We start from the raw sequence: 55,385 nt of genomic DNA, 5'->3' as shown, positions 1-55,385 counted from the left end.
GCTGAACGAATTCTGGACATGGTGAGACTCCTCGAAAGCGCCGATTGCCCAACCGGCAGGGCACGTCAGCGTTGTATCAAACGATAGCTGAACAGTCTCGCAGGTCTTTTGGTTCCAAGGCTCGCGGATTGAATCCGGGTGCGGGAGGATGCCACGAAAGCAGGCGGCGTGGCGTCGTCCGGCAATCTCCGTCATCCGCCTCGGCCCGGTCGGCGCCTCCTCCGTGCGCTGCGGCCTCAGGCGCCCAATTCTTGCCTGTGCGCCTTGACGAGGTCGGCCATGCTGTCGAAGCGGAAATCCACATTTGGCATATCGCCCGGGTGCATCGTGGCGCCGAAGCCCTGGTCGGCATGACGGCGATAGATCCAGCACGATGCCAGGCCGACGCGATTGGCGGGAGCGTGATCATGGAACATGCTTTCGGCCGTGTGCAGGACCTGGCTTTTCTCCACCCCGATCGTCGCCAGCTTTTCGAGCATATAGTCGAAGTTGCGGGCGGAGGGTTTGTAGGAGCCGATATCCTCTGCCGTGTATATCGCGTCGAAGTCGACGCCGAGCTTCTTGTTGCTGAACGAAAAGCTCTTGTTGTCGACGTTGGAAAGGATGATCAGCTTGTAGTGCTGCTTGAGATACCGCAAGGCTTCCGCCGAGTCGGCAAAGGCCGGCCAATCCTTCACGCTTTCGCCATAGGCCGTGCATTCCTCCGCGGTGGCGACGACGCCCCATTCCTCGGCAAGCCGCTTGTAGACGATCGGCAGAAGGTCGCGGTAGCGTCTTGCCGGAGTCCAGTTCTGCTGGCTGGATTCGTGCCGGGCATGCGCCTCGAGGATGTCGTCGCGGCTCAAACGGCGGCCGGCGCGCTCTGTCAGCGGCTTCAGGCCCTCGATCATGCCGGATTCCCAGTCGATGAGCGTGCCGTAGCAGTCGAAGGTCAGGGCCTTGAAATCGGTCAGCTTCATGGAATTGCACTCCTTGTTGGTGTCGCGTGATTATCCGGCAGGCTGCTCGCATGAGCTCAAACGCGCCTTGTCCTTCGATGCAGCGCTCCTCGATGAGGTCAGCCAGACACCGAACAGGGTCACCGCCAGGCCGAGGAACATCGCTCTCGATAGCGGTTCGCCGAAGATCAGCCACGCCCAGAGCATCGTCACCGGCGGGCTGAGATAGACCACGCTGCTGACCTGTGCGGCGGTGTAGTGGCGCAGGCTCATATAGTAGACGCCGTAGCAGAAGAAGGTCGAGAACAGCACCAGCCACGCCATGCCGAACTGGAAACGCCCGTCGAGCGGCGGTGTCAGGCCGCCGTTCCATTCGGCGCAGGCGGCAAAGAGGATCGCCGCCGTCAGGCATTGAATGCACAAGCTCTGATGGATGGGCATATCGATCGTCCTGATCCGCTTCTGCACCACGGTCGCCAGGGCGAACACCAGCATGGAAGCGACGGTGAGGACATAGGCCCAGACCGGTGCTTTGCCGAGACTGAGGCTGTCCAGGGAGACGATAAGGACGCCGCTCGCGCCCAAGGCCGTTCCGATCCATTGCCTTGCGCTCAGCCGGTGGCCGAGAATGGGCTGCGACAGCGCCGCGATGGCGAGAGGCACAAGATCGGAGATCAGCGCGACGAGGCCGGTCGGAACGCGCTGGCCGATGGCAAGGGCGAACCCGCCCAGATAGAGGAACATCGTCGCCACGCCGAACGCCATTTGCTGCGCCAAGGCGCGCCCGCTGATGCGCCGCCCGATCAGGAGAGCAAATGGCAGCAGGATAAGTCCGGACAAAAAAGTCCGCCAGAACAGGACCAGCATGACGTCGGCGTTCTCGCTGGCGTAGCGGATGCCGACGAAGCCTGAGCTCCAGCTTAGGACCAGGGCTGCCGCCACGCTCGGCCATAGCAGAGGATGAGGCTTGTTCTGCAGAAGCGTCATGGGCTGTCTTTATTCGAGCGGTGCGCCATGCTCCTGAAGCGGATCACCAGCGCTGTCTGGCGCAGACTTATGGCTGCACACTCGCTGCCTTGCACATGACAAATTTCGATACACTCATTGAAACAGCCACGAACAATGACATAAGAATTTGCCCGAAAACCCGCTCTGTGCCAAAGGTTTGGCGCGGTGCTTTCATTGCAAGCGAGGATTGTCATGGCTGGAATTATGAGCCGCCGCCTGGATGTCGATGCCCTGCGGGCGCTGGTCGCGATCGAGAAACATGGCGGTGTCACCCGTGCGGCCGAGGTTCTGGGCTTGTCGCAATCGGCCGTCAGCCACAAGATGAGGCGGCTGGAAGCGAGCCTCGACTGCGAAATCCTCAGCCGGAAGCCAAACGCGCCGCTGTTCACCACGGCCGGCCATGATCTCCTGGGTTATGCGCGGCGCATCCTGGGAATTCATGACGAGGCGGTACTGAGCCTCTCGAAGAGCACGCTGCAAGGCAAGATCGCGCTGGGAATGACCGAGGATACGACGTGCACGGACCTCTCGCGCATTCTTGGCCGGTTCCGCAGGCTCCATCCCGAGGTGAGCGTCCGTACGCAAGTGCGCATGAGCCTCGTCTTGCGGGAGCAACTCAGCCAGGGGGCCCTTGACGCCGCGATCGTCCAGCTGTTCCAGCACGAGGTTCGTCCCGCCGACATCGTCCTCTACCGCGAGACGCTGCACTGGGTGAAGTCGCCGGATCTGGTCCTGTCGAAGGAAAAGCCGATCCCGTTCCTGTCCTTCGACGAGAACTGCTTCTATCGGCGCTGGGGTCTCGATCTCGGGCAGGACGAGGGAACCGTGTTCGAAACCGTGTTCGAATGCTCCAGCGCAGCCGGCATCGTCGCCGGCGTGACCTCCGGGCTCGGCGTCGCGCTCTTGAGCCAGCGGCACCTGCAACCCGGCATGGAGATCGTCGACAAACACTTCCCCAAACCGCCGGACCTGGCCTATGTGATCAGGCGCGCGCGCAACTCCCGAAATCCCGCGCTGGAGACTTTGGTCAGGGAGATCGAAGCCGAAGTCAAACGCTACGGGGCGCTTCAGATCGCCGTTTGAAACCGTCGTGCTGGCCAGGAGCGCGACAAGGCCGTCACAGATCACGCAGCGGCGCGATTCACCGGTATCCTGAAAAGAAGGCTGGAATGGAATATTAGCATGGCGAAGCTCGTCTTCGGAATGAATCAGTCACTGGACGGCTATGTCGACCACGAGGCATTTGCGCCCGATCCCGCGCTGTTTCGTCACTGGATAGAGCAAGTGCGCGGCCTGACGGGCAGCGTGTACGGTCGTCGCATGTACGAGGTGATGCGCTACTGGGACGAAGACCGTTCCGAGTGGACCCCTGAGCTCCGCGAATTCGCGACGGCGTGGCGGAGCCAGCCGAAGTGGGTCGTGTCGAGCACGTTGCTGTCGGTTGGCCCCAACGCCACGCTTGTCGAAGGCGGCCTGGCGGAGGTGATACGTGACCTGAAGGCTCGGCTCGCTGGAGAGATCGTCGTTTCCGGGCCGGACCTGGCGCGAAGCCTGACCGACCTCGGGCTTATCGATGAGTATCGTCTCTACATCCATCCCGTCGTGCTTGGTCACGGAAAGCCATTCTTCGCCGGCCCCCGGCCGCGGCTCCGGCTCGTGGCCAGTGATTTGATCGGGGAGGAAGCGATCAGGTTGACTTATGTTCCGGCGTAGGCACGCAACTCCCCGACGGACTGGCGCGTCGGGCGGAGCGCCCGCTCACCTCTCCGCAAACGCGCGGGCGAACGAATCCACCATCGGCCGCGCCAGATACTCGAAGAAGGTCCGGTCGCCGGTGTTGATGAAGGCTTCGACCGGCGTTCCCGGATAGAGTTGCTCCGGCTTGACGCCGGGCGGGAGCGCGTCGGCGATCTTCAGCTTGGCGCGGAAATAGGGTTCGTGGGTAGCCTGGTCGATCAGCCGGTCGGCCGAGATCTGCGTCACGGTCGCCGATACCTCTGGCGTCAGCCGCGTGTTGAGCGCCGACAGCCTGAGCTTCGCCGGCTGGCCGACGCGCACCTGATCGACGTCTTTCGGCCGCAGCTTGGCATCGACGTTGAGGCCCGATGCGGTGGGCAGGATCTCCATGATCTTTTCGCCGGGCGCGATCACGCTGCCTTTCGAATTATAGGTGGAGGACACCACGATGCCCGCCGCCGGCGCCTTGATCGTCGTGCGCTGAAGCACCGCTTCGGCTGCCCTGATCTGCTCCTCGATGTCGGCGAGGTTGGTGCGGACCTCGTCGAGCTTGGTCAGCGCTTCCTCCACGCGCTGCGTGGTCAGCCGCTCGACCTGCACCTGCGCCTCGACGATCTGGCTGTTGGCCCCGGCAAGATTGGCCTCCAGCGCGCCGGCCTGGCCGACCAGATCGGCTTCCGAGCGCAGCAGCTGCGAATATTCGGTGCGGTTGGTGAGGCCCTTGTCGAGCAGGCCTGTCTTGATGCCGAGCTCCTTCTTCACGACATCGGCCTGCTGCTGGATGGCGAGCTTCTGGGCGTTCAAGCCCACGACCGACTCGCGATGCATGGCGACCCGCTGCGCCATGATCGATTGCTCCGACCGGAACCGGGCGAGCCTGGCGTCGAACTCCTTCTGCTGCTCGCGGATGAGGTTTTGGAAATCCTGCTGGAACGGCGCCGGCGCTGCCTCGGTGATCGGCGCGAGCCTGTCCAGCCCGTCGCGCTCGGCCTCCAGCCGCGCCATGCTCGCCTTGAGCGCGATCGACTGCCTGGTCAGACGGTTGAGCTCGGCTTGCGCGGCCGTCCGGTCGAGCAGGATGAGGTCCTGGCCCTGCTGCACCCGGTCGCCCTCGCGGACCAGCAGCTGCTGGATGATGCCGCCCTCCGGCTGCTGGATGAGGATGTTGCCGCCCGTCGCCGAGATCGTGCCCTGCGTGATTACCGCGCCGGACAGCGGCGCGCTCACCGCCCAATAGCCGAAGCCGCCCGCGAAGAGCGCGATTGCCGCATACCCTATGAAGGCCACGCGTCGGAAGTCGGTGCGCGGCTGTCCATCCCAGGCAAGGCTCTCGATCGTCATCGTCTAGGATCCGAAGCGGATGCCGTGCGTGCGGATCGTCGGCGCGAATGATCCGGTCACCACCGTGCCCTGCTGGGCGGCCGGGGCGTTGCCGGCGCCTCTATCGACCGTGGACCGCCGCAGCACCTCGGCGCTCGGGCCGAAGGCCTCGATCACACCACCGCGCAGAACCATCACGCGGTCGCAGGCCGTGGCGATGGACGGGCGATGCGTGATCACGAGGATCGTGGTGCCGGCCGCCCGCGCGGCGACCAGCACCGCTTCGAGCGCCGCCTCGCCGCTGCCGTCGAGATGGGAACTGGGCTCGTCGAGCACGAGAATGCGTGGGTTGCCGTAGAAGGCGCGCGCCAGCCCGATCCGCTGCCGCTCGCCGCCCGAGAGCGTCCTGTCGGAAGGGTCGATCATCGTCTGGTAGCCGTCGCGCTGCGCCAGGATCAACTCATGCGCCTGGGCGCGCCTGGCGGCCTCGACGATCGCGGCGTCCTCGGCCTGCGCGTCGAAGCGGGCGACATTGTCGCCGATCGTGCCGGGAAAGAGCTCCACCTCCTGCGCCAGGTAGCCGATCTGTCTCCCGAGCTGTTTTTCGTCCCAGGTCCTGAGGTCGGCGCCGTCGATCCTCACTGCGCCCCCGGTCGGCTGCGCGGCACCGACAAGCAGCCGCGCCAAAGTCGATTTGCCGGCGCCGCTCGGCCCGACGATCGCCACCGCTTCGCCGGCGCCGATCTTGAAATTCAGCCGCTTGAGGATAGGTTCGGTGCCGTGCTGCGCGTTCGGTGCCATGAAGAAAACGTCCTGCACCGAAATCGCGCCTAATGGATCGGGGAGCGCCAGTTTCCGCTTCTCGGCCGGATGCGCAGCAAGCACCGTCTCCAGCCGCTTCCAGGCGCGCTTTGCCTCGACGATTTGCCGCCAGGCGCCGATCAGCTGGTCGAGCGGCTGCAGCGCGCGCGACGACACCAGTGAGGAGGCGAAGATCATGCCCGCCGTCATCTGCCCCTCGAGCACCAGCCAGGCGCCGGCGCCGAGGATCGCCAGCTGCAGCATCATGCGCAGCGCCCGCGAGGCGCCGCTGAAGATCGCATTGGCGCTCGAGGAACGGTCGTAAAGCGTGAGCGCTGCCCCGACATGCCGCCCCCAGACCCGAGCGGCGTTCTCGACCATGCCCATGGCGCGCAGCGTTTCGGCATTGCGGGCAAAGACCTGTTCCGCATGGCTCGCCAACGCCGAGCGTTCCGCGGACATGGCATCGTTCCGGCCAATGGCGAGCTGGTTCGCGACGACAAGGACGAGCAGAAGCACCGCGCCGGCGACTGTCACCCAGAACAGCACCGGATGGATCAGATAGAGCAAAGCGAGGAAGACGGGCGCAAAGGGCAGGTCGAACAGCACCGCCACGCCGCGCGACCGGACGAAGGCGCAGACCGAGGCGAGATCACGCAGCGGCGACAGGCCGCCGGCATATTTGGGCGCCAGCGAGACGGCGAATGTCCTTGCCCCGAGCTTCCTGTCGACGGCGGCCGCGACGCGCTGCGTGTAGACGGCGCGGATCGCGTCCAGCAGTCCGAGGAAAGCGAGCGCAAGAACCGCAATCGCCGACAGATAGACCAGCGTCTCGACGCTGGAGGAGGGCAGCACGCGGTCATAGACCTGCAGCAAATAAAGCGGGATCACCAGAAGCAGGATGTTGATCAGCAGCGAGAAGATGCCGACATCGGCGATGGCGCGCAGGAACACCGCCCGCAGGCTCGACGGTTCAGTCATATCGGCCGCCGCTAAATCATCCCGGGACATCGAACCGATCGCCTGAAAATCTTAAGCGTGGCCCCCAAACTCGGAACCGTGATGCAGCGTGCTGCTGCCGAAGCTGTGCGTGGCAGTGCTGTGCGTTGCGGTGGTGGTGCTGGTGGTGCTGCTGGTGGCGACCAGGGGGTTAGCCTCCACAGCGTCCAGCGTATAGGCGCGGATGTAGTCGATCTTCATCTCGGCCGGTGTGGCAAGATGATCCGGCGGCGCGCCGGCCTGGCCGCCGATCGCAAGATTGACCAGCATGTACATGGGCTTGTCCATGTCCGAGGGCGTCGCCGCTTCCGCGACCTGCACGCCGTCATAGGTCCAGACAAGCTTGTCCGGCGTCCACAGCAGGCCATAGGTGTGGAAACCGGCAGTATCCATCACATTCACCGTAGACCCGACCATGGTGTGCGTCCCCGTCTCCATCGTATGCGCGGTCATCAGAAGCGAGTTCGGGGTCTGGCCGTATCTTTCGACGACGTCCAGCTCAGGCGGCCACGAGCCGTCTTCCGGCAGCAGCCAGAAGGCCGGCCAGGCGCCGGCGTTTTCCGGCAGGTCGGCGCGCATTTCGAAATAGCCGTATGTCTGCGAGAAGCTGTCATGCGTGGTCAGGATGCCGGACGTGTATTCGTAATTGTTGATCAGCGGTTTGATGTCCGCCGGCGCTTGCGCCGCGGTGATGGTGAGCACGCCGTTGTTCACGCTGAACGGGTGGACCGAGCTCGTCGGCGCGTAATTGGCGTCGATATACCATTGCAGCTCGTTGTTGGTGGCGAGCGTGCTGCCGTTGGGCGCGCCCCACCAGAAGTTGGTATCCCACGTGCCGCCTTGGCTGTTGTGGAGGTTCAGCGCGTTGAAGTCGTCGCTGAAAGACAGCGTCATGTCGGACTTGTCGATCGGCAGCTGGAATTGGCTGGGCTGCAGCTTGTCGATGGTCGTGTCCTTGAACATGAGGATCTCGCCGGATCCGAGGTTCAAGATGACGTTCGGTCCCGCCTGGATCATATTCGAGTGGATGGCGTCGAAGGAAGTGAACCCATAGCCATCGAGACGGACGCTGTCAGTCGCGGCAAAATTGGCGATCAGGTCGCTTCCGTTGCCTTTCGCGATGATGAAAGTGTCGTAACCGCCGCCGCCATCGATCAGCACATCATTGCCCTTGCCGCCGTCCAGCGTCTGGTGGCCGGCCTTGGCGGTGATGATGTTGTCCAGGTCGTTTCCAAAAGCGTAGTTCTTGGCGTTGGTGACGATCAGGTTCTCGACATTGTCGGGAAGCGTGTAGCTCATCCATGTGCTGATGGTGTCGATGCCTGCCCCATAGCCCTCGGCCACCTTGTTGCCCGCGGCATAGAGATAATAGATGTCATCGCCGTAGCTCCCGTGCATGGTGACATTGACGCCGGAAGCTCCATAGAAGGTGTCGTTTCCGGAGGTGCCCCACAAGTCCGGTCCGGACCCCGCCGCCGAGTACCAATGGTTGGACGAGCCGCTATAGGGGAGAGGAACGCCTACGGCATTGACGAAGCTGCTCATCGGACAACCCTCCTCGCCATACACGGCTTGCTTGAATCGGCGATGCGAACTCAACCGATCGCTAGCGGGTCAACTTGTAATTCCGGGTATCGTTCCAAGGAATTGTGTAATAGTACAGAGAAAATTTGCCGTTCAGCGATCAATTATTCGCAAGAAAAGAGAGTGAGAACGCCCTAATACAATTTGCACGCGAGGGCTCACTCAGTTTTACACAATATTACTAATTTCTTTTATCAAAAATTAAGCATCGCGGCGCGAGGAGTTCGCGTAGGCGGCACGACTCACCTGAGCGGCGGGGCCCGATCCGGCGGATGCTCGCCTGATGCATTCCGCGCTCAAAGGGCGGCGTCGCCGGCTCACGCCTTGCCCATCGCGATCGACTTGAGGAACGCGGCCGCCAGTCCCTTGGCAACGGCCTGGTCGAAGCCCGCTTCGCGCATCGTCTCGATCGCGGCCGCTGTCGTGCCGCGATAGCCGAGAAAGGCCTCGACCGTATCGGCCGGTGAAGCGTCGTTGAGCTCCAGCAGCCGGCCGGTTCCGGTGAGCACGGTGTTGACTGCGCGGCGCGCGACTTCCGGCTTGAGGCCGAAGGCCACGGCGTCGCGCATCATCGCCTCGGCGAGCAGGGCAGGGAAGGCGGGGCCCGAGCCCGTCAGCCCGGTGAGATAGTCGATGTCGCGCTCGCTGCCGACCTCATCCTCAACGCCGCAGGCTCCGAAGATCGCGCGCACGGTCGCGCGGTCAAATTCGGTGGCGTCGCCGCTCGCGATCCACGGCGTGTAGGATTTGCCGACCTCGGCAGCCGCGTTGGGCAGCGTGCGCACCACGCGGCCGGTGCCGTGCTTCTCGCCGATCTCGGCCAATCGGATGCCGGCCATAACCGAAATCACCAGCTTGCCCTTGGCATCCAGCTCGAGCGACGGCCAGTCCTGCGGCCGCACGGAAAGCATGATGACGTCCGAGCGGTCGGCGAGCGCCTGGTTGTCGTCGCTCCAGAAGACGCCTGGAAAGCGATCCGGCTTGGTGCTCCGATAGGAGAGGGTGAGGTTCTCCGCCCGCACCACGCCGGCCGAAAGCGCGGCACCCGCGATGGCGCCGCCCAGCCAGCCGGCGCCGCCGACAATGCCCAGCCTGAGTGAAGCGCTCATGCGTGTCTCCCTTGCAGTCTTAAGGGTGCGGGAGGCGGCGGCCATTGTCCAGCGGTCAGCCGCAGCCGCGTCAGTCCGCTATCGACCGGGCTGGAAAAACCAGCCTGCCGCAAGGCCCGAGCGCCGACAGCGCCATCGCAACGGTCGAGAGCCAACCGGACAGGGCTGCGTTCCCGAGCATGGGCAGGGAGAGCAGTGGATACGAAACCTTTGCGCCGGCTCCCTCCTGCCATCGGGGGCGTTCGCCGGCCACGCATTGCCGGCGAAACGACCCGCCTGCCGAAAACGAGCCTCAGTACCCCCGCATCAATCCACCATCGACGCGGATGTTCTCGCCGGTGATATAGGCCGCGCCGTCGGAAGCGAGGAAGGAGATCGTTGCCGCCACTTCCTCGGATGTGCCGTAGCGCTTCATCGGCACGCTCTGGCGGCGTTCCTCTACGCCGGGCAGGCTGTCGATCCAGCCCGGCAGCACGTTGTTGATGCGGATGTTATCGGCCGCATAGGTGTCGGCAAAGATCTTGGTGAAGGCGGCGAGCCCGGCGCGCGCCACCGCCGAGGTCGGGAAGGCGACGCTCGGCTCGAACGCCCAGGCGGTCGAGATGTTGATGATGACGCCCGCCTTCTGCTTCTGCATCACCGGCGTCACCAGGCGGGTCGGGCGCACGACGTTAAGGAAATAGGTGTCGATGCCCTTGTGCCAGTCCTCGTCGCTGATCTCGATGATCTGCGCGCGCGGCCCGTGGCCGGCGCTGTTGACCAGCACGTCGATGCGGCCCCAGCGTTCCAGCGCGCCGTCGGTCAGCCGCTTCAGATCCTCGTTCGACTGGTTGGAGCCGGTGACGCCGAAACCGCCGAGTTCGTTGCCCAGCGCCTCGCCCTTACCGGAGGAGGAGAGCACGCCGACCTTGAAGCCGTCGGCGGCCAGCCGCTTCGCCGCCGCCGCGCCGATACCGCTGCCCCCCGCCGTCACCAGAGCTACTTTTTCTCCTGCCATGTCGCTGTCCATCCTTGTTGAAAGCGCCTCTGTTAGCACGCGGCGGTGCAGGGCACGAACCGGTTTGGATTGCGCCACGATGGCGATTGGCGAAAGCGGACGCGGAGTCCGAACGCCATGCTCACACGTTGAAACCGCTCATCAGCGCCTTTGACACCACCGCACAGCGTCCGGGCTTCACGTCGCCCGCCTTCAGTGGCACGCCCTTTCCAGCCGGCACCGCCGGCCGGTACCAGCTCCGCAGCGCCTGGTCGCTGGCGCAATAGCCCCAATTGACGAGATCGATCGTCTCCTCGCTTCCCAGGAAATGAAGCGACGTGCCGATATCGGCAGGCGCGATTGCCGCGCTTTGCACGAAGCTCGGCTCGGCGGCGTCAGGCTTGCTGGCGATCGACCAGTAGACGCCGCGGGTGGCGGCATAATCGGGCCGGGTCGCGTCATTGGGCAGGCCCTGGTCGTCGGCATCCTTCGCCGCCTGGAAGCGGGCGATGAGGTCGCGCCGCCTGAGCGAGCGCACCTGGTTGTCGGTGGTGTCGAGCACGCGCTTCAACTGCGAGAACCAGTTCCAGTAACCGGAGCTCGACGCCCGCCAGGGCGCGCCGGCGTCGCTGACCAACAGCCAGCGGCAGCGCTTCAGCGCCGGCTCGATGCCGTGATTGTCGTAGACGCCGCCATCGGTGAGCACGGCGCGGCCGGCCGGGACCGGCGGGCCGACGCTCGCGTCGAGCTTGTCGTTCTCCCACGCGAATTGCGTGAGGTCGAGCCTGAGCGGCGACAGAAACGGCGGGAAGGCGGACGACGCCGCGACCGCGGTCGCGACCGGCAAGTCCGCATGCTTGGCCATGCCGATCCGGTAATCGGCAATGTAGCGGTTGGACATGCGAAACAGCGAGCCGGTGCTGAGATTGCTCGAGCAGAACACGAACCACGGACGAGGGGTCAGGCTCTTCAGCGTCGGCACCTTGGCGTCGAACAGATGGCGCTCGTAGCAGGTGGCGACTTCGCGCGCCGCGCTCGAAAACGGGTTGAACACGCCCTTGAGGATCGACGGCGCGTCAAGGAAGACCTGCGAGAAAACGAGGATTCTTTCGACGTAAAGCTCGCGGAAATTCGTGGCAACGCCGTCGGCAAAGCTGAGGCGCGGCCAGAGAACCGCAAGCAGCCCGGCGGCGATTGAGCCGCCCGAGACCGAACTGACCATGTCGATTTTCTGAAGCAGGCCGGCCTCGTTCAGCCGGCAGAGCACGCCGGCATGGAACAGCATGGCGCGATAGCCGCCGCCCGACAGGCAGAGGCCGAGCTCGTAATGCTCGACCTTGTCGTCAGCCGGTGATGATCCTGCTCGAATCAGTTCCATCGCGCCCCCTCGTGCCTGTCTGTTCGGCATTCGAGCTCGGCTTTGCTCAATCCAGCCCAGCGCAGCCATTCTGGCAAGCGGGGGAAACGCGTAACGTCGCGGAGTGGAAAGCGGGGCCGCTTGCCGGCCGCTTCGTCGCGGCCGGCCGCATAGACCTTGCGATCGATCTTTACTGATTGATCTCGGGCTCGACGAGCCTTGCCAGGTTCTTGAGCGACTCCTGCCAGCCGAGATAGCAGGCCTCGGCGGGGATGGCGTCCGGAATGCCGGCCTGGGTGATCTCCATCTCCGTGCCGACCGAGACTTTCTTCAACTTCACCGTCACCTGCATCTCGCCGGGCAGGTTGGGATCGTCGAACTTGTCGGTGTAGCGCACGAGCTCACCCGGAACGAGCTCGACATAGTCGCCGCCGAAGGCATGGCTTTCGCCCGTGGTGAAGTTGCGGAACGACATTTTGAAGTTGCCGCCGGCCTTTGCATCCAAGTGATGCACCGTGCAGGTGAAGCCGTTCGGCGGCAGCCATTTCGCCAGCGCGTCCGCCTCGATGAAAGCGCGATAGACTTTTTCAGGTTTGGTGGAAAGCACGCGGTGCAGGCGGACAGTGCTGGGCATATCGTTTCTCCTGTTGATTGCCGATCTATGCTCCTATGACGAACGGTGATTGGCCAGTCCGACATCGATGGTGAAGTTTTTTGATCGCTGCTGCCGATCTCGATGGGGAGATTATCCGAACCGGTTGCCCTGCACGCCGCGCACGCCGGGCCTGAGCGCGAACAGGCCGCCTTCGAAGGGGTTGGCGTCGAGATGCTCGGCGCTCATGGTGAAGCGCGCCGAGGTGACGAACAGCGTGTCGAGGCCGGGGCCGCCGAAGGCGCAGCTCGTCGGCCAGCTGCAGGGCAATTCGGCGATCCGGTCCAGCCTGCCGTCGGGCGCGATGCGGGCGAGGCAGCTTCCGCCAACCACCCGGCAGTTCCAAATATAGCCCTCTGCGTCAAGGCAGGAGCCGTCCGGCAGGCCGCGCTCGAAGCCGGTGAAGAAGGCAAGCGCCCGGCCGAGCCGTCCCGCCTTCTTGTCCCAGTCATAGCTGTAGAGCGCGTTCTTCGTCGTGTCGGCGGTGACGAAGCGTCCGTCGGGCAGCCACACCATCGTGTTGGTGATGCCGAACCGGTCTTCGCTGAGCGGCGTCACATTGCCGTCCCGGCCGAGCCGGTAGAGCCGACCTTCATCGCTGGCGATGCGGACCGGCGCGTCGTCCGGGCCGATGTTGTTGGCCATCGTTCCGATCCAGAACGAACCGTCCGGCGCCACCACGCCCTCGTTGAGCCGCGTTCCGGGCCTGTCGGCCTCGATCGTCGCGAGCGCCCGGAACGGCCCATCGAAGTCCCATAGCGCGATCTCCTTGCGCAACCCGACGATCGCGCCGCCGTCGTTGCGCAGGCCGACCGAGGTCACGAGATCGGGCGTCTGCCAGCTTTCATGCGCGCCGCTCAGCGGATCCAGCCGATGGATCCTGCGGCCGATGATGTCGACCCAAACCAGCCTTTCGCGGCGCTCGTCCCACACCAGGCTTTCGCCGACCACGTCGCGCGCATCGAAGATCAGGCCGGCTTGCTTCTCGTGCATGGGGCGCCTCGGGGCAGGGTGTCACAAAATCACCTTGACATATATCTTTAAGCCGAACTATGAGCAATTCAACATCAACCTGTCATACAGGTGTTGAGGAAACGCATGCAAGAGCAGACGGACCCACCGGATGAACCGAGTCCTGGCCTGGTCAGCACGGCGATTCAGGCGATAACCCAGCACATCCGCTCGGAAGGCCTGGCACCCGGCGATCCGCTGCCCAGCGAGGCCGCCATGACGCGCCAGCTCAACGTTTCCCGAACGGTCGTGCGCGAGGCCTTCCGCTCGCTGTCGGCGATGCGGCTGATCGACATGAGCGCCGGGCGCCGCGCCACCGTCGCCAAGCTCGACACCGGCGCCATGTCGATGGTGATCGAGCATGGCATCACCACCCAGCAGATCAGCGTGCAGCAGGTCTATGACGTCAGGCGCACCATCGAGATGCGCACGGTGGCGCTGGCCGCGCTGCGCCGCACCAACGCGGAAGCCGCGGCGATCGCCCAGTCGGCCCGGCTGATGCGCGAGAGTTGCAAGAACCCCGAGACCGTCATGGAGCATGACATCGCCTTCCACGAAGCGATCGCGGCGGCCTCGCACAATCCGGTCTTTTCGCTGATCGTCACCGCCTTCAGCGGCGTGACGCGGCGCACCTGGGTCATCGGCTGGCGAACCCGTTCCTCCGACGAGGACCAGCTCAAGATGATCAAGGGCCATGAGGACATCGCCGACGCCATCCTCAAGGGCGATCCGCGGCTTGCGGCCGAGCATATGGCCGAGCATTTCGACAAGAGCGTCAAGGCGCTGATCGACGCGGGGATAGCCTGATGAAGATCCGCGCCATCGAGACCGTGCGCATCGAGGAACGGCCCAACCTGCTCTGGGTCGAGGTTCATACCGACGAGGGCATCACCGGACTCGGCGAGACGTTCTATCTATCGCGCACCGTCGAGGAATATCTGCACGAATATGTGGCGCCCAGGGTGATCGGCCGCGATCCGCTGGAGATCGATCTCCTGGCCGCCGATCTCGTCGGCTATCTCGGCTTCCGCTCCAGCGGCGCCGAGGTGCGCGGCAACTCCGCCTTCGACATCGCGCTGTGGGACATTTTCGGCAAGGCTACCGGCCAGCCGGTCGCGCAGCTGCTCGGCGGTTTCAGCCGTCGCTCGATCCGCACTTACAACACCTGCGCCGGCACCGAGTACATCAAGGACGCCAAGGGCCAGACGACGGCCAATTACGGCATCGGCGCCGGGCGCGATTACGACGATCTCAACGCCTTCCTCACCCGCGCCGGCGAGCTGGCCGAGGAATTGCTCGCCGACGGCATCACCGCAATGAAGATCTGGCCGTTCGACCACGCGGCGGAGAAGACGCGCGGCAACGACATCTCGGCGGCCGACTTGAAGGCGGCGCTCGAGCCTTTTGAAAAGATTCGCAAAGCCGTCGGCGACAAGATCGACATCATGGTCGAGTTCCATTCGATGTGGCAGCTCCTGCCGGCGATGAGGATCGCCGAGGCGCTCAGGCCCCACGCCACCTATTGGCACGAGGACCCGATCCGCATGGACAGTCTCGGGGACCTGAAGCGCTACGCCGCCGCCAGTCCGGCGCCGATCTCGGCCTCGGAGACGCTGGGCAGCCGCTGGGCTTTCCGCGACCTTCTGGAGACCGGAGCGGCCGGGATCGTCATGCTCGACATCTCCTGGTGCGGCGGCCTGTCGGAGGCCCGCAAGATCGCTTCGATGGCCGAGGCTTGGCGGCTGCCGGTGGCGCCGCACGACTGCACCGGTCCGGTCGTGCTCGCAGCGTCCACCCATTTGTCGCTCAACGCGCCCAACGCGCTCGTCCAGGAAAGCGTGCGCGCCTTCTACCGCACCTGGTACCGCGACTTGGTGACGGCGCTGCCCGAGGTGAAAGACGGCATGATCACCGTGCCGCCGGGGCCTGGGCTTGGGCTGGCGCTCAGTCCCGATCTTGGCAAGGCCTACACCGTCCACCGCCGGGTCAGCAACCAGACGGACATTTAGCCCAAGGCGCACATCTAAGATCCATAGGGAGGAACAAACATGAGAAAACTGACAGCAATGCTTCTGCTCGGCGCCGCCCTTATCGGCGGGCAATCGGCCGCCAAAGCCGACGGGCTCAACATCGTCTTCACCCATCATTCGTCGGCCTCGAACACATTCTGGCAGGCGGTGAAGAAAGGCTTCGACGATGGCTGCGCCAAGGTCGAGGCCAACTGCAACATGGTCTTCACCCAGACCGAGGGATCGATCGAGCAGCAGGTCGCCAACATGCGCGCGGCCCTTGCCGCCAAGCCCGACGCGCTGCTCACCTCCATCGTCGACGACCATGCCTTCGACGATGTCATCAAGGAGGCGCGCGACGCCGGCGTGGTGGTGATCGCCGTCAATGTCGACGACACCGAAGGCGCCAAGGGCAATGCGCGCCAGGCCTTCATCGGCCAGGGCTTCAAGCCAGCCGGCTACTCGCTCGCCAAGGCGATTTCCGAGAGCTTCCCGAAGGATGGTCCGATCAAGGTGCTGGTCGGCATCTCGGCGCCGGGCCAGAACTGGTCGGAAACCCGCGGCGCCGGCGTCATGCAGTTCCTCGAGGAATACAAGGCCGCTCATAAGGACCGCGACGTTTCGTGGGAGCGCATCGACAGCGGCACCGACCTCGCCATCACTTCCGACCGCGTCGGCGCCTATCTCAACGCGCATCCCGACACCACCGCCTATTTCGACACCGGCTTCTGGTGCGCCGGCGTGGCGCGCGTGCTGGCCGATCGCGGGGTCGCGCCCGGCAAGGTCCTGCTCGGCGGCTTCGATCTCGTGCCGGAAGTGCTGCAGCAGATGCAGAAGGGCTATGTCCAGGCGCTGGTCGACCAGCAGCCCTACATGCAGGGCTTCATGCCGGTGATGGAGGTCTATCTCAACAAGAAGCTCGGTCTTGCGCCTTCCGACATCGACACGGGGCAGGGCATCGTGCGCCAGAAGGACGCCGATGCGATCATGGCGCTGTCCGCGCAGGGCATGCGCTGAGGTCGCATGTCTTTGAGATTGGCCGAGACGCCCGTCACCGAAATGCTGGCGGGACATCACCCCCCTCTGTCCTGCCGGACCGTCCGGCAGGACAGAGGGGGGTGTGAAGGAACGCGGCGCCACAGTACCTTTCACAATCACCGCACCGGAGCCTTTCATTGAAGCGCCTGTTCAAGACCTATCTCGAGAAGCCGGAACTGGCCGGGCTGATCCTCCTGGTGCTGCTCATTGTCCTGTTCCAGGTCCGCTCCCACGGCGTGTTCCTGAACCAGGACAATCTGCGCGGTATCCTCGGCATCCTGCCGGAGGCCGGCCTCGTCGCCATCGGCGTTACCATCCTGATGATCAGCGGCGAGTTCGACCTGTCGGTCGGTTCGGTCTTCGCGCTGATGCCGATGACGATGGCGGTGCTGATGGTGCAGGGCTGGCCGTTCCCGCTGGCGCTGCTCGCCGGGCTGCTCGTCTCGGCGGCCATCGGCTTCATCAACGGTTACGTCACCATCCGCTTCGCCATCCCGAGCTTCATCACCACGCTCGGCATGCTGTTCATGGCGCGCTCGCTCACCGTCGTCGTGTCCGGCGGCTTCCCGCCGCTGCTGCCCGCCGACCTGCCGACTTGGCTGTTCACTTCCTTCGTCGGGCCGGGCAACATGTTCCGCATGTCGTTTCTGTGGTTCGTCGCGGTCGCGGTGCTGACCTCGCTGATGCTGTCGCGCACCAATTTCGGCAACTGGATCAAGGCTACCGGCGGCTTCCTGCCGGCCGCCGCGGCGATGGGCATCCCGACGGCCAGGGTCAAGATCGTCTGCTTCATGCTGTGCTCGGTGCTCTCGGGCTTCGCCGGCATGCTGCAGGTGCTGCGGTTGGGGTCTCCGCTGCCTTCGATCGGCGAGGGCATGGAGCTGCAGGCAGTGGCATCCGCCGTCATCGGCGGCGCCTCGCTCGCCGGCGGCATCGGCACCGTCATGGGCGGCATCATCGGCACGACGCTCATCCGGGTCATCGACAACGGCCTTGTGCTCAGCCATGTCGACGCCAACTGGTTCAAATTCGCCATCGGCTTCCTGACCATCTTTGCCGTCGTCGCCAATGCCTGGATGCGCAAGCGCGCCAAGGCCATCAAGATGGAGGGCTGAGCCGTGAGCGATGCCATCATCTCGGTGCGCGATCTGCACAAATGGTATTCCGGCGTGCATGCCCTCAAAGGCGTCACGCTCGACTTCAAGCGCGGCGAGGCGCTCGGACTGGTCGGCGACAACGGCGCCGGCAAGTCGACCTTGATCAACATCCTGTCCGGCGTCCACCGCGCCGACCAGGGCGAGATCAAGGTCGAGGGCAGGGAGGTCAGCATCGCGACGCCGCGCGACGCGATGGATCTCGGCATTGAGACCATCTACCAGTACAATTCCATGGTCCCCACCATGTCGATCGCCCGCAACCTGTTCATCGGCCGTGAGCCGACCCGGTTCTCGATCCTCGGCGTCGGCATCCTCGACCAGAAGAAGATGGCCGAGGAAAGCGTGCGCGCCATCGCCAATGTCGACCTGCATCTGCGCTCCCCCGATGCGCTCGTCGGCGAGCTTTCCGGAGGCCAGCGCCAGGGCGTCGCGATCGCGCGCGCCATGCACTTCAAGTCGAAGGTGATGATCCTCGACGAGCCGACCAATCACCTCTCGGTCAAGGAGACCAACAAGGTGATCGGCTTCGTGCGCGGCCTGAAGGAACAGGGAGTGACGGGCGTCTTCATCAGCCACAACATGCACCACGTCTTCGAGTGCTGCGACCGTATCGTCGCGATGGCGCGCGGCGAGATCGTGCTGGACAAGCGCATCGGCGACACCTCGATCGACGAAGTCCATTCTGTCCTGTGAGGGTTAGGCAATGAAGGCGCTCGCTGGTCGTAAAGTGTTGCTGACGGGCGGCCTCGGCTCGCTTGGTCGGTCCCAGGCGGTAGCGCTGGCGCGGGTCGGCGCGCGCGTGCTGGTGCTCGACCGCCCCGACATCGGCGATGGCGAGCAGACGGTGGCGAGACTTGCCGGACAGGCCAGGGGCGATATTGCCTTCGTCGGCTGCGATCTCAACCGGCTGGCCGAGGCGGAAGCGGCTGTTGCCGCGCTGGCGGCGAAGGAAGGTGGGATCGATATCCTGATCAACAACGCGGCGCTGATCATCAACCGGCCGTTCGAGCAGTTCTCGCTGGCCGACTATGAGGATCAGATCCGCGTCAATTCCTCGGCCGCCTTTGCGCTGGCGCGGGCCTGCGCGCCGGGCATGAAGGCGCAGGGCTACGGCAAGATCGTCAACTTCTGCTCGATCACGCTCAACGGCCGCTGGGACGGCTACGTACCCTATGTCGCCTCGAAGGGCGCCATGCTCGGGCTCACGAAGTCGCTGGCGCGCGAGCTCGGGCCGCATGGCATCCGCGTCAACGCCGTGTCGCCGGGCGCGGTGGTCTCGGAGGCGGAGGCGCGCGTCTTCGGCGACCGGTTGAAGCAGTACAATGACTGGATCCTCGAGAACCAAAGCCTCAAGACGCGCATCGAGCCTGACAATGTCGCCGAGCTCGTGCTGTTCCTCGTCTCACCCGCCTCCGACATGATCAGCGGCCAGAACATCGCCATCGATGGCGGCTGGTGAGGATATGGCCGGCGCGGTCAAGCTGAACGACGGGCAGGCGAGGCTGGTGCTGGCGCCGGAGAAGGGCGCGGCGATCGCGCGCTATGACGCGCTGGTGATCGGCAGCGCGCCGGTTCCGCTGCTGAAGCCGGGCGATGGCACCGGCACGTCCGGCTGCCAACTCCTGGTGCCGTGGTCGAACCGCATCTCCGGCGGCGGCTTCACTTTCGACGGCCGCTTCCACGCCGTCGCGCCGAACATTCCGGGCGAAGCCTTTCCGATCCATGGCGACGGTTTCCAAAGACCGTGGCGGCTCGCCCGCCGCACCGTCACCGAGGCGGAGCTGGTGCTCGACGAGGGCGCGATCGGTCCTTACCGCTATGCGGCTACCGTGACCTATGCGCTGCAGGACGGCGCGTTGGAGGCGCAGCTGACGGTGGAGAACCGCGCCGGCATGCGCCTGCCTTACGGGCTCGGTTTCCATCCCTGGTTCCCGCGCGGCGACACAACGCTGCTCGGGGCCAAGGCGAGGCGCGTCTGGCTGGAGGACGAGCGCCATTTGCCGGTCGGCGTCGTGCCGCTGAGCGAGCGCCCGGCCTGGGATTTCTCGCGCTCCATCCCGCTGCCGTGGGACTGGGTCAACAACGCCTTCGACGGCTGGAATCGTCGCGCCTCGATCACGCAGCTCGAGGAGGGGATCAGGATCACGCTCACTGCCTCGCCGGAGCTTGGCGTCTATATCCTCTATTCGCCGTCATCCGACGCCGGCTTCTTCTGCTTCGAGCCGGTCTCGCACCCGGTCGATGCGCATCACGGCGAAGGGCTGACGGTGCTTGAAGATGGGCAAACGATGAGCGCGGCGATGCGGCTGGACTGGGCTGTGGCGGGTTGAGGGCAGCCGCCAGAGCGCGTGATCTCCCCCCTTGAGGGGGAGATGGCCGGCAGGCCAGAGAGGGGCGTCTCACATAGATCGCCAGCATTGTCTTCGTCGCCGAAGACGCCGGCGCTTCACGCGCGGCGACGCCCTCTGTCGCCTTCGGCGACATCTCCCCACAAGGGGGAGATCGGACGGCGCGTCGGCTTTCGCCAATCTCCAGCGCCGCAGAGCAGATGCCGAAGCACCTCCCTCACAGCTCCTTCTCCGCCAGCTCCCTGAATTCATCCGGCACCGAGCGCGCCGCTTCAAGCGCGACGGTGCCGTAGCCGACGGCCTGCTTGCCGAAGCGCTGGCGGATCTTGTCTATGGCGCGGTCGGCGCCGAAGCGGGCGAGGCCTTTGCGGCTGCCGGGCTTCAGCTTCTCGTCCGCCAGGCCGAGCGGCAGTTCGAGCTGCAGCTCGGCATGCTCTTCCAGATGCGAGACCGAGATCGCCAGCAGCGAGATTTCCCGTTCGCCAGGGTGAGCGGCGAGCACGCCTCTGACCAGCTCTTCCGCGACGTCAGCGAGCATGGTCGTCGCCTGGATCGGTTGCTCCAGCGTCACCGAGCTGGTGACCGCGCGCATGTCGGCAAAGCGCACGCGCACCGTCACCGTGCGGCCAGGCCGGTCCTTGGCGCGCAGGCGGCTGGCGACGCGATCGGCGAGATGCAGGAGCGTCGGCACGAAGACGCGCGGCAGCGCCGGTTTGCGGCCCAGCGCCGACTGCGCGCCGGCGGAATGGGCGCGGCGATGCGTCTCCAGCCGGCGCGGGTCGCGGTTCCAGGCAAGGGCCGCGAGCTTCTGGCCGGCGGCATGGCCGATCAGCCGCTCCAGCGCGCCGCTATGCGTGCGCGCCAATTGCCCGATGGTCTCGACGCCGATCTCGGCGAGCCTGGCTTTGGTTGCCGGACCGACGCCCCACATCAGCGACACCGGCAAATCGTGCAGGAAGGAAAGCTCGGTGCCGGGCTCGACCACCACGAGGCCGTCGGGCTTGGCCGCCTGCGAGGCGATCTTGGCGAGATGCTTCGTCCGTGCCACCCCGATCGAGATCGGCAGGCCGAGCTCGCTCTTCACGCGGCGGCGGATGGTTCGCGCAATTTCGTCCGGCGACCCGAACAGATGCGTGCAGCCGGCGACATCGGCGAAAGCCTCGTCGATCGAGATGCGCTCGACCAGCGGCGTGAAATCGTCGAGCACCTTGATCGCGGCGTCGCCGAGACGCTGGTATTCGCCGAAGCGGCCGCCGACGAAGATGAGCTGCGGACAGAGCTCGCGCGCCTTGCGGCCGGGCATGCCGCCGCGAACGCCAAAAATCTTCGCCTCATAGGAGGCGGCAAGCACCACGCCGCCGCCGACCGCGATCGGCTTGCCGCGCAGCGACGGGTCGAGCAGTTGCTCGACCGAGGCGTAGAAGGCGTCGAGATCGGCATGCAGGATGGTAGCGGCCGAAGCGGCGTTCGTGGCGGCCATCGCGCTCTCGGCTCCATCCATCCGCTTTGCGGCATCGCAGCATTAGCAGCAACTGTTGTAAGCGGTAATGCGTGTGAACATAAAGAGAACAAAAGGAGTTTCCTGTCAAGCCGGCCAGCTGGGGATGAGAACATCTGCAACCCGTCACAACCAAGGGCTTTGACCGGTTGCGCCGGTGTGCTCCCCTTTGACGGCTTGACCGCGAGACCAGGGAGGGGCGCGAAGGATCGCGGCCCAAAACTGCGTCATGCTAGGACGAAGTCAGGAGCCGAGCGACGCGCGAAGACCAGGATGAGGAAGTGCGGCCGAGCCGGAGCACCGCCCCTCCGATCTTCTGGCCGTCCCTTCGCCGACAGCCGCCGTTAGGCCGGTTTGGCGTATTGCTCGGCGCTCAGCACCTCGATGCATTGGAACGGCTCATTGCCTTCCACCCATGCGTCATGCCCGGGCGGGATGGTATAGGACGTGCCGGCCTCGAAGGTCTTCTGCGTCCCGTCGTCCATGCGTATGGTGATCGTCCCGGACACGACATAGCCGACATGCGACACCTGGCAGCTGTCGGTCTTGACCACCGGCTTCACGCATTCGGACCATCTCCAGCCCGGCTCCATGTTGAGCCGCCCGAGCGTGTAGCCCGGCAGCCGCACCACTTCGACGCGGGTCTTGGCGGGCGAGCGAACCTCGTCGGGATTGTTGTGCGACTTGGATTCGAGCTTGGTGACCTTCATTGCAGCTTCGGCCATGGCATCCTCCCATTTCCAAGGATTGCAAGCGGGACCTGACACACGATCGTCGGCGACCGCCGCTGGATTGATACGCCTTTCAATGAATGATTGCTAATGTAATTGCCGGGCGCGGCGCGAAATCGATTTTGCCGCGCAGGCCCTATTGCAAGCACGCTCTGCCGGTGTTTTGCTGTTCCTTGCGCCTGGCACGACGGTGGTTGAGGGGCCACCCCGTTTCTCGCCCTTGGGGAGAATCCTGTGAACCCTCGGCAAGTGAATTTCGCCAATAGTGCCGCGGCAAAGCCAGGCCCCGTCCGCGATAGTCCATTTTCATTTCCGCTCGCGGGCGCGCGCTCACCGCGCCCAGCGAAACCGCCATAGGCGAGGCCAAGCCGGGTGGAAGGCGATACTCGAAAAATCAGAAAAACTGGGAGGAATCGATGCTTCATCAGGTAGGAAAAACGGAAACCCGTCCGCCGGTGGGGGCAGTGCGCCGCACTCCGCCGGCGCTTCGCCAGTGCTGCGACAACTATATCTGTCCGACCTGCGACCAAGTCGTCGAACTGACGGACTTCCGCCAGGTCGTCTGGCATCAAAGGCCGGGCCATCGGCCGATGGAATTGGATGACTGAGCGGACCTGCCGGAGACAAAAAGGGCCCGAGAAAAAAGGGCCCGAGAAAAAAAGGGCCCGCGCCTTCCAGAGGAATGCGCGGGCCGAAGCTGGAGTAGCCATTCGATAAACGCGCAACCGGCCTACCGGTTGCGCCAGGCGGATCAACCGCCGTTGGCCGGAGCCGGGGCCGGAGCCGGAGCGGCAGGCGCGGGTGCCGGCGTCGTCGACGGAGCCGCAGGCGTCTCCACCTTGGGCGCCTCGACCTTCGGCGCATCGAGCTTCACATTGACATCCGTCGATCCGCCACCGCCGGTGCGGCCACCGACATTGATAATGCCGGTAAAGAACAGCAGGGCCACGATCGCGATGATGGCAAGAACGATCGCCACTGCTGTGCCGGCGCCGCCCCCGCCACTGGTGTTTACAACTGTAGGTCTGTCGGCCATGGTTTCCTCTCCTCTGCCGATTGGGATGTCGTGGCAACGGCGCCAAAGCTGGAATGTTCCTGCTTTCGGGCCACGGTCCCTTGTCAGGCGGGACCTGAGGCCGCACCTTTGAGCGCAGAGGTCCGAATGGGCGATTTCTGGAAACAAGTAGGCCCACAACTCATTGTGGCACAACCGTCGAGTAACGTCCCTTCATCGGCGGTTTGAAAGTGGAGTTGCCCGCCATTTCCTGCGATGTGGCGGGCAACTCCCACAATCCCGCAGTCTGCCGAGATTCGCGAACCTGTTCGCCGCGCTTTTGCCGGTCGATCCAAACGACCACAGGCGTGCGCGACGTACTTTTATGCCCTGCCTGCCGCTTCGCCTCGATCTCAGCGCGGGCCGCCCAGGCTGTCGCCCAATCATGATGCACCACTCCAAGCGGAACCCGGTCGCCCGTCACGCCGTTGTCTTCCGCGAAGGGATCCTGTGGGCGGAGGCCGCCATGGACAGCTTCGAACTTATCGACCTTCTCTGCGTCGTCGACGCCTGCGCCAGCGATGGCGCGGCTGGGCGCCTTGTTTCGATGTCGAGAGCCGTCGAGGAACTTCGCGTCTTGACCGGGGACTTCGTCTCATCGGATGAAGCGGCGGCGAACGCGTTGAGCCAGGTGGCGCTGCAGCGCGGCTGCGCGGTGTTGTTCGACGAACAGCCCGGCGCCGATATCGTCGGCGAGTACTGATTTCCCCTCGACGGAAGAGCGGCGCTATTTCGCCAGGGTGATCATCCTGCCGGCATACATCTCGCGATTGCCGAGCTCGGCCGCGCAGTCCGATTTCACCGCCGAGTTTCCGGTCATGCCTACGGTATTGCCGACCAGCCGCAGGCAATTGCCCTGCGCGTTCATGTCCGAATTCCCGGCATAGGAGATCGCCGCGTCGGGGGCATAGATGAAACCGCTGACCACCGAGCCGGATCCGCCGTTGATCGTCAGCGCCGCGGTGTTGCCCTTGGCCTGGAAGATTGTGATGCCTGCATAGGGGCCGCTGGTCGGCGGCGAGAGGTTCACCTGCTCATTGGCATTGATGTAGAGCTGCGAGCCTTCCATCAGGAAGATCGTCACGCCCTGGCCGGTGAGGCTGCCGTTGCCGCCGGGCTTTATGGTGACATTGCGCAGGATGTAGACGCCCGGATTAAGCGTGATCTTTCCTGACCAGGTCTTGTCGCAATAGGTGCCGGGCGAAAGCGTGACCGTCTTGCCGTTCGGCATCGATTGGCACATGCCGTAAGCGGGCGGGGTGACATTGGCCAACGGGTCGAACGATGCGTACTGGTTTTCGAGCGGTGCGTCACACGAGAGTGTTGCGTTGGGCGGCATTATCCCCGAGGTCGAGCCGACCGTCGAGACGCATGCGGCGCTAAGCAGGGCCGAGCCGCCGCGGTCGATGGCGTCGGCCGCGTCCGAGTTTGCGGCGATCACGCAGCCGTTCATCGCCACATTGGTCGAGCCCTGCAGGTTAACGGCGGAGCCGACATGCGGATCGAGCGCCAGAACGCACGCTTGCGCCCCCGGTTTGACCTCGACGGAGGCGGAGCGGGTCGCCTGCCAGGCCGGCGCGCCGCTGATGAAAGCCGCTCGGCTGATGCTCGACGACAGCGAGATGGTGTAGCCGCTCGGATCGCCGCTGGCCGCTGCCTGGAACGCCCCGACGCTGCCCGAATATTCGCCGGCGTCGGCGACGCTCAGATTTGCTGAGAAGAAGGTCAGGCCGAGCTGGCGCACATCGCCGGCCGACATGGTCGGTTGGTATTTCGTGCCCACCGCCAGTCCGGCTGCGTCCAGCGAGTTCTGCAGTTGCGCCGCGTCGTCGCTCGTGCCGGCCACATCGACGGCGCCGGCCACGACAAGCATCAGCGGCACCATGGCGATTGCGGTCGCCAGCGCGAAATTGCCGCGCGTCGAAGCCCAGAACCGTCTGATCATGGCAGCACCCCTCGCCGGAAACGGCAGAGAAACTACTCCAGCCGTCTCTACGACGGATTTCCGAAAAAGATAAAATGCAGCAAAAGCTAAAATCGCTGATTTATCCGCAGCTTCACCTTAGGTCTTATATGAAGTGGGACCTAAGTCTGAGTCGCGGCCGCGCAGGGCGGTAGATATGCATACAAGGGTCTGAAAATCGCAAGTCGAGGAAAAAAATTAGCCATTCGTTTATCGCGGGGTGTTGAACGTGGTGGCTGGGATAGCTTGGGCGCGCTCGGCCATGAACACATTCGGTCGGATTTTCAGACAGTTCGTCTCCCGCCGCCTGCGGCGCGGCGAGAGCGGCAATGTTGCGACGATCTTCGCGCTCACCCTGCCGATCGTCGTCGGCGGGGCAGGGCTCGGCGTCGAGACGTCCTACTGGTACTATTCGAGCCTGAAGCTGCAGGCGACGGCGGATGCCGCCGCCTATGCCGGCGCGCTGGAAAAGATCCAGGGATCCAATACCGCGGCGATCACGGCGGCCGCGACGCAGTCGGCGACCGACAACGGCCTCGGCAATGGCACCATCACCGTCCACGCGCCGCCCACCTCGGGGCCGAACACGGCCAAGAAGGCAGTCGAGGTCATCCTCAACCAGAACCTCGACCGGATGTTCACCTCCATTTTCACGGACAGCAAGGTGCCGGAGCAGGCGAGGGCGGTGGCGCTCATCACCGATGCTTCCAAGGCCTGCGTGCTGGCGCTCAATCAGTCGGCCTCGCAGGCGGCGCTTTTCTCCGGCAGCACCAGCGTCAAGCTGACCGGTTGCTCGGTCATGTCGAATTCGAGCGCCGCCGATGCCATCAAGGTGCAGGGGTCGGCAGGGCTTCAGGCCGACTGCCTGATCTCGGTCGGCGGCGTTTCGCTGAACAACCCGGTGACCACGACCTGCAAGTCGCCGTTAACCCAGGCCTTGCCCGCGTCCGATCCATTCTCCAGCCTGCCGGCGCCCGCGGTTACCACCCCGTGCAGAAATGTAAGCGGCGGCAAGTCAGCGCAGACACTCGTGTCCGGCACCTACTGCAGCGGCATGAACCTCAACGGCAATGTCGCGCTTTCTTCCGGCACTTACGTCGTTCAGGGCAATCTGAAGATCAACGCAGGCGCGGTCATCACCTGCGCTGCGCCCTGCACCGGCGTAACCATCTATATGACGGGCAGCAACACTATCAGCATGAACGGCAACGCCACCGTAACGCTGAGCGCGCCGACCTCGGGCACCTATTCCGGCGTGCTGTTCTACGGCGACAGGACCGGCACCGCGGCGCAGAGCACCTTCAACGGCACGGCGACTTCTTCGCTGACCGGCGCGATCTATTTTCCCAAGCAGCAGGTCAACTATCTCGGCAATTTCTCGGGCGCGAACGGCTGCACCCAGGTTGTGGCCGACACCATCCAGTGGTCGGGCAATTCCACGATCAACCAGAACTGCTCGAGCCTTGGGCTGCAAGACATCCCCGCTGCCCCGTCCGTTGCGATTGTCGAGTAGCCGCGTGGCGACGGCAGCGATCCGCTTCCGCAAGAATCGCTCCGGCTCGGCCGCGGTGGAATTCGCGCTGGTGTTGCCGGTGCTGTGCGTCGCGCTGTTCGGAATCGCCGATGGCTGGTCCTATGTCACCAACTCGATGGCGATGCGGGCGGGTGTAAAGACGGCGGCGAATCTGCTGCTGGCCGGCGGGGGCGACGACACCGCCGTTCAGGCCGCCGCGCTTGCGAGTTGGGAGAAGAAACCCTCCGATGCGGCGATCACGGTGACACGCACCTACAAATGCGGAACGACCGTGGTCACGCAGTCGACCACCTGTGCGGGATCGAAAGTACCCTCCATCTATGTCCAGATCCAGGCGTCGGGCACCTGGGTCCCGCCGTTCACCTTCGGCGTCTTCCCGGGCAATAGCGCGCTCGGCCATCAGCAGGTGGTCCGTGTCCGCTAAGCAAAAAACCAGGCTGTTTGCCAGCGACGCATCTGGCGGCGCCGCGATCGAGTTCGCGCTGATCGTGCCTTTCCTGATCATGCTTCTGTTCGGCATCTTCGCCTTCGGCTGGTCGATGAACAACGAGTCCAGCGTGCGCTATGCGCTCGAGGCCTCGGCGCGCTCGCTGCAGCTCGACAGGACGATGACCCAGGCTCAGATCCAGACGATCGCGACGCAGAAACTACAGGCGCTCGGCTTGCAGAACGTGACAGTGACGATCACCACCGACCCGCCGAGCGGCGGCTTCAAGATGGCGCATGTCAGCGCCAGCTATGCCTTCGTCATCAACTTTCCCTATTTCAGCGATTTTCCGATCAATTACTCGACCACTGTCACCGTGCCGCTGATCAACAGCTGAAGCACGTCTCCCCAAAGTGAGACTTCGTTTCGGGTCAAAGCCAGGGCTCAGATTGACAAGCCGAGCGGCCGAAAGGTTGCGACACCCTTCAGGGCATCCCGGGAAGAATATATAAGTATATATGGGATCAGCCGCGAAGCGGGATAAGAACACCTCGTCAGCGCGCCCCAAGCGCTGGTGGCATCACGGCTTCCCGCGCGATTGCCCGAAACGATGCCGCGCACGTCCGAAAATCGCCTTCATAAACAGGCGTCTTGTGCTCCTCAACGGACGCTGGCCGCATAGCGTTAGGCCCATGGTCCGACGGGGGGTGGGCCTTCATTGTTCCAGAGGGCGGACCTGGCCTTAGCCCATTTATTTGTGCAATGATTTCAGTAAGTTAAAAGGTGTTCCGCAGGATTTGCGGAGCTGCTTCTCGGGATACTCTCTTGCCGCCACCGAATTTGTTTAAAAGTTACTCCAAGCCGTTAGGGAATTCTCATATGACGCGATCTAGCGGTTGGGCATTGGTGGCGATTCACCTGCGGAGAAACATGATGACAATCCGGAAAACACTTTTGGCTTCGCTCGCCATTCTGGCGCTCGCGGCGGCTCCCGCACTTGCCGGAGCCGGCGGCAATGGCGGTGGTCACGGCAATGGCGGCAGCCATGGCGGCGGCAACGGCAATGGCAATGGCGGCGGCAACGGCAACGGCGGTGGCAACGGCAAGGGCGGCGGCAAGGGCCAAAGCGGCAACAGCGGCGCCTCGCATGGCAAGTCGGCGTCGGCAAAGGCCGCCAAGTCGCAGGTCGACGATGCAACCGATGACGACACTGACGACACGACGGACGATACCACTAAGGCTGCGACGCCGAAGGAAAAGAACATCCATGCCAAGCTCGGCCGGCTGAACTCGCTCCAGCGCAACATAAATGCCTACATGAATTCCAAGAGCAAGAAGTTCGCGGGCATTCAGGCTTATGTGACCCAGGCCGCCGTAGCCCAGAATGCGCAGGCCAAGCTTGATGCGGCAAACGCGAAGCTGGCCGCCGACCAGGCCCAGCTCGGCACGCTCACCCAACAGCTCGCCGACCTCAATGCAACCGACACGACCAACATGACGACCGAGGAAAAGGCGGCTTTCGATGCGCAGGTTGCCGACGTTCAGGCGCAGATCGACGCCCAGAACGCCGCGATCGCCACTGACACCCAGGCGGTGGCGGATGCCCAGGCCGCGGTGACCGCTAACCCCGCGCCCGATGACGCCACGCTCGACGCCGCCCTGCAGGACATGGCCAACAAGCCGGTCGATCAGGAGGTGACGGACTGGGCCAAGGACGTGCTGGCCGACAAGATCGACCAGGCGGCTACGGCGACGTCCACGCCATAAGGCACAAGCGGCGAACCTGCCGGAGTGGAATTGCATGCCGCCGGGGCGACCCGGCGGCATTTTTGTTTGGCTTGACGGCAATGCATTCGCACGCGGCAACAGACCAGGTGAGGCCAGGGGGAGTTCTGGTTGCGGCGAGCAGAAACCCCACGCCGAGGCACAGGCGGAGTTCAAAAAAAGGCTCGCCTTTGAGGCGAGCCCAAATAGCAAAAGCCGAGGTGGTCAGACGGCTTCTACCCGCGCCCGAAGGTTAACATGCCAGGTCTACCGAGCGAATAACATTGGTTAAGGAAGAGCTAAAAATCCCTCGGCGTCCGCACCGCTGGAAGCCTTTCGTCGGTTTTGGTTGGCATTGTGCCACGTGTTTGAAAGGGTGGCAGAACCGACGGCGGTGGCGCAGACCGGGTGATCGAAAATCGGCGCGACGAATTGAGTTTGACCGGGAGCTGTATGGTCAGCTCCCGGCCCCCGGTTGCCACCCCAGAGTTCTCGCTATGAATGTCGTACTACGATATAATGGCCGGCGTTGGAATGGGGGACGGGCAATTTCTTTTGCGAGCCGCCCTGCATTGGGGAAAACAACTGCAGGCCCGGGGACCGCTGCCCCGCCGGCGCCGACCCTTGCGGGCCTTTTTGCCTCGCCTGACGCTGTGCGCAATGCACACCAAAACTTCGCTGCCTTGTGGCTAATATGCGTTGCGGTGTGTAGCTTAGCGGGTGAGGGATTTCACAGGGCATTGGGAGGACAACAAAATGCCACGGGTTTCGGAGCTTTTCTTCAAGACGGCCGTCATCTTTCTCATCCTGGGCATAGCCGCCGGGCTGCAGATGGCGATTTCGGGCGACCACGGCGCCTTCCCGGCGCACGCCCACATCAACCTTCTCGGCTGGGTGACCAGCGCGATCTTCGGCGGTTACTACGCGCTCAATCCGGCCAAGGCAGAGCGCCGCATCGCCATGATCCATTACGGTCTTTATACGGTTGGCCTCGTGATCATGCTGCCGGCGCTCTACTGGATGCTGGCCGCAGGCCATCCGGAGATCGAGCCGGTCGTGGCGATCGGCTCGCTGATTGTCGCCGCCGCGGTGCTGACCTTTGCCTTCATCGTCTTCTCGTCCGCGGAGACGGTGCGCTCGGCCACGGTCGCTCCGGCGCAGTAACGGTGCACCCAACAGCGCGTCGCCTGAACCGGCCCAGTGCGACGCGCCCAATTGCTCGATCGCACGCGGCCAAGATTGGCACGTCATCCTGTGGCGGAGCAGGGAGCGAAGCGACGCGGCGCAGACTGCAGGCCGTAAGCTCAGAGCGTTCCGACGGTGCAGGATTCTGCCGCGCTGCGTTCCTCGACGAGGTCACGGCTTGGATTCTCGGGTCTTCGCTCCGCTTCACGTCGCTACCCAAAAGATGACGGCGCTGGGGCTTTGGCCGGACGCTGAGCCGCCTTACGGCAGCAGCCTCGGGAACAGCCGCGAGATCAGCGCATGGACGATGCCGTCGCGCTCGAACGGGCCGGGCAGCTTGGCGGGGGCGCCGGCGTCGCTCGCCTTGCTCTCGTCCGTGGCCCGGCCTTCGGCTTGCACGAGCCACAGCACAGCCACGAAGTAGCCTGCCTGCAGCACCACGCCCGCCAAGAACGTCCAGCCAAGCGACTGCCAGACCGACCCGGTGGACATGAAGGTCCAGCCGAGAACCACCAGAAGCGTTGCCGTCATTCCCACAAGAAACTGCGGAAAATACATTTGCCCAACCGAGCGCCGCGACCAGTTAGGGTCTTCGACGATCTCGCCCATTGCTCTACCCATGTTGACCCTTGCACCTTTTCCGCCAGGATCGCAAGACTTCACGCAGACCCCTTGCCATAGGTCTTAACTCCGGCCCGCCGAAGGACTTTGCCTCAGGAACCCAGCCGAGGCCGATTCCGTTCCCTCGCGGAACGATGATCAGGAGCAGCTAATGAACCGCAGCGGGCTACCGGGCGCGCTGGCGTGTTGCGCCTGCTTTCGGCCCGTGCATCACCCTTCGCCGCCGCTGAAATGCTGCTGAGCTGAACCCGGCCGCCGGTTGCCGCAGTGTCCGCCCGCCGAGCACGGCCCTTCATCGGCGGGAGACGGCTCCGCCCTTCCGCGAAAGAAGCGGAGAGTTAGCTCTGACCTCCATTCGGCCGGATCACGTCGCGGCGGCTCTGGGCTGGCCGAACAGGTTATCGGGATTGGGGCCTTGGCTGGACCAGTCTTGTATCGAAGGCGTCGGGCAGGCGAACGTGCGCCAGTGCCCTGACCGATCCCGTTGTCATGGCATCCGGCGGCAAGAGGATGACCATCTTGGCCTGGCGATCCGGCCAGAGTGGTCTACCGCCTGTGAAGAACACGAGCGCCACAACGCAGATCAGAAGAACGGCGGCGAACAGGTTCGCAATGATCTCTCCGAGTTGCATGCAGCACCCCCAAAAGGAGCACCCGCCGCATCGCAGGTAGCGGCGGGTGCGAACAACCGACGATGAAGGGACCTATGCTCGCCAGTCGTGACTCCAACAAGATAACTGCCTGTATGTTTCGAGAGGGGGACCAATGCCCTACCAAACCAGACCTCAGTCCGACGGCTGTGTTGCGGCGAGGGCGGGCGATAAAGCTTTGATGGGGCTGCCCCCCGGCCGCGGGGAGGGGGCGTTTGCGCCCGCGGCTGAGGCGACATAAGAAAAGCCCGCCATGCCTTGCGGCACGGCAGGCCTCCTGTCGGAAATGCTGTCTGGATCACGCCTCCAGGATCACGACGATCCTGTAGGTGTCCGGATCCACGATCACGATGCGCCCGTCGGCCAGCACGAAATACTCATAGGTTTCGTAAGCCGGGACGATCTTGACGATGCGGGGCGGCAGGCGATGGAGCCGGATCTTTTGCCGCGGAACCTCGACGCCGACCGAGATGTCGAAGCTGACATCGCGAACCGGCTGGACGTTGGTCTCGCGGATGATCTGCGTGATCTGCGTCCGCTGCTCGACCGTCACATTGGTGATCGAGGCCGTCTTGTCCTGGTCGGTCTGGACGTTGCCCTGAGCGTTCTGCTCAGTGGTCGTACCGGTCTTGCCCTGAGCGTTCTGCTCGGTCTGCATCTTGGTGGTGCCCTGGGCGTTCTGGTCGGTGGTGGTGCCGGTCTTGCCCTGAGCATTCTGCTCGGTCTGCACCTTGGTGTTGCTGTCAGCATTCTGCTCGGTGCTGGTGCCGGTCTTGCCCTGGGCCTGCTGTTTCTTCTTCAGCTTGGTGTTGTCCTGAGCATTCTGCTCAGTCTGCACCTTGGTGCTGCCCTGAGCATTCTGCTCAGTCTTGGTGTCGGTCTTGCCCTGCGCCTGCTGCTTCTTCTTCAGCTGCGTATTGTCCTCGGCGTTCTGCTCGGTGCTGGCGCCAGCCTCGCCCTGGGCATTCTGCTCAGTCTTCATCTTGGTGGTGCCCTGGGCATTCTGCTCGGTCTGAGACTTCATCTTGCCCTGGGCCTGCTCGCCAGCCTTGCCGCCCTTCGGGCAGTCAGCCTGGCCGGCGGCACAACTATCGCCGCCGCTCGGCTGCACGGACTCGGTCTGCGCCATCGCGGCGCCGCAACCAACGCCGAGCGCGATCATGCTCGTGATCAGAAGATGCTTCATCTGATTTCTCCTCGGAAAGTCGGTCCCTTCGTTGGTTAAACACGACTTGGAAGGCATTGTTCCGAGATTGTTTTGCCAGGCGGCGGCGGCGTTCTTACGCCGGCGGATGCGCGGAATTTTGCAGGAACAAGCCGTGGCCCTCGGCGTTAGGACGGTGCCGATCGGCTGTGGAAATCGCAGGCGCAGCAGAGGAGGCGATTGACCACACAAAGGAGACGACCATGAAAATGCACATCACCACCGCCGCCGCGGCCCTCCTGCTTCTCGCCGGCGCTGGCGCCGTCGCTGCGCAGGACACCGTCGTGATCGCGCCCGAGCAGGAAACCGTCATCAAGGAATATGTGCAAAAGCAGCCGCTGGCTTCGGTGAAGGTTCCCGGCATCGAGCTGAACATCGGCAGCACGCTTCCCGAGACGGTCGAACTGCACGAGGTGCCGAACGTCAAATATCGCTATGTCGTGGTCGATAACCGGACCGTGATCGTCGACCCCGGCACGCGCAAGATCATCAAGGTGCTCAATTAACCGATAGCGTAATCGGCCGAACGGATGGCCCGCCGCCGGTCACGGCGGCGGGCGGTTAACGGAAAATTATTAATTTACGATATCCTAACGGAACCTTTGACCCACACCCAAGTTGGGCGCTTTGGGTCAAATCTGTCTCATAGGCAACACAAACCAGTGGCAGAAACAAACCTGTCTCATAGGCAACACAAACCGGTGGCAGAAAGCAGAATCGGGCGGCGGCGAACAGGCATGGGCAGGGGCGAGGAGGACTAGTTAACATGTCGAAACGAGAAATCGGAACATCCCGCTCGCTCGGGATGCGCGTCGCCGAGTTGCGGGCCAGGATGGAAGACGCCCACATCACCGCACATGAAATACAGACCTTCCAGAAGGTCGCGGCCATAATGGGGGGCGGCGATGGCTCCCTACGCATCGATGCGGACGATCTGATCGCCGCATCTTTCCTCACCGAGTCGTGCGAAGCTTCGCTGAACTGACAGCCGTCATCGATGTCGACTGGCTGCCGTCCAGCACTGGGCGGCAGTGAGCGGCGCTACGCCGCTTGGCGCGACAAAGCCTTCGGCCGCGAGGGCTTTTTTCGATGATGCTTGGTTCGATAAGCCCGATCCTATAGGCCCGGACTTCAGCAGCCTGTCACGCCAGCGGCCATTGCCGGCGCTGCTGGCTTATGCTCCTGGCCTTGAGACGTCTAATCTTGGCTTCACGTAGCGCGGTGACCGGGTCGACGCCGGTCCACAGAATGCCGGCCTTCTGAGCGAATGCCACGAAGGCCCGCCGCGCTTCCCCGAGTTTCCTCTCGCCTGTCCGCGCTGCCTCGCAGGTCTGCACGGCCGCGGCATAACAGTCGCCGCGCATCGCCGGCGGCCATTCTTTGAGGAAATTCTGCATCGCCGCCAGGGAAGCGATCTCGCGCTTGAAGCCGGCCCCGACTGCGATCGCCACCGGCGCGCGGAGCGGAATGTCGCTTGTGATGTGAACTGCAGTCATGGCGGGCCTTTGCTTGTCGAATTATTCAATTCAAACAATGCGAAGCCGCCCCGGCGGTTCCGCCGGCAACAATCAATTAGGCGCCGCAGACGGAACAAGACCCCAATGCACGCGTTTGCCCCGGGAGCTCCTACGTTCGACCTGCCAGGGTTTCCGCGACGGCGGAGGCGGGCGGAGCTCGCCAACACAACAGGAGACTTATGATGAAACGCACCCTTATTCCTGCTGTTGCCGGCCTTGCTCTGATCGCCGGCGTAGGCTTTGCCGCTGCGGACCAGATCATCGTCACGCCGGAGCAGCAGACTGTCGTCAAGGAATATGTCCACAAGCACCCGATCGCCTCGGTCAACATACTGGGGCTGGAACTGGGCGTCGGCTCGACGGTGCCTGACACGGTCGAGCTGCGGGAGGTGCCTGACGTTCAGTACAGATATGCCGTGGTCAACGATCGCACTGTCCTGATCGATCCTGGTACACGCAGGGTCATCCACGTCATCGAGTGATCTTACGCTTACGAGCCCCGATCCTCCCGCCATGCCGGCGGGGGGATGCCGGCTCCTAGGAAGGAGTCGCAGCCATGCATCACCCCCATGTCGAATCAGTCGACTGTGCAAAGGCGGTCGACCAGCTTCTGGCCGAACGCCGCACTGGCCTCTTATCGATGAAGGAAGCGATTGGCCTGCTGCGCAGGCGCACCGGAACCGAACGCTCTGACGCCGATTTAGCCGCGTTGATCACAAAGAAGGCGGCGTATCTGGGCGTCGCTGTCGTCTCCGACGTGCACTGAAGAAATCGCTGCCGAAGTTCAGGCACCTACGCGTCGATGCGCAAGACGCCACCGGAAAATTCAGCTAATGTTTCCGTCGGGGAGCGGCCCCACTCAAAGGAGGCGACAGTGACGGACGACAGGCAGGAACGCATTCGCCGGCGGGCGCACGAGATCTGGGAGCAGGCCGGCCGGCCGGAAGGCGCGCATATGGAGCACTGGGACCAGGCGGCCGCCGAGATCGACGCCGAAGTAAAGCCGAAGTCCAAGGCCGCGCCCAAAAAGACGGCCGCCGCCAAGCCGAAGTCGGCCAAGGCCGAAACGCCCGCCAAAGCCCCCGCCAAGGCCAAGGCTCCTGCCAAGCCGAAAGCCAAGGCCTGACCCCAGCGGCCGTTCCGCCGCTGCCATCCGCACAATCGAAATGTAGCAAGCCCGCGCCCGAAGATTTAGGGCGCGGAGGTGGAGACACTAAACGGCTATCGCCTCCCTTGCTTCCTGGCGTATTGCGCAACGGCGCAGAGGAAAGCCAGCGCGGCGGTATCGCAGGCCGCCCGCGACGGCGACGGACCCTTGGCAAAAAGCACCGCGTCCGCGATCGGGATCGTCAGCCCATGCTTCCTGGCGAATGAGGTGACTTCGTAAGGCTGATCGTCGGCTGGTGCGCCGATGTCGATTTGCTGGTCTATCAAACGAGTTCCTCCCTGGTACGCGACTATGCCTTCCTTCGCCCGAAAGGAATTAACTACCGGCCGCCCGCCCGCGTCCACCAATTGGCAATTGTGTGAAACGATACATTTGTCGAGGTGCATCCGAAAGTTGCAAAAGGGAATTCTCTGCACCCGGCGCGGGCGGAAACCGTTCCGTCGCCGCGCTCCTTTGCGCCCCTCTGTCTCGTCGCGATTGGTGGTCTTCCTCCGCGAAGAAGGAAGACATCTCACTCCCAGGCATCGCTCGATTTTGCAAAGCGCACGCCCGCCGCAGTCATCGCGCACTCGCATTCGCTGATCAGCCTGAGGTTCCTCAAATATCGCGCGATCGTTTCCGGCAGCCAGGCCGTGCAGGCCTCGACATAGACGCGGCCGTGCACCAGCGTGCCGGTCGAAAGCCGGTCGTCCTTCTCGGCGATCACCTTCAGATATTGCCGGATGAAGCGGATGTCGTCGGCGATGTCCTGGCTGGCCATGCGCCACGCGCCGGCCAGGCGTTCGCGCTCGGCGAGCGGCAAAGGCGAGAGCAATGGGCGGGAAAGGTCGGCGAAAGCGGCATGGTTCGCGGTGTTCAAGAATATCCCCTCAACGAAGGGCAATATCGTACATTAGGTACGAAAAGTGGTCAAGAACGTTTCGTGCAATTTGAACGATAACTCACTTGGACCGTCTCATGAAACCGTCGAGATCAATGCGCGCTTCGTCGAGCACCCTGCCGAGGACCAGGTCCACCATCTCGCGCCTGTCCGGCTGAAGCAGTTGCAAGCCTTTGCGCAGCGCCTCACGCCATGCTTCGCCCCGGTTCCACGCTTCCGCGAAGGCATGGGCGAGGTCGTCTCGCCGACGCGTGGTCTCGAGCGCCTCGACCAGCAGGCTTGCTTGATGCAGGTCCTTCTCCCGCTTGGCGGCAGCGCTTCGCTGGCGTCGCGCCGCGACGATCAGCTTGTGGACCGCAAAGCGTTCGGGCGAGGGGACCAGCACCGGCACGCCGGAGCGGTGGAGCAGCACTGCCCGCACCGGGTCTCGGATCAGGAAATCGAGGAAGCGCAAGGGCTGGGCCGAGGCGCCGCCCAGCGACGGCATCGGGCTGGCATGGTCAGCATGCTCGTCGCTGCCTCGGTTCGGAGTGAGGAATTCTATGCGGTAGCGCGAAGCATTCTCGAACTGCGTCGTGCGCCCCGCATCGGTTCGGTGCGGGATTTCCCGGAATGTCGGGTCGACCGCCTTCAGCACCTCGATGAGCGGCGGCATGCTGTCGTCGACTTCGGCCGAGACGGAATGGAACTGGGCAAAGTCGGCATCGCCGGTCTGCAGCGCGGCTCCTGGCAGTTTGACGCCGAGATGCCCTGCATAGGTCTGGAAGGCGACGGTGCCGACGAGCACCGCGCGCAGGCGGAAGAGCCCGGCCTTTTCCAGCGCCTCGACGACGTCGCCACTGAAAGCATCGGGCGCCGCCAGGCCGGCGTCGCGAACCAGCGTGGAGACCAGCTTGCGGCGAGCTCTGAGATCGTCCTTGATCTCCTTGAAGGCCGCGACCCGTTTGGCGATCTCGGGATCTTCCGCCGGGCCGACATAGCGCCTGGACTTTTGCGGCCGCGTCTCTTCGAAATACCAGTAGTCGCGGCCTTTCACCGGCACGCGCACGAAATTGCCCGCCGTCGAAAAATCGGTCTCGAAGGAGGCATCCAGGCTGCGCTGCACCAGCTCGGCATAGAGGGTGCGATAGGCAAGATCGATGGTCTTCATGGCCGCTCCCGGGCGTGCGCAGCGTTATAAGAAACCTGCAGTTTTCTTATAACTGGGCCTTATTCGGCGAGATTTCAAGAGCGTTATAAGAAACTGGTAAAAATCTTATAACGACCGGCATCTCCTAGGAGAGATGGGCCACTCTTCGGCGGATTGGGGAAACGGTTTGCCCGGTGCGGTCGACGTCACGCCCGAAGACTCGACCTGGAAGGCGTTGAGGCCGGGCTTGGAAGCTTGGAGCAGCGCAGCTTCCGTTACGCCGATTACGGCTGCCGGACGAGCACACTACCTTGATCATTTCCGGAAACGCGTTCCTTGCCGCCAACCGACAAGCCGCCGCCGCTTTTTTCGAGGGACGCGGGCCGGCTACGCCTTCGCCGTCGACCGCGCGAAGCACGCAGGCGACCCGCTGATCGCGGCGAACAAGGACACGCTCACCAACCCGGCGCTGAACGACCGGCATTTTTTGAAGGGTGCTAACGGCGCCATCGGCACCATGGACATGGCGAAGATGGAAGCGATGGGCGGGTATTTGTTTGCCTCGGGAATACTGCTCGACGGCAACGGCAAGGCGTTGAAGGAAAGGCCATACTTCGAGACCTACCCGTAGCGCAGGTAATTGTTGCAGGTGGCCGGCGTTTCGCGCGCAATGACATGATTGAGCATGTCGAGTTGCGCCGAAAGCGCTTGCGAGACCGCGCTGTCCGGAGCTGAAAGCAGGAGCGGTGCATATCTGTGCCGCAGATCGGCGACCGCCTGTCTGCTGGTATTGCGCACTTCTGTTTGGCTTCCGGTCTGGGCGGCGGCAGTGATCTTGCGCAGCATCGCATCGTAGTCGTCCGGAAATTCGCGTGCGATAGCCTCAACGATCTGGAGATCCTGCTTCCGGATCTAGGCATCGATGTAGGCGGTGGTCACAGGCTGGGGCGGCTTCGCCACCGACTCATGGTGATATCTGCCGCCGCCGAACATCGCTGGTAGCACTTTTGCCTCAACGAAGCTCAAAGGGGACGACCGCCTCCACCTGCAACCATTTCCCACGCGACATCCGCCCCTCTAAAATGCCTGTCTAGTTCAGTCCGAGGCTCAGCGCCTTCTTGCGGTCGGCCTCGGCGCGCTTCAAATCGCCCTTAGCTCTCCAGGAATGTGCCCTCAAATCGTAGGCGTCGGCATATGTCGGGTCGATCTCGATAGAGCGGCTGTACTCGGCGATGGCGCCATCGTGGTCGCCTTGGCTTTCCTTGATTGCACCTAGACCGAAATGGGCGCCAGCGCTCTTCTTGCGGTCCAGGCTGATCGCCTTGTTGAAGTCTCGCGTTGCGCTGTCGATGTCCTTTTTTGCCGCATAGGCAAAGCCGCGATCGATGTAGAAGCGCGCGACTTTGGGATCCAGTTCGATCGCCTTGTCGAAGTCTGTCATCGCACCCTCGTAATCGGCCTTCTCCAGCCTTTTGGTTGCCCGTCCGTAGTAGGCCATGCTCCAACTCTGATCGATCTCGAGGCCTCGGTCATAGTCGGCTAACGCCCGGTCAAGCTCGTTTTTTTTCCCCCACAAAGCGGCACGCCCAAAATAGGCATCGCTGCTCTTCGGCGCGAGTTCGATGACCTTGCTGAAATCGGCAATGGCGCCATCATAGTCATGGGTGTCGGTGCGGACCATCGCCCGTCCGCGATAGCCGGCGGGGTTTTTCGGATCGAGCGCGATGGCCTGTTCGAACGCGGTGGTGGCGCGTGCATACTTGCGTTTCTTGTACCAGACGTAGCCGTGGTCGACGATGGTCTTCAACTTGCTCTGGTCAGAGCCGACAGGATCGCTTCCGGCTGACTTGCGTTTGGCCGCCACGGCGAGCTTGCGGCCCTTCTCGGCTAGGGCCAGCCTTGGATCCAGCTTGAGCGCCTGGTCGTAGTCCGCAATCGCCTGGTCGTAATCGCCGTTGGCGAGCCAGGCGCTGCCACGCCCGAAATAGATCGGCGCAGAACTGGGGTCGATCTTGGCCGCGCGGCTGAAATCGGCGATCGCTCGATCCAGTTCGTTCTTCTTGCTCCAGGCGACGGCGCGGCCGAGGTAAGCTTCGACGTAGGCAGGATAGAGTTCGATCACCTTGCCGTAATCATCGATGGCCGCGTCATACTTGCCCTTCGCTACCAGCGACATGCCGCGCCCCAGATATGCGGACGCCATTTTCGGAGCGTGATGGCTTTGCTGTATTCGGCAATGGCGCGATCAAATTTGTGCCTCTTGTAGAGGGCATCGCCGAGATCGATGAAAGCCTTGAGCTTCTTCGGATCAGGCCCGGCGGCTTCGGCCGCGACATCGCCTTTTCCTCTTGCCGCGTCGGCCGCCTTGCGGCTGACCAGGTAATCCGGATTGTGCGGGTCGAGGTCGATTGCCCGGTCGAAATCGGCGATGGCGCCGTCATAGTCCTTCCTGTCGGCCCGTGCCATGCCGCGCCCATAATAGCTGGCGGCGTCTTTCGGATCGATCGCGATCGCTAATGAATAGGCGGCGATCGCCCGCCCGCCGTCGCCCTTGGCGTGCCAGGCCATGCCCTTGCAAAAGAACGCGTCGCGCGCCTTCGGGTCGAGCGTGGCGGCATGGCCGCAATCGGCAAGCGCGCCCTCGACATCGCCCGACATGGTTTTGGCCATCCCCCGGCGAATATGGGCCGAGACCAGATCCGGAACGAGCTGGATCACCCGATCGTAGTCGGCGATCGCCAGGTCGTAGGCGCGCTTGGCGGCCAAGGCCTTGCCGCGGCCGAAATAGGCGAATGGGCTACTGGGGTCGAGCGCGATCGCCTGCTCATATTCTGCGATGGCATGGTCATATTTGCCCGCGTCCGAAAAGGTGTCGCCGCTCTGCACCGCGCTCAGGACACGTGGGTCGGTCGCCTCGGCCGCCTCCAGCATCTTTGAAGCGGACAGTATTCGCGTTGGGCTCGCTTTGCCTTGGCCGAGTTGCTTGGCCAAGGTTTCAACGGCGGCCGCAACAGAGGGCTGCAACTGTTGCATGCCCACTGGCGGCGCCGGCCTGTTTTCGCCAACGGCAGCCTGCTCGTCACAGCTTCCAGTCCGCTTCAGGTCGAGTTCGATGGCACGCCGGCAATCGACTGCCGCGCCGGCCTGATCGCCCTTGAGCATCCGGGCGCGGCTGCGACCGAAATAGGCGTCGGCGTTTTCGGGATCGAGGCTGATGGCCTTGTCGAAATCGAGCAATGCGCCGTCCACGCCATATTTCGACAGCCGCATCTGGGCGCGCTCGAGCAGGATCCTGGCGGTCGCCGGATCCCTGCCTGGCTTCGCGGCGGTCGGCTTGCCTTGCTCGCCGGGCAGGTGTTCCCTGCACGTGCCTGCCCGCTTCGGGTCGAGCTCGACGGCTCGCCGGCAGTCGCCGACGGCGAGGTCGAAATTGCCAAGCAAAGCCTCCGCGATGGATCGGTGGTAGTAGGCATCGGCGTTGTAGGGATCGAGGCCGATGACAAAGCTGAATGTATCTATCGCGCCCTTGGGGTCGACCTGCATCTGCTGCAACCCCGATTTCATATTCCAGTCGATGGCGGCGGAATTGTCGCGCTTGGCATAGAGTTGCGGCGGCTCATACGTGGGAGGCGCGATAGGCTTGGCCGGCTGCGGCTCAGCTGGGATTGGGACATGAGCCTGACTGGTCGTAGCGCCCGGTGACTGCAGCACGGGTTGCCCCTCGGCCCTGCGCTTGCCAATCTGGACGCTCAGCCGTTCCTTTCGGTAGTCCGCGTTGGCCGGGTCGAGCGCGATTGCCTTGTCCAGGTCCGCTATTGCCTTGTCAGGATCGCTCGCCTCCCAGACAAGCGCCCTCTCGAAATACGATTTTGGATCGTCGGAACTGATGGAAATCGCTTTGTCGAGATCGGCAAGCGCCTCTTTCGAATTGCCGACTCGAGCCATAGTCATGCCGCGCACGCGGTAAGCCGGGGCGTTGGCCGGGTCGCGGCGTACGGCTTCATCCAGATCGGCGATAGCGCGGGCATAATTCTTCTTTAAGCCCCAGCTCTTGGCGCGGTTGAAGTAAAATGCGGAACTTGCTGGATTGAGCCGGATCGCCTCGTCGAATGCGGCGATGGCGCGGGTATGGTCGCCCTTTTCCTGCCATTCTATGCCGACCGCATTTTGGGCGGTGGCGGTTTTCTCGCCACCTCCGTCGCGCGGCTCGCCAAAAGCCTCGGCGATCCGGCGTGAGCAATCACGCCCTTTGTCTGCATCGACGCCGGCGATGTGCTTGCAATCGGCTTCCGCGCGCCTGCGCTCGCCCTTGGCGATCCATGAAAGTGCGCGGTCATGGTAAGGCGTGATGGGGTCCGCGCGGACGCTCTCTGCTTTGTCATAGTCGGCTTGGGCCCGCGTGGCGTCGCCCTTGTCCTCCCAGGCGACGCCGCGCACGCCTAAGGCCATCTCGTTGGCGGGATCGATGTCGATCGCCTTGTCGCATTCGACAATCGCACGGTCGTGCTCGCCTTTCTTGTTGAGTGCCCTGGCGCGGTCGGCATAGAGGTTGGCATCGTCCGGCGTGAGCGCGATTGCGCGAGTGTAGTCCGCGACGGCTCGCTCGAAATCTGCCTTGCTCTCCCAGGCAATGGCGCGATTGGTAAAGGCGGGCACGTATGTCGGATCAAGCGCGAGCACCTCGGTCATGTCGGCGATGACGCGGTCGATATCGTTCTTCTGCGTGTAAGCCAAGCCACGCCAGAAATAGGCGTTAACGCGAAGATCGGGAATCTCGGCGCTGTCCTCGGCGATGGGCGTGCAGGCGCTAATCTGCTGGTCGGCGGAGACGGCGCCGTCGCTGAAGCAAGTAGCGTAATCCTTGCTCTCTGCGAGCGCCGGACTGCGAAGCCCGCCAAGCAGCACCACTATTCCCGCCGGCGCCAAAAGCGGGCTAAATGAAAGCCATGCAACGAATGCGCGGGCGAACGCGCCGGTGCGGCGTGACATGTTTTGATCCTCCCCCCGGAGTTGCCGCGGCAGCGGCTGCAATTACCTATATAGTTCCGTTTTTGTTCCGAAATGCAAGCAGAAATTGCGAACGCTATCCTGTGCTCGCTCTCGGCCAAAGAACGCAACCCCCAAAGCCTGGCAACGCGAAGTTCTTCTTGTTCTTCGTTGCGCAATGGTTTCTCAGCGAGATTGTCTCTCACATATCGATCATTGAGCGCTTGACCCGCCCGATGATGGTGATCGCCCCTTCGAGCTCCGGCGGCGGAATGTCGAGATAGGACGCCGGCTGGAAGGGCGGGGTGTCGTTCGGGCGATAGCGCTTGTATGTGGCGCGGCCGGTTTCGTCGGCGATCACATAGCAGCCATTGGTCACCAGACGCTTGTCGCGCAGGTTGACGAAGATGATCGAATCCGGCGGCGAGATCTTGTTCATCGACGGCCCGTCGACGCGCAGCGCAATCCACTCGCCTTCCTCGAGATCGGCGGTGGGGATGGTCGGATAGTCCGAAAGGTTGACCACGCTGTCCTGGCTGCCGAGCTCGCCGGCGCTGATCCACGATACGATAGGCACGTCGATGGTGATGGGCGAGGCGGCGAGGTGAACAGGCGCGGCTTCGGCGCCGTCGACGTCAAACAAAAGCCAGCCGGGGTCGACCCCGAACAGCCGGCCGTATTTCTCCGCCGCCTTGCGCGACAGCGGCCGGTTGCCGTTCTCATGGCTGATAAGGGTGTTCTTGTTGATGTCGCGCAAGGCCCGCGCGGCATCGCTGGGCGAGGCATAACCGGCCTGGGCGCGCGCCTGCTGCAATCTGTGCCGAGAATCCATCATCGTACAAAATGCCTGAAAATTATCGTCCAAATTGTACGATTTCGCTTGCGCGTCATTCGTACATAACGTACGCTTAGCGCATGAATGAGCCTACCGCAAGCATTTCCGCATTCCCTGCGAGCATCTCGGCCGCGAATGGGCCGGGGCTGCCCGCGAGCATCTCGGGGCCGCCCACGAGCATCTCGGGGCTGCCAACGAGCATCTCGGGGCTAATTGATTCCTGGCAGAGTATCGGCGCCTTCGCCGCAGATGTCGGCTGCGGCTATGAAGCCGCCCGCCAGATGCGCCGTCGCGGACGCATCGCGCCGCAGCACTGGCCGCATGTGGTGGCCGCGAGCCGCAGGCGCGGCATTGCCGGTATCAGCTACGAATGGCTGGCGGGCCATCGCGCCGCTGCCGCCATGCAAGGGGAGGCGGCATGAACGCGCTTGCCTCGCCTGTCGAATTCCAATCGTCCGGGCCGTCCTCCTCCCCGGTCCGGACGCTTTCCGGGGCCTCTGCCCCGGATCCGGTCGAACCGCCCGCACCCCGGTTCACCGGAACGGCCGGAGCCGCTCCTCCCCCGGCTCCGGCCCCCAATTCGGGCCGGCTCGTCTCCTGCATCCGCACCGAGGACGGCACCGTCATCCTGTTCGACCGCAAGGCGGGCCTGGCGGTGTCGGGCCTGACCCGGGCCGCCGCCGAGGCGGCCCTTCTTCGCCTGCTTGGTGCGGCGCCCGGCGCCGCCTGATCCCAACCGTTTCCCTGACCTGACCAACGGCCCCGCGGCCGAACCCTGGCGCTTGGCGACATGCCGAGCGCTTCGCAACCCTTCGCAAGCAATGGAATGAGACATGGCTGCCGCCTACACCGAAAAGGAAATCGACGAGATCGCCGCCTGGCTGAAGGAGGGGCTATCGGCCTCGCGCATTGCCGGCCGCTTCAGCGCGCTGCGCGGCAGCCCGGTCTCGCGCAACGCCATTATCGGCATCGTGCACCGCGACGCCGGCCTTCGTGCCATCGGCTTCGCCAACCCGAAGGGTGGCCGCGCCGGCGGCAGGCCGCGGAAACATGCACGGCCGGACCGGCCGGGCCGGCGGGGCAGGGTGGCGGCCGGAGGTGTCACGCTCTCCGAGCCGGCAGCGCTTTCCAGGCATGCCGAACTGATTGAGGGCGCCGGCGCCGCAACTGTCAATCTCCCCCCTTGCGGGGGAGATGCCCGGCAGGGCAGAGGGGGGTGCTGTCCCGCCAACCTATCCGCTGTTGAGCTATCCACGCAATCGGATGCCCGCACTCCACCGAAACCCAAAAAATCCAAAGCCCGCAAACCCGCGCGCACGCTGCCGCCCGCCTGGCTTTCCCCCGGCACCCGCGAAAAGTCCGACGTCCAGCTCTACAAGCTCCCCGCGCCGCCGCCCCCGGTAAACCCCGGCCGCCAGCCGCATGTCGCGGCGATGCGCTTCCTCGATTGCCTGTTCAAGCGCTGCCGCGCGCCGATCGATCTCGCGCTGCGCGAGGAGGCGGACGAGGATCCTGTCGGCGCGCGGCCCGGTCCCGACATGCTCTGCTGCGGCCTGCCGACGTCGGCCACGCGCTCCTACTGCGCGCATCATCATGCGCGGTTTCACGGCCATCGCGGGAGGGGGATGTGAGAGTGGCAACAATGAAGGCGCCGGCGGCGGAGTGCTCAATCTCCCCCTTGCGGGGGAGATGTCCGGCAGGACAGAGGGGGGTGTGAAGGAACGCCAGCCTCGCCAATCCTTTCAAGGTACGACAGCAGTACAATCGGCAAAGTGGAGGACAAGCAGAGCGGACAGGGTGGCGGGACAGCACCCCCCTCTGGCCTGCCGGCCATCTCCCCCGCAAGGGGGGAGATTAGCTACCTGCCGCTGCCCGGCCTCTCAACAGGCAATCCCATGAGCGGTACGACCTGGTCGAAGTTTTTCTGGTCGGATTGGGAGTCCGATCCGAACCTGCGCCTCTGCTCGCTGGCGGCGCAAGGCTTGTGGATGCGGATGCTCTGCATTGCCGCCGCGCATCAGCCGGTCGGCTATGTCGCGATCGCCGGCAAGGGGCTGGATGAGTCAGCGCTGGCCCGCCTCGCCGGTTGTCGCGGGGCTGAGCTTGCGGCGCTGCTTGCCGAGCTCGAGCAGAACGGTGTCTTCTCGCGCGACCGCCAAGGCCGGATTTATTCCCGTCGCATGATTGCCGATGCTCGCAAGGCCCGCGCGGCGCGCCGCAACGGCCTCAAGGGCGGCAACCCAAGTCTCTCGAAAGAAAGCGCTTTTTCGCCTTCGGATAAGCCACGGGAAAAGGGGGGAGATAAGGGGAAGGATAAGCCCCAGAGTCCAGAATCCAAGAATCCAGAATCCAACAATCCAATAGCCATAGATCCATCGGGAGAAAACGCCCCGGCGTTTTCTTCCCGGGCTGCCGCTCCGCGGCAAAAGAACGAGAAATCATTTTCGGGCCGTTCAGCCGGACAGAACTGGCATCGCCGCAAGACCCATGTCGATGCCGCCAACGCCATCATCGAGGAGATCAATGACCGCAGCCGAATTGCAGCAGGCGGCGAAAGCTCTGGCCGCGATGTTCAGTTGCTTCCCGCAATCCGCGCTCGCTGATGCCGAGATGCAGCTGCGCGGCTATCTCGCAGCCGTGCAGGATGCCGAGCTTGCCGATGTGCAAGCCGCGATCCAGCGCTTCATCCGCGGCGAGGCGAAGGTCGACAACGCCCAGTTCTGCCCGTCCAGCGCCCAGCTTTCGATCGAGGTGCGGGAACGGCGGCTGATGCGGGAGCTGTTGGCGAAGCGGGCGCTCATTTCTTCGCCGCCGCGAAGTGGGGGGTCCGAAGGACGGGCGAGATCCGTGGTTCGCCCCGGCTAGTGGCGCGACGCCGCCGCGACGGAGGGGGCGAGCCGACAATGATCGATACGCCGGCGGGACATCGCCCCCCTCTGTCCTGCCGGCCATCTCCCCCACAAGGGGGGAGATCAGACTTCGCCACCGCTTTCGCCAACCTCCACCCTCGCAGGTCTGAGCGGGGGCGCCCAAGCTGCCAATCTCCCCCCAAGTGGGGGAAATGCCCGGCAGGGCAGAGGGGGGCGCGGAGGAACGCAGCCTCTCCCGTTGGTCACTCACACCACCCACCACAAAGGACACCGCCCATGCCCCGCAAAGCCGCCAAGAAACCGCAACCCCCGAAACTCCCCAAGGGCGAGGCCGAACAGGTGCGCATCCGCCGCGAGATCGGCCATGATTTCGCGCTGAAGGCCGACGCCTTCGGCCGCCAGCGCCTCACCCCCGGCACGGCCGAGGCGCGCCGTGTCTACGAGGTGTCGAACGGCGGCTACACTTCGACCGGAGGCATCGTGCGCCTGCGCAATGTCGATCCGCTCACCGGCATCACATCGCTCACCCGCCAGCAGCGCGAGGCCGGCCAGCGTTTTCGCGATGAGTTCGAGCGCTCCGCCCGCGAGGGCCTGCAGCCGCAATCCTGGAGCGAGCGCGTCGACGGCGGCCGCGTCGGCGGCGGCGTGCCCGACCGCGTGCTCTCAGCCGGCCGGGCGCACGCCCACGCCGCGGCCGCGCTCGCCCATTGGGAGGTGGCCGAGGTGGTGCGCAAAACCTGCCTCGAAGGCCAGTCGGTGAAGGCCATCGCCGAACGCACCGGCGACGGGCGCGACGTGGTGGTCAAGCTGCTGAAAGTCGGGCTGGATTTGTTGGCGGTGCATTACGGGATGATGATGGGGAGGAAGGTGGGGTGAGGGGGCCTATCGTCCGATGTTTAAAGTACTATTGTCTGCCCTATGGACGCAGAAACTGAAAAGCTCTTTGCCCACTTAACCGCAGACCCAACCGGTCAGTTGCACGATGGCCTACGCTTGGTCGACAAATATCTGGAAGCTGTTCAACGACAACATGCCTTAATATTCGAAGCGTGGCGACAGAAGAGATACGAGCGCGCTCTGGTCGAATTGCACTTTTTTCTGATCGCGATCGACAGAGTAAAGGATGGAATTGTGTTGGCCTCAAGCGCCTTGGGCACCAGATGGCCGATCATTGGGGGGCTTGGGACCTATCAGGATATAAGAGGGCAAGAGATCATTTCGAGCATATCGAGGATCGGCTCTATGGCTCTCGAAAGAACGCGCTAAAAAGAAACCAAGAATATGGGACCGAACGCACCATTCACTACGGCCTATCTGCCGGAGATAAAAGCTTCCGCTGGAGTGATCAAAAAATTGAGATCTCGGAAGGATTCCTAACTAGGTTTCTTTCGTGGGCGACAGAGGCGAAAGCCATAGCCGATCGTTCTATTTAACTGCTGCAGAGAAGCTAGCCCTGGGAGTCGTTTCCCACCAGCTCCGCTATTCCTTGTTACTCCCTTCCACTCCCTTCTCCCACCCAAACACGCTCCGTCCCCCCAACAAATGCGACTGGTCCATCTCGCCCGCGACAATCTCCTTCAGGCTCGGCCCCGTCACATAGCGCTCCATCCGGCGTGACTCCCCGTCCAGCCGCTTGAGTGCGTGCAGCTCTTCCTCGCGGCCGAGCTTGGCCTTGCTCACCGCCGATTTCAGCACCGAGATCGTCTCGTCATAGACCTTCAGCGGCACGGGGAAGGGGTGGCGGTCCTTGCCGCCGTGGGCGAGCGAGAAGCGCGCCGGGTCGGAGAAGCGGCAGGGCGCGCCGTGCACCACCTCGGAGACCATGGCGAGCGCGCGCACCGTGCGCGGGCCGACGCCGGGCACCAGCAGCAGTTCGGGAAAATCCTTCGGGCCGCTCTCGATCGCGGCGGCAATGTTGCCGTGCAGGCGGCGCATGACGATGTCGCTCTCGCGCACGTCGTGATGCGCGGGCATGACGAGGTTGGGCAACAGCGGCTGCGCGGCCGGCTCCGGCGCTTCGGCTCGCGGCTCCAGAACGGCAAGCTCGCTCAGGATCTTTTCCGGGCTCATCGTCTTCAGAAGCGCGATCTGCCCCCCGCGGGCTGTCTCCGCGCGGTGGTCGGTGAGGTTGACGATCTCGCCTTGGCGTTCGCCCTCGATTGCCGCATGCGGCTGGTCGACGAAGCTTTCCAGCCCCTCCGACAACCAGTGGTAGCGGCGCGCCTGGCGGGCGTCGCCGTTCATGCCTTGCTGCACCACCACCCAGCGCCCGTCATCGCTGACGATGAAGCCGTGCAAATAGAGGTCGTAGCCGTCCTGCACGGCGGCGCTGTCCACCTTGGCGACCAGCCGGCTAACGGTGGCGAGAGCCTCGCCGTCGAGGCCGACATGGTCGCCGATCGCCAGCAGCTCGCCCGGCGTCTTGCGCGAATGTGCGCCGCGCCCGCCGCAGACATGGATGCCAAGCTCGCCGGCCATCGGATTGAGGCCCCGCTTCAGCGCGCCGATGACGGAAGTGGTGATGCCGGAAGAATGCCAGTCCATGCCCATCACGGCGCCGAAGGACTGGAACCAGAAGGGATGGGCCAGGCGCCGCAAAAGCTCGTCGCGGCCATAATGATGGATGATCGCTTCGCACAGCACCGCGCCGAGCTTCGTCATGCGCTCGCCCAGCCATTTCGGGACCCGCCCGCTATGCAGCGGCAGGTCGGCGCTGCCGCTTCGCTGCGTCACTTTTTGCTTTCCCTATAAATGTCGGCTTCTAGATGGCATTTTGGCGGGAATTTGCAAGGCGGCGCAACCGCAGCCGGACATCTCCCCTCGCCGCGGGGAGATGTCCGCTCGCTGGTCGGTCAGCGCCGGCAGATGCGGATCTTTTCGATGACGCGGTGGCCGTGGCGCCAGTGCTTCACGATCTTGATCCGGCAATGATCGCGATAATACCGGTTATGATAGCGCACCACATAACGTTCGCGATAGGGAGTGTAGTAGTCGTCATCGTAGACGTGTCGGTAATAGCGGTGAGGGTAATACCCGCCATAGTAGTCACCATAGTAATCGCCGTAGCCGGGGCCGACGCCGATGCCGAACTGAACGCTACCGGCACTCGCCGGCGCGATCGCAAACGCCGAGGCGATGGCGATCATCGAAGCAAGCAGAAGCTTTTTCATCGCTGCCTCCCTGAGGTTCGATGGGCGCCCCTTCGAGGCACAAACGGTTTCGGGGCGGGTGGTGTTCCGAGAAAGTTGGACGGCGATCCTGGGCCCGGCGAGGAGCGAAGCGGCGCCGAAGCTGTCGATCTTCGCCCTTGCGCGGGAAGATCACGCATTTCTTCGCCGCTGTCTTCGATGTTCGGAGTCGCCATATCGCCACCTGCTGTCGCCGTGCAGCGCGTGCGCGCTCGGCGTCGTCGTCTATTGCCACGTCCAGCCAATCCCAACCGCAGGAGCCTGCCATGACCAAGCCCACCATCCTGAAATTCGGCCCCGTCGAGCATGGCGATGGCGGCGATCTGCCGGGCTGGATCGCGGTCGAGGGGTCGCCGACCATGCAGACCGCCGTCCAGCACACCAGCGAGGACGGCAAGGTGATGTCCGGCACCTGGCGCGCTTCGCCCGGCACCTACCACGCCACCTACACCGACTATGAATTCGTCCACATGATCGCCGGCCGCATCCTCATCACGCCCGATGGCGGCGAGCCGGTCGAGGTCGGCCCCGGCGACGCCTTCGTGGTCGAAGCCGATTTCAAGGGTACTTGGAAGATCCTCGAGCCGGTGACCAAGCATTTTGTGGTTGTGGCGGAGTGAGGGTGCCGCGCCGAAGCTGCTGACCTCCCCCGCAAGGGGGGATCAAGCGCTCCATCGTCCTGGCTACCTCCCGACCTTCGAGATCACGCGTCTTTCCACTTCCGGTTCCAGCGATTCCGCGAATGGAGTCGCCAGATGGTGCTGGTCGCGGAAGGCGAGCTGGCCGTCGATGAAGACATGGCAGGTTGTGGCGTTGCAGAAGCGGTCGGTGAGGTCGACGTAAGTGGCATTGGGCACGCTGGTGACGATCTCGCGCTCGACCGCCGCCATCTGGTCGTTGGCGGCATAGGCGCGGCTCTGGTCGCAGAGCGAGGGCGCCTTGTCGCGCCACAGCGCGCGCGACACGCAGGTGTCGATGTTCTCGTCGTTGAAGGGCACGTCGCGGATGAAGGCGATCTTCAGCCCAGCCTTGCTCAAGCTGGTCAGTGTCGAGCGCAGGCCGGCCCGCCATACGGCGTCCGGCGTGTCCGGCTCGCCCTTGCCCGCCGCCATCTTGCGCGAGGAGGTCAGCGCCAGTTCGGAGATCACCACCAGCGAAGGCCTGGCCGCGATGATCTCCTTGATCGCCTGTTCGCGCCATTGGTCGCATTCGCGGTAGTCGCGGTTGAGCTTGGTGACAAAGTAGGAAAACCGTGAGGGCCGGCACGAGCTCTTCAGCCAGGTCTCGACGCGGTAGCCGTTCTTCTTTCCCGCTTCGATCAGCGGCGTCGACCAGTGATCGGCGTGGGAATCGCCGAACAGCGCGATCACGCGTTGGCCATTGCCGAACACGCAGGGTTTCGGCGTCACCGTGTCGTAGCCCTCGACGCAGGCCTTGGCGCGCGCGGTGGCCGGCTCGGCCGCACTTGCCGCGATCGCGCGCTGCTCGGGGTCCTCGGCGCGCACGGCAAGCGCTGCGTTGCCGTAGGCGGCTGCGACGCCGGTGCCGGTCAGGAGGAGGGCCGGCACCAGCGCCCGCGCCGCATTGGCCATAAGCCAGCCATTGCGGCGGATTGGATTCTCGATGAAATGATAGCTCAGCGCAGAGAGCGCCAACGTCAGCCCGAGGCAGGCGAGGCGTTGCGGAAAAGTCAGCTCCTCGACCAGCATGCCGGCATAGACGATCACCGGCCAGTGCCAGAGATAGAGAGAGTAGGAAACCTTTCCGATCCACTGCAAGGGCGGCAGCGCCAGGGCGGCATTTACGCAATTCGAGGAAAAGAGCCCCGCGGTTTTCCGTTCGAAATTGCGTGCAAGAATGCCGTCCCTGACGCCGGCCGCGCCCGCCAGCAAGAGAAGGACAGTACCGGCCACGGGCACGAGCGCCAGGAAACCGGGGAAGGGAGCCTCCTCGCTGAAGGTGAGGTAAGCGAAGGCGATGAGGGCCAGCCCGCAGAGGCTGAACGCCGTCCCGAGCCGCGGGCGGTTCTGGAGCAGCCATGCCGGTGCCATCGAAGCCAGCCCGCCGGCGGCGAATTCCCAGGCCCGCAGCGGCGAGAAGTAGAAGGCCCAGGGCTGCGAAATGGGGGTCAGCCAGGCGCAGACCGCGAAGGAGACCAGGCCGGCAATGCCGATCGCAAGCATGATCGTCCGCTTGCCGGGCTTCAGCCAGGCCGCCAGCATCAGCAGCGCCGGCCAGGCGAGGTAAAACTGCTCCTCCACCGACAGCGACCAGTAATGGATGAAGGGGTTGTTGGCGGCGTCGTTGGCGAAATAGTCGAACGACCAGCGGATCAGCCACAGATTGATCATGTAGGCGGACGCGAACATCGCGCCCTTGGAATAGAGCGCCTGCTCCTCCGGCGACAGGATCAGCGTGCCGACGGCAAGCGTAGCGGCGATGACGAACAGCGCCACCGGCAGCAGCCGCCGCGCGCGTCGGGCATAAAAACGAAGGAGGTCGAGCCGGCCGGTGAGCGAAATCTCGCTGACCAGATGGCGGATGATGAGGTAGCCGGAGATGACGAAAAAGATGTCCACGCCGGCAAAGCCGCCGGGCAGGGCGGTGAAGCCGAAGTGGAAGGCGACAACGCCCGCCACGGCGAGCGCCCGCAACCCCTCAATGTCGGGCCGGAAGTCCGGCGATGGTGCTGACACGAAGGCGAACCTCGCAACGGTCGTTCGTATCCCGCCTTGGTAAAGCCTCGCGCCTATGGGCTCATACCGCAATGCAACAAATCTAACGCAGTGCAACATAAAGGGAGGCGACAGCAACGGCGGCGGCAGTCGAAGCTTCGGCAGCCTAGGGTCTGCGCGCGTCGTTTCGCTCAGGATAACGAAGGAGCTCAGCCGCCGTTTCCCCAGTGTTCGAGAGCATGGAAGGACATTCGCGAATGCTAAGGCAAATTGTCCGCCTGCAGGTAATCTGGTAGGATCAGTGCACCGACGAACGGCTCTGGGACGCCGTGACGTCCGACATCATGGACAAAGACATCAACTCGAACCGGAGAACGGCCATGAAACGGCTTCTGACGGTCGCTGCGCTGTTGGCAGCGGGCAGTTTGATTGCGATGCAGGGCGCAGCTGCCGACGATGCTGCGCTGATCAAAAGCGCCGAGTCCGCCGCACCCGCCGCAGTGGCGAGTGGCGCTGCGGTCTACGCCATGGATGAAAAGGGGAACATGCGCACCCTGCGCGAGGGCAAGACCGGCTTCTGGTGCATGCCGGACAATCCGGCCTCGCCCGGCCCGGATCCGATGTGCGGCGATGCCAACTCGATGGAATGGGCGATGGCCTGGCTGCAAAAGAAGGAACCGCCCAAAGGCAAGGTCGGCTTCATGTATATGCTGTCCGGCGGCACCGACGGCAGCAATACCGATCCTTATGCGACGAAGCCCGAGGCAGGCAACAATTGGATCGAGACGGGGCCGCATGTGATGATCGTCAACGCGATGGACATGATGAACGGCTATCCGACCGATGCCAAACCCGACACGTCCAAGCCTTATGTGATGTGGCCGGGCACGCCGTACGCGCATCTCATGATCCCAGTAAAATAACCGGCCACGGACCTTCAGGTGCGGCGGCGAGCGCTTCAAATCTCCCTTTGTCCGCAAGGGGAGATTTGCATCAGCCGCTTCGTCCTCGCTCCAACTGATCGCGCCTCGCAACCATCCTCCGATCCGCGCGTTGCACGCCGGCGAAAGCCAATCATGGCGGGCAGGGTGGAGACTCACGGTGGCGGATAATCGTCAGAACGGCACGCGCGAGTCGGAACCGGGGCTGGCGGGCCTGCTTGCTGCCTCGCGCAGCCATCCGCGCACGGCGCTGCCGACGGTCGCAACCGTCGTCGCGTCGGTTGCGGCGCTCTATTTCGGCCGCGAGGTGTTCCTGCCGATCGCAGTCGCGCTGCTGTTGACTTTCGCCATCGCGCCGCTCGTGTCGGCGTTGAAACGCGTCGGCATTCCGCGCCTGCCTGCCGTGATCGCCAGCGTTTTGGGCGCCTTTGCCGCGCTTGCGCTGTTCTCCTTCGTGGTGGCCACGCAGGTCAGCGACCTCGCCCAGAACATCCCCGTCTATCAGATCAACATCCTGACAAAGATCCGCGCGCTGAAGGAAAACGGGCTGGGCAACGGCATCATCTCGCGCTTGAGCGGCGTGATCGAGCGCGTCGGCCAGGAGTTCGAGCGCCAGGAGCCGCAACTGCCGTCCGCCGCCGAGACGCCGAAGCGCGATCCGATCCCGGTCGAGATCGTCGCGCAGGAAAGGCCGCTCGAAGTATTGCAAAAGGTCATAGAGCCGCTGCTCAGCCCGCTCGGCTCGGCCGGCCTTGTGGTCGTCGTCGTCATCTTCATGCTGATGGAGCGGGAGGACCTGCGCGACCGCTTCATCCGTCTCGTCGGCTATGGCGATCTCCACCGCACCACCCAGGCGCTGCAGGATGCCGGCAAGCGGGTCGGCCAGTATCTGTTGATGCAGCTGGTGGTCAACGTCATCTACGCCATCCCGATCACCATCGGCCTGTGGGTGCTGGGCATCCCCAACGCGCTGCTTTGGGGCCTGCTGGCGCTCGCCTTGCGCTTCGTTCCCTATATCGGCCCGATCATCGGCGCGCTGCTGCCGCTGTTCCTGGCGCTGGCCGTGGCGCCCGGCTGGTCGCTGCTTCTGTGGACCGCGGCACTGTTCATCGCCATGGAGCTGATCACCGGCAACGTCATCGAGCCATGGCTCTATGGCTCGCGCACCGGCCTCTCGCCGCTCGCCATCATCGTCGCGGCGATCTTCTGGACCTGGCTCTGGGGGCCGATCGGCCTGGTGCTGTCGACGCCGCTCACCGTCTGCCTCGTCGTCCTCGGCCGCCACGTGCCGCAGTTCGAGTTCCTCGACGTGCTGTTCGGGAACGAGCCGGTGCTGGAGCCGCACGCGCGTCTCTATCAGCGGCTGCTCGCCGCCGATCCGGACGAGGCGACCGACCACGCCGAGGAGATGCTCGAAGAAAAATACCTGTTCGAGTTCTACGACCAGGTGGCGATTCCGGCGCTGCTGCTTGGCGAGCAGGACCGCATGCGCGGCGTCATGGATGACGAACAGCGCAAACAGGTCGCGGCGAGCGCGCTGACGCTGGTCGCCAATCTGGACGCCAGCGCCCAGGAGGAAGCGGAGGAGGCGGAAGCCGAGGAGGAAGAGGACCAGCAGGCAGCCACTGCCTCGGCCGAGGCCTCGCCGGGCAAGGCAGCCTCAGCCAAGATCACCGCGGGCAAGGCTGCTGAAGGCAAGGCGAACGATCGGAAGGCCGGCGACGGCAAGGAGCCTCTATCCGAGGAGGTCGATCTTCCGGATGGCGTGGGCTTCTCCGTGCTTTGCGCCGGCGGGCGGGGCGAGCTCGACGACGCCGCCGCCGCTATGCTGGCGCAGGTGCTGGAGGTGCAGGGCGCCGAAGTGTCGAGAGCGAGTTTCGTCGACCTCGAACCTGCCGGGATCCGCCGCCTCGACCTGAGCGGCGTCGATACGGTGGTGATCGGTTTCCTCAACCGCGACTCCACCAAGCACGCGCGCTTCATGGTGCGGCGGCTGAAGCGGCTGAAACCGCGTCTCAGGGTCGGCATCGTGTCCTGGTCGGAAATCGGCAACAGCGACGCCAAGGCCGCGGCCGAACTTGCCGCCGGGCTTAACGCCGATTTCGTCGCCCATGGCATGGTCAGCGCCGTGACGGGCGCCCTGTCGAGCGAGCCGCCGGTGATGCTGAAGCTTGCGCCGCAACGCCGGCCACGCCGCCGGCCGGCCCGCAAGAAGGAGCTGCAGGCGGCTGGATGAGGGAGGCGACTTTCCCCCTCAATTGACCGGCCCGAAGGCCCGCGCGAACCGCGCGGCTTTGCGATCCGCGCGGGCAGGCGCCGGCCCCGCCGGCGGCGCCACGCCCCAGCCCTCAGGCTGGCCGGGTGGCTGTCTGGTTCGGCCCTTGTCCGGCCGTTTCTGTTCTGCCTCGCCGATCCGGGCAGAAGCCCGGATCCTTCGGAGCGCGCTAGAGCGGGATGAAGTCATCTCCGGTCGTATCCTGCATTGGCGAAGTAGTTTGAGCACTCGGCGGGTGTCGTCCGG

59 protein-coding genes (1 of these 59 running past the window's edge) are annotated in these 55,385 nt (G+C 64.0%); 30 read left to right on the top strand and 29 right to left on the bottom strand.

All coding sequences use genetic code 11. The features are described from left to right. The 3 genes from CK218_RS20410 to CK218_RS20400 form a co-directional block, all read right to left on the bottom strand. Positions 1–20, bottom strand: partial view of a hypothetical protein gene (locus tag CK218_RS20410; protein WP_066993122.1) — the start only. 412 nt of this gene lie to the left of the window's left edge; only the first 20 of its 432 coding nucleotides appear in the window; it begins with the start codon at positions 18–20; its stop codon lies beyond the left edge, outside the window. 216 nt (positions 21–236) lie between these two features. Continuing rightward, positions 237–959, bottom strand: a complete 723-nt coding sequence (locus CK218_RS20405; protein WP_095778896.1) for a haloacid dehalogenase type II — start codon at positions 957–959, stop codon at positions 237–239. A gap of 30 nt (positions 960–989) precedes the next feature. Then, a complete protein-coding gene (locus CK218_RS20400; RefSeq protein ID WP_095778895.1) occupies positions 990–1,925 on the bottom strand; it encodes a DMT family transporter in 936 nt (311 codons plus the stop codon). Between the two features lie 213 nt (positions 1,926–2,138). Between CK218_RS20400 and CK218_RS20395 the strand changes: the two genes are divergently transcribed. Both CK218_RS20395 and CK218_RS20390 read left to right on the top strand, forming a co-directional pair. Beyond that, complete coding sequence (locus CK218_RS20395; RefSeq protein WP_095801457.1) at positions 2,139–3,029, top strand: LysR family transcriptional regulator; 891 nt, start codon at positions 2,139–2,141, stop codon at positions 3,027–3,029. 99 nt (positions 3,030–3,128) lie between these two features. Beyond that, positions 3,129–3,659 carry a dihydrofolate reductase family protein gene (locus tag CK218_RS20390; protein ID WP_095828687.1) on the top strand — a complete coding sequence of 177 codons (531 nt, stop codon included), beginning with the start codon at positions 3,129–3,131 and terminating at the stop codon, positions 3,657–3,659. Between the two features lie 45 nt (positions 3,660–3,704). Here CK218_RS20390 and CK218_RS20385 read toward each other — a convergent pair whose 3' ends face one another. The 8 genes from CK218_RS20385 to CK218_RS20350 form a co-directional block, all read right to left on the bottom strand. Next, positions 3,705–5,024, bottom strand: coding sequence for an HlyD family type I secretion periplasmic adaptor subunit (locus CK218_RS20385; RefSeq protein ID WP_095801456.1), 1,320 nt, complete (start codon positions 5,022–5,024; stop codon positions 3,705–3,707). A gap of 3 nt (positions 5,025–5,027) precedes the next feature. Further along, on the bottom strand, positions 5,028–6,785 hold the full coding sequence (locus CK218_RS20380) for a type I secretion system permease/ATPase (RefSeq protein ID WP_095828686.1): 1,758 nt from the start codon (positions 6,783–6,785) through the stop codon (positions 5,028–5,030). A 51-nt stretch (positions 6,786–6,836) separates the two neighbouring features. Beyond that, entirely contained in the window at positions 6,837–8,348 is a 1,512-nt protein-coding gene (locus tag CK218_RS20375; protein ID WP_095828685.1) for a family 16 glycosylhydrolase, read from the bottom strand. A 356-nt stretch (positions 8,349–8,704) separates the two neighbouring features. Further along, positions 8,705–9,496, bottom strand: coding sequence for a pyrroline-5-carboxylate reductase dimerization domain-containing protein (locus CK218_RS20370; RefSeq protein WP_095828684.1), 792 nt, complete (start codon positions 9,494–9,496; stop codon positions 8,705–8,707). Positions 9,497–9,788: 292 nt separating this feature from the next. Beyond that, positions 9,789–10,493, bottom strand: coding sequence for an SDR family oxidoreductase (locus tag CK218_RS20365; protein ID WP_095828799.1), 705 nt, complete (start codon positions 10,491–10,493; stop codon positions 9,789–9,791). Positions 10,494–10,614: 121 nt separating this feature from the next. Beyond that, positions 10,615–11,850 (bottom strand): patatin-like phospholipase family protein, encoded by a 1,236-nt coding sequence (locus CK218_RS20360; protein WP_095828683.1) that lies wholly within the window; start codon positions 11,848–11,850, stop codon positions 10,615–10,617. Positions 11,851–12,019: 169 nt separating this feature from the next. Next, on the bottom strand, positions 12,020–12,463 hold the full coding sequence (locus tag CK218_RS20355; RefSeq protein WP_066993153.1) for an SRPBCC family protein: 444 nt from the start codon (positions 12,461–12,463) through the stop codon (positions 12,020–12,022). A gap of 111 nt (positions 12,464–12,574) precedes the next feature. After that, on the bottom strand, positions 12,575–13,474 hold the full coding sequence (locus CK218_RS20350; protein ID WP_095828682.1) for an SMP-30/gluconolactonase/LRE family protein: 900 nt from the start codon (positions 13,472–13,474) through the stop codon (positions 12,575–12,577). 105 nt (positions 13,475–13,579) lie between these two features. On the opposite strand from CK218_RS20350, the gene CK218_RS20345 reads away from it, so the two are divergent. From CK218_RS20345 to CK218_RS20315, 7 genes are all read left to right on the top strand, one after another. Further along, entirely contained in the window at positions 13,580–14,299 is a 720-nt protein-coding gene (locus CK218_RS20345; RefSeq protein ID WP_066993159.1) for a FadR/GntR family transcriptional regulator, read from the top strand. Continuing rightward, on the top strand, positions 14,299–15,501 hold the full coding sequence (locus CK218_RS20340; RefSeq protein ID WP_095828681.1) for a mandelate racemase/muconate lactonizing enzyme family protein: 1,203 nt from the start codon (positions 14,299–14,301) through the stop codon (positions 15,499–15,501). Before CK218_RS20345 ends, CK218_RS20340 begins: the two co-directional genes overlap by 1 nt. A gap of 39 nt (positions 15,502–15,540) precedes the next feature. Beyond that, positions 15,541–16,518 (top strand): sugar ABC transporter substrate-binding protein, encoded by a 978-nt coding sequence (locus CK218_RS20335; RefSeq protein ID WP_095828680.1) that lies wholly within the window; start codon positions 15,541–15,543, stop codon positions 16,516–16,518. A gap of 158 nt (positions 16,519–16,676) precedes the next feature. After that, positions 16,677–17,654 (top strand): ABC transporter permease, encoded by a 978-nt coding sequence (locus CK218_RS20330; RefSeq protein ID WP_066993166.1) that lies wholly within the window; start codon positions 16,677–16,679, stop codon positions 17,652–17,654. Positions 17,655–17,657: 3 nt separating this feature from the next. Then, positions 17,658–18,389 (top strand): ATP-binding cassette domain-containing protein, encoded by a 732-nt coding sequence (locus CK218_RS20325; RefSeq protein WP_066993169.1) that lies wholly within the window; start codon positions 17,658–17,660, stop codon positions 18,387–18,389. 10 nt (positions 18,390–18,399) lie between these two features. Continuing rightward, on the top strand, positions 18,400–19,155 hold the full coding sequence (locus CK218_RS20320; RefSeq protein WP_095828679.1) for an SDR family oxidoreductase: 756 nt from the start codon (positions 18,400–18,402) through the stop codon (positions 19,153–19,155). Beyond that, positions 19,142–20,026, top strand: a complete 885-nt coding sequence (locus CK218_RS20315) for an aldose 1-epimerase (protein ID WP_245299559.1) — start codon at positions 19,142–19,144, stop codon at positions 20,024–20,026. The genes CK218_RS20320 and CK218_RS20315 overlap by 14 nt, the downstream gene beginning before the upstream one ends. A gap of 235 nt (positions 20,027–20,261) precedes the next feature. Here CK218_RS20315 and dinB read toward each other — a convergent pair whose 3' ends face one another. The 4 genes from dinB to CK218_RS30260 form a co-directional block, all read right to left on the bottom strand. Next, positions 20,262–21,524: a DNA polymerase IV gene (dinB, locus tag CK218_RS20310; RefSeq protein WP_095828798.1), complete on the bottom strand. Its 1,263-nt coding sequence runs from the start codon at positions 21,522–21,524 to the stop codon at positions 20,262–20,264. A gap of 362 nt (positions 21,525–21,886) precedes the next feature. Beyond that, positions 21,887–22,267 (bottom strand): cupin domain-containing protein, encoded by a 381-nt coding sequence (locus CK218_RS20305; protein ID WP_095801448.1) that lies wholly within the window; start codon positions 22,265–22,267, stop codon positions 21,887–21,889. Positions 22,268–23,024: 757 nt separating this feature from the next. Next, positions 23,025–23,309, bottom strand: coding sequence for a hypothetical protein (locus CK218_RS30960; protein WP_067001023.1), 285 nt, complete (start codon positions 23,307–23,309; stop codon positions 23,025–23,027). A 160-nt stretch (positions 23,310–23,469) separates the two neighbouring features. Continuing rightward, positions 23,470–23,751: a hypothetical protein gene (locus tag CK218_RS30260; RefSeq protein ID WP_143749662.1), complete on the bottom strand. Its 282-nt coding sequence runs from the start codon at positions 23,749–23,751 to the stop codon at positions 23,470–23,472. A gap of 42 nt (positions 23,752–23,793) precedes the next feature. On the opposite strand from CK218_RS30260, the gene CK218_RS20295 reads away from it, so the two are divergent. Then, complete coding sequence (locus CK218_RS20295) at positions 23,794–24,030, top strand: hypothetical protein (RefSeq protein ID WP_067001071.1); 237 nt, start codon at positions 23,794–23,796, stop codon at positions 24,028–24,030. 24 nt (positions 24,031–24,054) lie between these two features. On the opposite strand, the gene CK218_RS20290 is transcribed toward CK218_RS20295, so the two are convergent. Then, the gene (locus CK218_RS20290) at positions 24,055–25,272 is read right to left on the bottom strand and encodes a TadE/TadG family type IV pilus assembly protein (RefSeq protein WP_095778879.1); all 1,218 of its coding nucleotides are present in this window, start codon (positions 25,270–25,272) and stop codon (positions 24,055–24,057) included. A gap of 280 nt (positions 25,273–25,552) precedes the next feature. Here CK218_RS20290 and CK218_RS20285 point away from each other — a divergent pair, with 280 nt between their 5' ends. The 5 genes from CK218_RS20285 (at position 25,553) to CK218_RS20260 (ending at position 30,179) form a co-directional block, all read left to right on the top strand. Then, on the top strand, positions 25,553–26,803 hold the full coding sequence (locus CK218_RS20285; RefSeq protein ID WP_095828678.1) for a pilus assembly protein TadG-related protein: 1,251 nt from the start codon (positions 25,553–25,555) through the stop codon (positions 26,801–26,803). Positions 26,804–26,807: 4 nt separating this feature from the next. Beyond that, positions 26,808–27,248, top strand: a complete 441-nt coding sequence (locus tag CK218_RS20280) for a TadE/TadG family type IV pilus assembly protein (protein ID WP_095778877.1) — start codon at positions 26,808–26,810, stop codon at positions 27,246–27,248. After that, entirely contained in the window at positions 27,238–27,648 is a 411-nt protein-coding gene (locus CK218_RS20275) for a TadE/TadG family type IV pilus assembly protein (RefSeq protein ID WP_245430685.1), read from the top strand. Before CK218_RS20280 ends, CK218_RS20275 begins: the two co-directional genes overlap by 11 nt. 536 nt (positions 27,649–28,184) lie before the next feature. Next, a complete protein-coding gene (locus tag CK218_RS30690; RefSeq protein ID WP_179294553.1) occupies positions 28,185–29,018 on the top strand; it encodes a hypothetical protein in 834 nt (277 codons plus the stop codon). 753 nt (positions 29,019–29,771) lie between these two features. Then, complete coding sequence (locus CK218_RS20260; RefSeq protein WP_067001036.1) at positions 29,772–30,179, top strand: hypothetical protein; 408 nt, start codon at positions 29,772–29,774, stop codon at positions 30,177–30,179. 282 nt (positions 30,180–30,461) lie between these two features. Here CK218_RS20260 and CK218_RS20255 read toward each other — a convergent pair whose 3' ends face one another. Continuing rightward, positions 30,462–30,809 carry a hypothetical protein gene (locus CK218_RS20255; protein ID WP_245299725.1) on the bottom strand — a complete coding sequence of 116 codons (348 nt, stop codon included), beginning with the start codon at positions 30,807–30,809 and terminating at the stop codon, positions 30,462–30,464. Positions 30,810–31,769: 960 nt separating this feature from the next. Next, positions 31,770–32,657 carry a DUF1236 domain-containing protein gene (locus CK218_RS20245; protein WP_095828676.1) on the bottom strand — a complete coding sequence of 296 codons (888 nt, stop codon included), beginning with the start codon at positions 32,655–32,657 and terminating at the stop codon, positions 31,770–31,772. A 221-nt stretch (positions 32,658–32,878) separates the two neighbouring features. On the opposite strand from CK218_RS20245, the gene CK218_RS20240 reads away from it, so the two are divergent. Together CK218_RS20240 and CK218_RS20235 are read left to right on the top strand one after the other, a co-directional pair. After that, positions 32,879–33,181 carry a DUF1236 domain-containing protein gene (locus CK218_RS20240; protein WP_067001081.1) on the top strand — a complete coding sequence of 101 codons (303 nt, stop codon included), beginning with the start codon at positions 32,879–32,881 and terminating at the stop codon, positions 33,179–33,181. 260 nt (positions 33,182–33,441) lie between these two features. Continuing rightward, the gene (locus tag CK218_RS20235) at positions 33,442–33,660 is read left to right on the top strand and encodes a hypothetical protein (protein WP_095778872.1); all 219 of its coding nucleotides are present in this window, start codon (positions 33,442–33,444) and stop codon (positions 33,658–33,660) included. 157 nt (positions 33,661–33,817) lie between these two features. Here CK218_RS20235 and CK218_RS20230 read toward each other — a convergent pair whose 3' ends face one another. Beyond that, positions 33,818–34,171 (bottom strand): DUF982 domain-containing protein, encoded by a 354-nt coding sequence (locus tag CK218_RS20230; RefSeq protein ID WP_095828675.1) that lies wholly within the window; start codon positions 34,169–34,171, stop codon positions 33,818–33,820. 203 nt (positions 34,172–34,374) lie between these two features. Between CK218_RS20230 and CK218_RS20225 the strand changes: the two genes are divergently transcribed. The 3 genes from CK218_RS20225 (at position 34,375) to CK218_RS20215 (ending at position 35,318) form a co-directional block, all read left to right on the top strand. Next, positions 34,375–34,674, top strand: coding sequence for a DUF1236 domain-containing protein (locus CK218_RS20225; protein WP_067001089.1), 300 nt, complete (start codon positions 34,375–34,377; stop codon positions 34,672–34,674). Between the two features lie 74 nt (positions 34,675–34,748). Continuing rightward, entirely contained in the window at positions 34,749–34,958 is a 210-nt protein-coding gene (locus CK218_RS20220) for a hypothetical protein (RefSeq protein WP_095828674.1), read from the top strand. A 108-nt stretch (positions 34,959–35,066) separates the two neighbouring features. Then, on the top strand, positions 35,067–35,318 hold the full coding sequence (locus CK218_RS20215; protein ID WP_095778871.1) for a DUF2934 domain-containing protein: 252 nt from the start codon (positions 35,067–35,069) through the stop codon (positions 35,316–35,318). A 95-nt stretch (positions 35,319–35,413) separates the two neighbouring features. Here the strand turns inward: CK218_RS20215 and CK218_RS20210 are convergent, their stop codons facing one another. From CK218_RS20210 to CK218_RS20200, 3 genes are all read right to left on the bottom strand, one after another. Continuing rightward, positions 35,414–35,626 carry a hypothetical protein gene (locus CK218_RS20210; protein WP_067001092.1) on the bottom strand — a complete coding sequence of 71 codons (213 nt, stop codon included), beginning with the start codon at positions 35,624–35,626 and terminating at the stop codon, positions 35,414–35,416. A 245-nt stretch (positions 35,627–35,871) separates the two neighbouring features. Continuing rightward, positions 35,872–36,219 (bottom strand): hypothetical protein, encoded by a 348-nt coding sequence (locus tag CK218_RS20205; RefSeq protein ID WP_095828673.1) that lies wholly within the window; start codon positions 36,217–36,219, stop codon positions 35,872–35,874. An 82-nt stretch (positions 36,220–36,301) separates the two neighbouring features. Then, positions 36,302–37,390 carry a GSU2403 family nucleotidyltransferase fold protein gene (locus CK218_RS20200; protein ID WP_095828672.1) on the bottom strand — a complete coding sequence of 363 codons (1,089 nt, stop codon included), beginning with the start codon at positions 37,388–37,390 and terminating at the stop codon, positions 36,302–36,304. Positions 37,391–37,523: 133 nt separating this feature from the next. Between CK218_RS20200 and CK218_RS20195 the strand changes: the two genes are divergently transcribed. Beyond that, positions 37,524–38,000 (top strand): hypothetical protein, encoded by a 477-nt coding sequence (locus CK218_RS20195; protein WP_095828671.1) that lies wholly within the window; start codon positions 37,524–37,526, stop codon positions 37,998–38,000. Here CK218_RS20195 and CK218_RS20190 read toward each other — a convergent pair. The 4 genes from CK218_RS20190 to CK218_RS20175 all read right to left on the bottom strand — a co-directional run bounded on the left by CK218_RS20190 (position 37,991) and on the right by CK218_RS20175 (position 43,190). Then, positions 37,991–38,215 (bottom strand): hypothetical protein, encoded by a 225-nt coding sequence (locus tag CK218_RS20190; protein WP_067001059.1) that lies wholly within the window; start codon positions 38,213–38,215, stop codon positions 37,991–37,993. The two genes, CK218_RS20195 and CK218_RS20190, sit on opposite strands and share 10 nt — an antisense overlap. A 244-nt stretch (positions 38,216–38,459) precedes the next feature. Continuing rightward, complete coding sequence (locus CK218_RS20185; RefSeq protein WP_179294552.1) at positions 38,460–39,545, bottom strand: tetratricopeptide repeat protein; 1,086 nt, start codon at positions 39,543–39,545, stop codon at positions 38,460–38,462. After that, entirely contained in the window at positions 39,533–42,358 is a 2,826-nt protein-coding gene (locus tag CK218_RS20180; RefSeq protein WP_095828669.1) for a tetratricopeptide repeat protein, read from the bottom strand. The genes CK218_RS20185 and CK218_RS20180 overlap by 13 nt, the downstream gene beginning before the upstream one ends. A gap of 199 nt (positions 42,359–42,557) precedes the next feature. Continuing rightward, a complete protein-coding gene (locus CK218_RS20175) occupies positions 42,558–43,190 on the bottom strand; it encodes a S24 family peptidase (protein ID WP_095828668.1) in 633 nt (210 codons plus the stop codon). Between the two features lie 281 nt (positions 43,191–43,471). On the opposite strand from CK218_RS20175, the gene CK218_RS31180 reads away from it, so the two are divergent. The 6 genes from CK218_RS31180 to CK218_RS20145 all read left to right on the top strand — a co-directional run bounded on the left by CK218_RS31180 (position 43,472) and on the right by CK218_RS20145 (position 46,936). Beyond that, the gene (locus CK218_RS31180; protein WP_245307422.1) at positions 43,472–43,612 is read left to right on the top strand and encodes a hypothetical protein; all 141 of its coding nucleotides are present in this window, start codon (positions 43,472–43,474) and stop codon (positions 43,610–43,612) included. Further along, the gene (locus CK218_RS30255; RefSeq protein ID WP_067001068.1) at positions 43,609–43,920 is read left to right on the top strand and encodes a hypothetical protein; all 312 of its coding nucleotides are present in this window, start codon (positions 43,609–43,611) and stop codon (positions 43,918–43,920) included. Before CK218_RS31180 ends, CK218_RS30255 begins: the two co-directional genes overlap by 4 nt. Positions 43,921–44,023: 103 nt before the next feature. Beyond that, positions 44,024–44,821 carry a GcrA cell cycle regulator gene (locus CK218_RS30685; protein ID WP_095828667.1) on the top strand — a complete coding sequence of 266 codons (798 nt, stop codon included), beginning with the start codon at positions 44,024–44,026 and terminating at the stop codon, positions 44,819–44,821. 264 nt (positions 44,822–45,085) lie between these two features. Continuing rightward, positions 45,086–45,793 (top strand): hypothetical protein, encoded by a 708-nt coding sequence (locus tag CK218_RS20155; protein ID WP_095828666.1) that lies wholly within the window; start codon positions 45,086–45,088, stop codon positions 45,791–45,793. A gap of 7 nt (positions 45,794–45,800) precedes the next feature. Continuing rightward, on the top strand, positions 45,801–46,055 hold the full coding sequence (locus CK218_RS30680) for a hypothetical protein (protein WP_179294550.1): 255 nt from the start codon (positions 45,801–45,803) through the stop codon (positions 46,053–46,055). 281 nt (positions 46,056–46,336) lie between these two features. Continuing rightward, positions 46,337–46,936 (top strand): DUF6456 domain-containing protein, encoded by a 600-nt coding sequence (locus CK218_RS20145; protein WP_095828665.1) that lies wholly within the window; start codon positions 46,337–46,339, stop codon positions 46,934–46,936. A gap of 603 nt (positions 46,937–47,539) precedes the next feature. Here the strand turns inward: CK218_RS20145 and CK218_RS20135 are convergent. After that, positions 47,540–48,793, bottom strand: a complete 1,254-nt coding sequence (locus CK218_RS20135; protein WP_095828663.1) for a DUF763 domain-containing protein — start codon at positions 48,791–48,793, stop codon at positions 47,540–47,542. A 119-nt stretch (positions 48,794–48,912) separates the two neighbouring features. Beyond that, positions 48,913–49,230 carry a hypothetical protein gene (locus CK218_RS20130; RefSeq protein ID WP_095778977.1) on the bottom strand — a complete coding sequence of 106 codons (318 nt, stop codon included), beginning with the start codon at positions 49,228–49,230 and terminating at the stop codon, positions 48,913–48,915. Between the two features lie 284 nt (positions 49,231–49,514). On the opposite strand from CK218_RS20130, the gene CK218_RS20125 reads away from it, so the two are divergent. Beyond that, the gene (locus CK218_RS20125; protein ID WP_095778861.1) at positions 49,515–49,868 is read left to right on the top strand and encodes a cupin domain-containing protein; all 354 of its coding nucleotides are present in this window, start codon (positions 49,515–49,517) and stop codon (positions 49,866–49,868) included. Between the two features lie 63 nt (positions 49,869–49,931). Here the strand turns inward: CK218_RS20125 and CK218_RS20120 are convergent, their stop codons facing one another. Further along, on the bottom strand, positions 49,932–51,944 hold the full coding sequence (locus CK218_RS20120) for an acyltransferase family protein (RefSeq protein ID WP_245435111.1): 2,013 nt from the start codon (positions 51,942–51,944) through the stop codon (positions 49,932–49,934). Between the two features lie 359 nt (positions 51,945–52,303). Here CK218_RS20120 and CK218_RS20115 point away from each other — a divergent pair, with 359 nt between their 5' ends. Continuing rightward, positions 52,304–52,846, top strand: coding sequence for a hypothetical protein (locus CK218_RS20115; protein WP_095828797.1), 543 nt, complete (start codon positions 52,304–52,306; stop codon positions 52,844–52,846). Positions 52,847–53,024: 178 nt separating this feature from the next. After that, positions 53,025–55,100 (top strand): AI-2E family transporter, encoded by a 2,076-nt coding sequence (locus tag CK218_RS20110; RefSeq protein WP_179294549.1) that lies wholly within the window; start codon positions 53,025–53,027, stop codon positions 55,098–55,100. Positions 55,101–55,385: the final 285 nt, after the last annotated feature.

It is taken from the genome of Mesorhizobium sp. WSM3879 (genome assembly GCF_002294915.1).
In the GTDB taxonomy this organism is placed as follows: Bacteria; Pseudomonadota; Alphaproteobacteria; order Rhizobiales; family Rhizobiaceae; genus Mesorhizobium.
This window is presented reverse-complemented; position numbering and strand designations above follow the sequence as displayed.

Bases quoted from the DNA above. Each gene is read 5' to 3' on its own strand.
- CK218_RS31180 (WP_245307422.1), top strand. From the start codon at position 43,472: ATGCGCCGTCGCGGACGCATCGCGCCGCAGCACTGGCCGCATGTGGTG.
- CK218_RS20355 (WP_066993153.1), bottom strand. From the start codon at position 12,463: ATGCCCAGCACTGTCCGCCTGCACCGCGTGCTTTCCACCAAACCTGAA.
- CK218_RS20350 (WP_095828682.1), bottom strand. From the start codon at position 13,474: ATGCACGAGAAGCAAGCCGGCCTGATCTTCGATGCGCGCGACGTGGTC.
- CK218_RS20320 (WP_095828679.1), top strand. From the start codon at position 18,400: ATGAAGGCGCTCGCTGGTCGTAAAGTGTTGCTGACGGGCGGCCTCGGC.
- CK218_RS20230 (WP_095828675.1), bottom strand. From the start codon at position 34,171: ATGACTGCAGTTCACATCACAAGCGACATTCCGCTCCGCGCGCCGGTG.
- CK218_RS20115 (WP_095828797.1), top strand. From the start codon at position 52,304: ATGAAACGGCTTCTGACGGTCGCTGCGCTGTTGGCAGCGGGCAGTTTG.
- CK218_RS20295 (WP_067001071.1), top strand. From the start codon at position 23,794: ATGGACAGCTTCGAACTTATCGACCTTCTCTGCGTCGTCGACGCCTGC.
- CK218_RS20390 (WP_095828687.1), top strand. From the start codon at position 3,129: ATGGCGAAGCTCGTCTTCGGAATGAATCAGTCACTGGACGGCTATGTC.
- CK218_RS20125 (WP_095778861.1), top strand. From the start codon at position 49,515: ATGACCAAGCCCACCATCCTGAAATTCGGCCCCGTCGAGCATGGCGAT.
- CK218_RS20195 (WP_095828671.1), top strand. From the start codon at position 37,524: ATGGGCCACTCTTCGGCGGATTGGGGAAACGGTTTGCCCGGTGCGGTC.
- CK218_RS30255 (WP_067001068.1), top strand. From the start codon at position 43,609: ATGAACGCGCTTGCCTCGCCTGTCGAATTCCAATCGTCCGGGCCGTCC.
- CK218_RS30690 (WP_179294553.1), top strand. From the start codon at position 28,185: ATGACAATCCGGAAAACACTTTTGGCTTCGCTCGCCATTCTGGCGCTC.
- CK218_RS20385 (WP_095801456.1), bottom strand. From the start codon at position 5,024: ATGACGATCGAGAGCCTTGCCTGGGATGGACAGCCGCGCACCGACTTC.
- CK218_RS20130 (WP_095778977.1), bottom strand. From the start codon at position 49,230: ATGAAAAAGCTTCTGCTTGCTTCGATGATCGCCATCGCCTCGGCGTTT.
- CK218_RS20365 (WP_095828799.1), bottom strand. From the start codon at position 10,493: ATGGCAGGAGAAAAAGTAGCTCTGGTGACGGCGGGGGGCAGCGGTATC.
- CK218_RS20400 (WP_095778895.1), bottom strand. From the start codon at position 1,925: ATGACGCTTCTGCAGAACAAGCCTCATCCTCTGCTATGGCCGAGCGTG.
- CK218_RS20345 (WP_066993159.1), top strand. From the start codon at position 13,580: ATGCAAGAGCAGACGGACCCACCGGATGAACCGAGTCCTGGCCTGGTC.
- CK218_RS20255 (WP_245299725.1), bottom strand. From the start codon at position 30,809: ATGGGCGAGATCGTCGAAGACCCTAACTGGTCGCGGCGCTCGGTTGGG.
- CK218_RS20290 (WP_095778879.1), bottom strand. From the start codon at position 25,272: ATGATCAGACGGTTCTGGGCTTCGACGCGCGGCAATTTCGCGCTGGCG.
- CK218_RS20395 (WP_095801457.1), top strand. From the start codon at position 2,139: ATGGCTGGAATTATGAGCCGCCGCCTGGATGTCGATGCCCTGCGGGCG.
- CK218_RS20245 (WP_095828676.1), bottom strand. From the start codon at position 32,657: ATGAAGCATCTTCTGATCACGAGCATGATCGCGCTCGGCGTTGGTTGC.
- CK218_RS30685 (WP_095828667.1), top strand. From the start codon at position 44,024: ATGGCTGCCGCCTACACCGAAAAGGAAATCGACGAGATCGCCGCCTGG.
- CK218_RS20225 (WP_067001089.1), top strand. From the start codon at position 34,375: ATGAAACGCACCCTTATTCCTGCTGTTGCCGGCCTTGCTCTGATCGCC.
- CK218_RS20370 (WP_095828684.1), bottom strand. From the start codon at position 9,496: ATGAGCGCTTCACTCAGGCTGGGCATTGTCGGCGGCGCCGGCTGGCTG.
- CK218_RS20190 (WP_067001059.1), bottom strand. From the start codon at position 38,215: ATGCTGCGCAAGATCACTGCCGCCGCCCAGACCGGAAGCCAAACAGAA.
- dinB (WP_095828798.1), bottom strand. From the start codon at position 21,524: ATGGCCGCCACGAACGCCGCTTCGGCCGCTACCATCCTGCATGCCGAT.
- CK218_RS20260 (WP_067001036.1), top strand. From the start codon at position 29,772: ATGCCACGGGTTTCGGAGCTTTTCTTCAAGACGGCCGTCATCTTTCTC.
- CK218_RS20315 (WP_245299559.1), top strand. From the start codon at position 19,142: ATGGCGGCTGGTGAGGATATGGCCGGCGCGGTCAAGCTGAACGACGGG.
- CK218_RS20240 (WP_067001081.1), top strand. From the start codon at position 32,879: ATGAAAATGCACATCACCACCGCCGCCGCGGCCCTCCTGCTTCTCGCC.
- CK218_RS20200 (WP_095828672.1), bottom strand. From the start codon at position 37,390: ATGAAGACCATCGATCTTGCCTATCGCACCCTCTATGCCGAGCTGGTG.
- CK218_RS20220 (WP_095828674.1), top strand. From the start codon at position 34,749: ATGCATCACCCCCATGTCGAATCAGTCGACTGTGCAAAGGCGGTCGAC.
- CK218_RS20285 (WP_095828678.1), top strand. From the start codon at position 25,553: ATGAACACATTCGGTCGGATTTTCAGACAGTTCGTCTCCCGCCGCCTG.
- CK218_RS30680 (WP_179294550.1), top strand. From the start codon at position 45,801: ATGCAGCTGCGCGGCTATCTCGCAGCCGTGCAGGATGCCGAGCTTGCC.
- CK218_RS20375 (WP_095828685.1), bottom strand. From the start codon at position 8,348: ATGAGCAGCTTCGTCAATGCCGTAGGCGTTCCTCTCCCCTATAGCGGC.
- CK218_RS20380 (WP_095828686.1), bottom strand. From the start codon at position 6,785: ATGACTGAACCGTCGAGCCTGCGGGCGGTGTTCCTGCGCGCCATCGCC.
- CK218_RS20180 (WP_095828669.1), bottom strand. From the start codon at position 42,358: ATGTCACGCCGCACCGGCGCGTTCGCCCGCGCATTCGTTGCATGGCTT.
- CK218_RS20305 (WP_095801448.1), bottom strand. From the start codon at position 22,267: ATGGCCGAAGCTGCAATGAAGGTCACCAAGCTCGAATCCAAGTCGCAC.
- CK218_RS20405 (WP_095778896.1), bottom strand. From the start codon at position 959: ATGAAGCTGACCGATTTCAAGGCCCTGACCTTCGACTGCTACGGCACG.
- CK218_RS20335 (WP_095828680.1), top strand. From the start codon at position 15,541: ATGAGAAAACTGACAGCAATGCTTCTGCTCGGCGCCGCCCTTATCGGC.
- CK218_RS20185 (WP_179294552.1), bottom strand. From the start codon at position 39,545: ATGTCGCTGGTAGCGAAGGGCAAGTATGACGCGGCCATCGATGATTAC.
- CK218_RS20145 (WP_095828665.1), top strand. From the start codon at position 46,337: ATGCCCCGCAAAGCCGCCAAGAAACCGCAACCCCCGAAACTCCCCAAG.
- CK218_RS20155 (WP_095828666.1), top strand. From the start codon at position 45,086: ATGAGCGGTACGACCTGGTCGAAGTTTTTCTGGTCGGATTGGGAGTCC.
- CK218_RS30960 (WP_067001023.1), bottom strand. From the start codon at position 23,309: ATGGCCGACAGACCTACAGTTGTAAACACCAGTGGCGGGGGCGGCGCC.
- CK218_RS20175 (WP_095828668.1), bottom strand. From the start codon at position 43,190: ATGATGGATTCTCGGCACAGATTGCAGCAGGCGCGCGCCCAGGCCGGT.
- CK218_RS20340 (WP_095828681.1), top strand. From the start codon at position 14,299: ATGAAGATCCGCGCCATCGAGACCGTGCGCATCGAGGAACGGCCCAAC.
- CK218_RS20360 (WP_095828683.1), bottom strand. From the start codon at position 11,850: ATGGAACTGATTCGAGCAGGATCATCACCGGCTGACGACAAGGTCGAG.
- CK218_RS20235 (WP_095778872.1), top strand. From the start codon at position 33,442: ATGTCGAAACGAGAAATCGGAACATCCCGCTCGCTCGGGATGCGCGTC.